The sequence below is a fragment of the Curvibacter sp. GW821-FHT01G03 genome, from assembly GCF_059422285.1.
Genome location: NZ_JBWKWP010000006.1, coordinates 284,180 through 340,025 on the forward strand (window position 1 = coordinate 284,180; position 55,846 = coordinate 340,025).

Annotated in this window: 50 protein-coding genes (2 of these 50 cut by a window edge); 25 read left to right on the plus strand and 25 right to left on the minus strand. The window is 65.3% G+C overall.

What is annotated here, in order from left to right; genetic code table 11:
* Window positions 1–401, minus strand: partial view of a MarR family winged helix-turn-helix transcriptional regulator gene (locus AC07VS_RS10655; protein ID WP_494750933.1) — the 5' portion only. Its footprint begins 79 nt before the window's first position; the window shows 401 of its 480 coding nt (coding positions 1–401); it begins with the start codon at window positions 399–401; its stop codon lies beyond the left edge, outside the window.
* Window positions 402–547: 146 nt separating this feature from the next.
* Here AC07VS_RS10655 and recA point away from each other — a divergent pair, with 146 nt between their 5' ends.
* On the plus strand, window positions 548–1,615 hold the full coding sequence (gene recA / locus AC07VS_RS10660) for a recombinase RecA (RefSeq protein ID WP_492348488.1): 1,068 nt from the start codon (window positions 548–550) through the stop codon (window positions 1,613–1,615).
* Between the two features lie 63 nt (window positions 1,616–1,678).
* Window positions 1,679–2,167 (plus strand): recombination regulator RecX, encoded by a 489-nt coding sequence (recX, locus tag AC07VS_RS10665; protein ID WP_492348487.1) that lies wholly within the window; start codon window positions 1,679–1,681, stop codon window positions 2,165–2,167.
* Between the two features lie 72 nt (window positions 2,168–2,239).
* Here recX and argC read toward each other — a convergent pair whose 3' ends face one another.
* Complete coding sequence (gene argC, locus AC07VS_RS10670) at window positions 2,240–3,175, minus strand: N-acetyl-gamma-glutamyl-phosphate reductase (protein ID WP_492348486.1); 936 nt, start codon at window positions 3,173–3,175, stop codon at window positions 2,240–2,242.
* 156 nt (window positions 3,176–3,331) lie between these two features.
* Here argC and sucC point away from each other — a divergent pair, with 156 nt between their 5' ends.
* The 12 genes from sucC to AC07VS_RS10730 all read left to right on the plus strand — a co-directional run bounded on the left by sucC (window position 3,332) and on the right by AC07VS_RS10730 (window position 17,112).
* The gene (gene sucC, locus AC07VS_RS10675; RefSeq protein ID WP_027474734.1) at window positions 3,332–4,492 is read left to right on the plus strand and encodes an ADP-forming succinate--CoA ligase subunit beta; all 1,161 of its coding nucleotides are present in this window, start codon (window positions 3,332–3,334) and stop codon (window positions 4,490–4,492) included.
* A gap of 15 nt (window positions 4,493–4,507) precedes the next feature.
* Window positions 4,508–5,404 (plus strand): succinate--CoA ligase subunit alpha, encoded by an 897-nt coding sequence (gene sucD, locus AC07VS_RS10680; protein WP_019573884.1) that lies wholly within the window; start codon window positions 4,508–4,510, stop codon window positions 5,402–5,404.
* Between the two features lie 135 nt (window positions 5,405–5,539).
* Window positions 5,540–6,229, plus strand: a complete 690-nt coding sequence (locus AC07VS_RS10685) for a TerC family protein (RefSeq protein ID WP_494750934.1) — start codon at window positions 5,540–5,542, stop codon at window positions 6,227–6,229.
* Window positions 6,230–6,672: 443 nt separating this feature from the next.
* Window positions 6,673–7,458: a Stp1/IreP family PP2C-type Ser/Thr phosphatase gene (locus AC07VS_RS10690; protein WP_494655773.1), complete on the plus strand. Its 786-nt coding sequence runs from the start codon at window positions 6,673–6,675 to the stop codon at window positions 7,456–7,458.
* A gap of 68 nt (window positions 7,459–7,526) precedes the next feature.
* Window positions 7,527–8,198, plus strand: coding sequence for an FHA domain-containing protein (locus tag AC07VS_RS10695; RefSeq protein ID WP_492348483.1), 672 nt, complete (start codon window positions 7,527–7,529; stop codon window positions 8,196–8,198).
* A gap of 20 nt (window positions 8,199–8,218) precedes the next feature.
* A complete protein-coding gene (locus tag AC07VS_RS10700; protein ID WP_494750935.1) occupies window positions 8,219–10,507 on the plus strand; it encodes a CHASE2 domain-containing protein in 2,289 nt (762 codons plus the stop codon).
* Window positions 10,508–10,519: 12 nt separating this feature from the next.
* Window positions 10,520–11,311, plus strand: a complete 792-nt coding sequence (locus AC07VS_RS10705) for an MBL fold metallo-hydrolase (RefSeq protein ID WP_492348481.1) — start codon at window positions 10,520–10,522, stop codon at window positions 11,309–11,311.
* A gap of 184 nt (window positions 11,312–11,495) precedes the next feature.
* On the plus strand, window positions 11,496–11,987 hold the full coding sequence (locus AC07VS_RS10710) for a pilin (RefSeq protein ID WP_494750962.1): 492 nt from the start codon (window positions 11,496–11,498) through the stop codon (window positions 11,985–11,987).
* 129 nt (window positions 11,988–12,116) lie between these two features.
* Window positions 12,117–14,045, plus strand: a complete 1,929-nt coding sequence (locus AC07VS_RS10715) for a hypothetical protein (protein ID WP_494750936.1) — start codon at window positions 12,117–12,119, stop codon at window positions 14,043–14,045.
* A gap of 43 nt (window positions 14,046–14,088) precedes the next feature.
* The gene (locus tag AC07VS_RS10720; RefSeq protein WP_494750937.1) at window positions 14,089–14,487 is read left to right on the plus strand and encodes a GtrA family protein; all 399 of its coding nucleotides are present in this window, start codon (window positions 14,089–14,091) and stop codon (window positions 14,485–14,487) included.
* Window positions 14,488–14,520: 33 nt separating this feature from the next.
* Entirely contained in the window at window positions 14,521–16,101 is a 1,581-nt protein-coding gene (locus AC07VS_RS10725; RefSeq protein ID WP_494750938.1) for an NAD(P)/FAD-dependent oxidoreductase, read from the plus strand.
* A gap of 12 nt (window positions 16,102–16,113) precedes the next feature.
* Window positions 16,114–17,112, plus strand: coding sequence for a glycosyltransferase family 2 protein (locus AC07VS_RS10730; RefSeq protein WP_494750939.1), 999 nt, complete (start codon window positions 16,114–16,116; stop codon window positions 17,110–17,112).
* A 28-nt stretch (window positions 17,113–17,140) separates the two neighbouring features.
* Here AC07VS_RS10730 and AC07VS_RS10735 read toward each other — a convergent pair whose 3' ends face one another.
* The 3 genes from AC07VS_RS10735 to moaC form a co-directional block, all read right to left on the minus strand.
* On the minus strand, window positions 17,141–18,277 hold the full coding sequence (locus AC07VS_RS10735) for a hypothetical protein (RefSeq protein ID WP_494750940.1): 1,137 nt from the start codon (window positions 18,275–18,277) through the stop codon (window positions 17,141–17,143).
* 359 nt (window positions 18,278–18,636) lie between these two features.
* Window positions 18,637–19,062, minus strand: coding sequence for a GtrA family protein (locus AC07VS_RS10740; RefSeq protein WP_494750941.1), 426 nt, complete (start codon window positions 19,060–19,062; stop codon window positions 18,637–18,639).
* A 5-nt stretch (window positions 19,063–19,067) separates the two neighbouring features.
* Window positions 19,068–19,550 carry a cyclic pyranopterin monophosphate synthase MoaC gene (gene moaC, locus AC07VS_RS10745; protein ID WP_492348473.1) on the minus strand — a complete coding sequence of 161 codons (483 nt, stop codon included), beginning with the start codon at window positions 19,548–19,550 and terminating at the stop codon, window positions 19,068–19,070.
* On the opposite strand from moaC, the gene tfpZ reads away from it, so the two are divergent.
* Window positions 19,480–20,373, plus strand: a complete 894-nt coding sequence (tfpZ, locus tag AC07VS_RS10750; protein ID WP_494750942.1) for a TfpX/TfpZ family type IV pilin accessory protein — start codon at window positions 19,480–19,482, stop codon at window positions 20,371–20,373. The genes moaC and tfpZ overlap by 71 nt on opposite strands.
* A gap of 29 nt (window positions 20,374–20,402) precedes the next feature.
* Window positions 20,403–21,929, plus strand: a complete 1,527-nt coding sequence (locus AC07VS_RS10755) for a M48 family metalloprotease (RefSeq protein WP_494750943.1) — start codon at window positions 20,403–20,405, stop codon at window positions 21,927–21,929.
* Here AC07VS_RS10755 and AC07VS_RS10760 read toward each other — a convergent pair.
* The 3 genes from AC07VS_RS10760 to AC07VS_RS10770 form a co-directional block, all read right to left on the minus strand.
* Window positions 21,897–22,250, minus strand: a complete 354-nt coding sequence (locus AC07VS_RS10760) for a phage holin family protein (RefSeq protein ID WP_492348470.1) — start codon at window positions 22,248–22,250, stop codon at window positions 21,897–21,899. The genes AC07VS_RS10755 and AC07VS_RS10760 overlap by 33 nt on opposite strands.
* A gap of 42 nt (window positions 22,251–22,292) precedes the next feature.
* Window positions 22,293–22,757 (minus strand): hypothetical protein, encoded by a 465-nt coding sequence (locus tag AC07VS_RS10765; RefSeq protein WP_492348469.1) that lies wholly within the window; start codon window positions 22,755–22,757, stop codon window positions 22,293–22,295.
* Window positions 22,758–22,849: 92 nt separating this feature from the next.
* Window positions 22,850–23,581: a TerC family protein gene (locus tag AC07VS_RS10770; protein WP_494750944.1), complete on the minus strand. Its 732-nt coding sequence runs from the start codon at window positions 23,579–23,581 to the stop codon at window positions 22,850–22,852.
* 416 nt (window positions 23,582–23,997) lie between these two features.
* Here AC07VS_RS10770 and AC07VS_RS10775 point away from each other — a divergent pair, with 416 nt between their 5' ends.
* Window positions 23,998–24,480 carry a DUF3717 domain-containing protein gene (locus AC07VS_RS10775; RefSeq protein WP_492348467.1) on the plus strand — a complete coding sequence of 161 codons (483 nt, stop codon included), beginning with the start codon at window positions 23,998–24,000 and terminating at the stop codon, window positions 24,478–24,480.
* A 159-nt stretch (window positions 24,481–24,639) separates the two neighbouring features.
* Here AC07VS_RS10775 and AC07VS_RS10780 read toward each other — a convergent pair whose 3' ends face one another.
* On the minus strand, window positions 24,640–25,200 hold the full coding sequence (locus tag AC07VS_RS10780; RefSeq protein ID WP_494655758.1) for a YaeQ family protein: 561 nt from the start codon (window positions 25,198–25,200) through the stop codon (window positions 24,640–24,642).
* A gap of 140 nt (window positions 25,201–25,340) precedes the next feature.
* Here AC07VS_RS10780 and AC07VS_RS10785 point away from each other — a divergent pair, with 140 nt between their 5' ends.
* Window positions 25,341–25,895: a DUF4124 domain-containing protein gene (locus tag AC07VS_RS10785; RefSeq protein ID WP_494750945.1), complete on the plus strand. Its 555-nt coding sequence runs from the start codon at window positions 25,341–25,343 to the stop codon at window positions 25,893–25,895.
* Between the two features lie 21 nt (window positions 25,896–25,916).
* Here the strand turns inward: AC07VS_RS10785 and purB are convergent, their stop codons facing one another.
* Window positions 25,917–27,296, minus strand: coding sequence for an adenylosuccinate lyase (gene purB, locus AC07VS_RS10790; protein ID WP_492348464.1), 1,380 nt, complete (start codon window positions 27,294–27,296; stop codon window positions 25,917–25,919).
* A gap of 91 nt (window positions 27,297–27,387) precedes the next feature.
* Between purB and AC07VS_RS10795 the strand changes: the two genes are divergently transcribed.
* On the plus strand, window positions 27,388–28,002 hold the full coding sequence (locus AC07VS_RS10795) for a glutathione S-transferase N-terminal domain-containing protein (protein WP_019573903.1): 615 nt from the start codon (window positions 27,388–27,390) through the stop codon (window positions 28,000–28,002).
* Between the two features lie 83 nt (window positions 28,003–28,085).
* Here the strand turns inward: AC07VS_RS10795 and AC07VS_RS10800 are convergent, their stop codons facing one another.
* The 9 genes from AC07VS_RS10800 to AC07VS_RS10840 form a co-directional block, all read right to left on the minus strand.
* A complete protein-coding gene (locus AC07VS_RS10800) occupies window positions 28,086–28,547 on the minus strand; it encodes a nuclear transport factor 2 family protein (RefSeq protein ID WP_492348462.1) in 462 nt (153 codons plus the stop codon).
* 2 nt (window positions 28,548–28,549) lie between these two features.
* Window positions 28,550–29,332 carry an SDR family NAD(P)-dependent oxidoreductase gene (locus AC07VS_RS10805; RefSeq protein ID WP_492348461.1) on the minus strand — a complete coding sequence of 261 codons (783 nt, stop codon included), beginning with the start codon at window positions 29,330–29,332 and terminating at the stop codon, window positions 28,550–28,552.
* Window positions 29,329–29,871, minus strand: a complete 543-nt coding sequence (locus AC07VS_RS10810) for a DUF3833 domain-containing protein (protein WP_494750946.1) — start codon at window positions 29,869–29,871, stop codon at window positions 29,329–29,331. Before AC07VS_RS10810 ends, AC07VS_RS10805 begins: the two co-directional genes overlap by 4 nt.
* Window positions 29,868–31,211, minus strand: coding sequence for an MFS transporter (locus AC07VS_RS10815; RefSeq protein WP_494750947.1), 1,344 nt, complete (start codon window positions 31,209–31,211; stop codon window positions 29,868–29,870). The genes AC07VS_RS10810 and AC07VS_RS10815 overlap by 4 nt, the downstream gene beginning before the upstream one ends.
* Window positions 31,212–31,224: 13 nt before the next feature.
* Window positions 31,225–31,764, minus strand: a complete 540-nt coding sequence (locus tag AC07VS_RS10820; RefSeq protein WP_492348458.1) for a chalcone isomerase family protein — start codon at window positions 31,762–31,764, stop codon at window positions 31,225–31,227.
* Entirely contained in the window at window positions 31,761–32,984 is a 1,224-nt protein-coding gene (locus tag AC07VS_RS10825; RefSeq protein ID WP_492348457.1) for a class I SAM-dependent methyltransferase, read from the minus strand. Before AC07VS_RS10825 ends, AC07VS_RS10820 begins: the two co-directional genes overlap by 4 nt.
* Before the next feature lie 19 nt (window positions 32,985–33,003).
* Window positions 33,004–33,807 carry a DUF1365 domain-containing protein gene (locus tag AC07VS_RS10830; RefSeq protein WP_494655752.1) on the minus strand — a complete coding sequence of 268 codons (804 nt, stop codon included), beginning with the start codon at window positions 33,805–33,807 and terminating at the stop codon, window positions 33,004–33,006.
* A gap of 11 nt (window positions 33,808–33,818) precedes the next feature.
* Window positions 33,819–35,123: an NAD(P)/FAD-dependent oxidoreductase gene (locus tag AC07VS_RS10835; RefSeq protein WP_494750948.1), complete on the minus strand. Its 1,305-nt coding sequence runs from the start codon at window positions 35,121–35,123 to the stop codon at window positions 33,819–33,821.
* Window positions 35,124–35,392: 269 nt separating this feature from the next.
* Entirely contained in the window at window positions 35,393–35,998 is a 606-nt protein-coding gene (locus AC07VS_RS10840; RefSeq protein ID WP_494750949.1) for a glutathione peroxidase, read from the minus strand.
* A 179-nt stretch (window positions 35,999–36,177) separates the two neighbouring features.
* Here AC07VS_RS10840 and AC07VS_RS10845 point away from each other — a divergent pair, with 179 nt between their 5' ends.
* Window positions 36,178–37,749 carry a cryptochrome/photolyase family protein gene (locus AC07VS_RS10845; RefSeq protein WP_494655749.1) on the plus strand — a complete coding sequence of 524 codons (1,572 nt, stop codon included), beginning with the start codon at window positions 36,178–36,180 and terminating at the stop codon, window positions 37,747–37,749.
* 50 nt (window positions 37,750–37,799) lie between these two features.
* Entirely contained in the window at window positions 37,800–38,660 is an 861-nt protein-coding gene (locus AC07VS_RS10850) for a ferritin family protein (protein ID WP_492348452.1), read from the plus strand.
* A gap of 52 nt (window positions 38,661–38,712) precedes the next feature.
* Here AC07VS_RS10850 and AC07VS_RS10855 read toward each other — a convergent pair whose 3' ends face one another.
* From AC07VS_RS10855 to AC07VS_RS10875, 5 genes are all read right to left on the minus strand, one after another.
* The gene (locus AC07VS_RS10855; protein WP_494655748.1) at window positions 38,713–39,930 is read right to left on the minus strand and encodes an HD-GYP domain-containing protein; all 1,218 of its coding nucleotides are present in this window, start codon (window positions 39,928–39,930) and stop codon (window positions 38,713–38,715) included.
* A 57-nt stretch (window positions 39,931–39,987) separates the two neighbouring features.
* A complete protein-coding gene (locus AC07VS_RS10860; RefSeq protein ID WP_494750950.1) occupies window positions 39,988–43,074 on the minus strand; it encodes an efflux RND transporter permease subunit in 3,087 nt (1,028 codons plus the stop codon).
* 10 nt (window positions 43,075–43,084) lie between these two features.
* The gene (locus AC07VS_RS10865) at window positions 43,085–44,194 is read right to left on the minus strand and encodes an efflux RND transporter periplasmic adaptor subunit (RefSeq protein WP_492348449.1); all 1,110 of its coding nucleotides are present in this window, start codon (window positions 44,192–44,194) and stop codon (window positions 43,085–43,087) included.
* An 8-nt stretch (window positions 44,195–44,202) separates the two neighbouring features.
* The gene (locus tag AC07VS_RS10870) at window positions 44,203–45,690 is read right to left on the minus strand and encodes an efflux transporter outer membrane subunit (RefSeq protein WP_494655745.1); all 1,488 of its coding nucleotides are present in this window, start codon (window positions 45,688–45,690) and stop codon (window positions 44,203–44,205) included.
* Between the two features lie 64 nt (window positions 45,691–45,754).
* Window positions 45,755–46,342, minus strand: coding sequence for an IMPACT family protein (locus tag AC07VS_RS10875; protein WP_492348447.1), 588 nt, complete (start codon window positions 46,340–46,342; stop codon window positions 45,755–45,757).
* Window positions 46,343–46,420: 78 nt separating this feature from the next.
* Between AC07VS_RS10875 and AC07VS_RS10880 the strand changes: the two genes are divergently transcribed.
* Window positions 46,421–47,086 carry a DsbA family oxidoreductase gene (locus tag AC07VS_RS10880; RefSeq protein WP_494655744.1) on the plus strand — a complete coding sequence of 222 codons (666 nt, stop codon included), beginning with the start codon at window positions 46,421–46,423 and terminating at the stop codon, window positions 47,084–47,086.
* A 36-nt stretch (window positions 47,087–47,122) separates the two neighbouring features.
* Here the strand turns inward: AC07VS_RS10880 and glnE are convergent, their stop codons facing one another.
* On the minus strand, window positions 47,123–49,840 hold the full coding sequence (glnE, locus tag AC07VS_RS10885; protein WP_494655743.1) for a bifunctional [glutamate--ammonia ligase]-adenylyl-L-tyrosine phosphorylase/[glutamate--ammonia-ligase] adenylyltransferase: 2,718 nt from the start codon (window positions 49,838–49,840) through the stop codon (window positions 47,123–47,125).
* A 124-nt stretch (window positions 49,841–49,964) separates the two neighbouring features.
* On the opposite strand from glnE, the gene AC07VS_RS10890 reads away from it, so the two are divergent.
* The 3 genes in view from AC07VS_RS10890 to AC07VS_RS10900 are tightly spaced (at most 32 nt apart) and all read left to right on the plus strand, a layout consistent with a single transcriptional unit that may run on beyond the window.
* Window positions 49,965–54,044: a YhdP family protein gene (locus AC07VS_RS10890; RefSeq protein WP_494750951.1), complete on the plus strand. Its 4,080-nt coding sequence runs from the start codon at window positions 49,965–49,967 to the stop codon at window positions 54,042–54,044.
* Window positions 54,041–54,856: a carbon-nitrogen hydrolase family protein gene (locus tag AC07VS_RS10895; RefSeq protein WP_494655741.1), complete on the plus strand. Its 816-nt coding sequence runs from the start codon at window positions 54,041–54,043 to the stop codon at window positions 54,854–54,856. The genes AC07VS_RS10890 and AC07VS_RS10895 overlap by 4 nt, the downstream gene beginning before the upstream one ends.
* 32 nt (window positions 54,857–54,888) lie before the next feature.
* On the plus strand, window positions 54,889–55,846 hold the 5' portion of the coding sequence (locus tag AC07VS_RS10900) for a two-component system sensor histidine kinase NtrB (protein WP_494655740.1). The gene runs 1,106 nt beyond the window's last position; only the first 958 of its 2,064 coding nucleotides appear in the window; its start codon is at window positions 54,889–54,891; the stop codon falls past the right edge of the window.

A 55,846-nucleotide genomic window follows, 5' to 3' on the forward strand; every position in this document is an offset into this window, starting at 1 on the left:
TCGGCCTGGGTCACGGCCCGCCGGAAGGCCTGCAGCCAGGCCAGCCCGGTGTCGGTGAAGCAGATCCGCCGGGCCCGCGCGTCCTGCGGGTCGAGCTCGCGCCGCACCAGGCCCCAGGCTTCGCACTGGGTCACCAGATCGCCCATGGCCTGCTTGCTCATGCCGGCGCTGGCGGCCAACTCGGTCAGCCGTGAGCCGTCCAGGCCCAGGTGGCGCGTGATGTGGATGTGGGCCGCACTCACCTGGCCGCGTGCGGCCAGGTTGGACAGGGCCAGGGGCACGTCCAGATCATGCGCCATCAGGGTCAGCACGCGCTCGTCGAAGCGACGCAGCGCGTGGCCCATCAGCCGGCCCAGGTGGGTCAGGCGCCAGGCGTCGGCAGCGGGTGGAGGGGCGAGCATGGGGTGATTTTAATAGTCAGGCAAACTGACTAAAAAACATGAAAATTTTCAGAAGACCTTGTTTAAACTGCTGTTCAAGCATCCAGCCTGTGATCAATCACAGTGACTGATCCACCCGACCCTTTCACCCTCTTCAGGAGCTCTCCATGGACGCACCCGTCAAAGGCAACGCCGCCAATTCCGAAAAAGCCAAGGCCTTGCAGGCCGCGCTCGCGCAGATCGAAAAGCAGTTCGGCAAAGGCACGATCATGCGCCTGGGCGAGGGCGAGGCGATCGAGGACATCCAGGTGATCTCCACCGGCTCGCTGGGCCTGGACGTGGCCCTGGGCGTGGGTGGCCTGCCGCGCGGCCGGGTGGTGGAGATCTACGGCCCGGAATCCTCGGGCAAGACCACGCTGACCCTGCAGGTGGTGGCCGAGATGCAGAAGCAAGGCGGCACGTGTGCCTTTGTCGACGCCGAGCACGCGCTCGACATCCAGTACGCCCAGAAGCTGGGCGTGAACCTGCAGGAACTGCTGATCAGCCAGCCCGACACCGGCGAGCAAGCCCTGGAGATCGTGGACAGCCTGGTGCGCTCGGGGGCGGTGGACCTGATCGTGGTCGACTCGGTGGCCGCGCTCACGCCCAAGGCCGAAATCGAAGGTGAAATGGGCGACTCTCTGCCCGGCCTGCAGGCCCGCCTGATGAGCCAGGCGTTGCGCAAGCTGACCTCGACCATCAAGAAGACCAACTGCATGGTCATTTTCATCAACCAGATCCGCATGAAGATCGGCGTGATGTTCGGTTCGCCCGAAACCACCACCGGCGGCAATGCGCTGAAGTTCTACGCCTCGGTGCGCCTGGACATCCGCCGCACCGGCACCATCAAGAAGGGCGAAGAGGCGATCGGCAACGAGACCAAGGTGAAGGTCGTGAAGAACAAGGTCTCGCCTCCGTTCAAGACGGCCGAGTTCGACATTCTGTTCGGCGAGGGCATCAGCCGCCATGGTGAAATCATCGACATGGGTGTCACCGCCAAGATCATCGAAAAATCGGGCGCCTGGTATGCCTACAACGGCGAAAAGATCGGCCAGGGCCGTGACAACGCCCGTGAGTTCCTGCGCGAGAACCCCGACCTGGCCCGCGAGATCGAGAACAAGGTGCGTGAAAGCCTGGGCATCGCCCTGTTGCCCCCGGTGCTGAGCAGCCCGGCTGCGGCTGCCGACGCCGCGTGACAGGCCCAGGCTCCGGGGTGCCCGCCTCTTGCCGGGCGGGGCCTCTGGGCCGGCTGAGTGCCGATGTCGTTTGAAAAGATTTCGCTCAAGGGGCGTGCGCTGCGCTACCTCGCCATGCGCGAGCATTCGCGCTCAGAGCTGGAGCGCAAGCTGGCGCCTCACGAAGAGGTGCCCGGTGAATTGGCCCGGGCGCTGGACGAGTTGCAGGCCCGAGGCTTCATTGATGAGCAGCGCGTGATCGAGTCGCTGTTGTACCGCCGGGCCTCGCGTCTGGGCGCCGGGCGTCTGCGTCAGGAGTTGCAGGCCAAGGGCCTGCAGGGCGAAGCCGTGCAGCAGGCCTTGGCCGGCTTGCGTGACACCGAACTGGCGCGTGCTCAGGTCGTTTGGCGCAAGCGCTTTGACAGCCTGCCGACGGCGGCCACCGAGCGGGCCCGGCAAACCCGCTTCCTGATGGCGCGCGGCTTCTCGTCCGAGGTGGTGCGGCAGGTGCTGGCAGGCCGGGGCGTTGAGGACGACGAGTCGGCATGCAGCGACGAAATCGACCAGGATTGAGCGCCACAGTGCGCAGGACCACGCCATGAAAAAAGGCCCCTCGGGGCCTTTTCTGCGCCTGGGCTGGTGCGCTCAGAGGCTCAGCATCAGCTGCAGGTTCTGCACGGCGGCGCCGCTGGCACCTTTGCCGAGGTTGTCCAGGCGGGCGATCAGCACGGCGTGGTTGAATTCATCGTTGCCGAACACACGCAGTTCAAGTTTGTTGGTGTCGTTCAGAGCCAGGGCATCGAGCTTGCCGTCTTCGGTGGCCGGCAGCACGCTGACCCAGCCCCCATCGGCGGCGCTGGCCGCATAGTGGCGGCTCAGGGCGTCGTGCAGATCGGCGGCCTTGGGTGCCCCCGGCAGCGTGTCCAGGTGCAGCGGCAACTGCACCAGCATGCCCTGGCGGAAGTTGCCCACGGCGGGCACAAACAAGGGGCGGCGGGTCAGGCCGGTGCAGGCCATGATCTCGGGAATGTGCTTGTGCTTGAGGCCCAGCGCATAGGCCTCGTACAAGGGGGCTTCACCTTTTTCATAGGCTTCGATCATGGTGCGCCCGCCACCCGAGTAGCCGCTGACCGAGGGCAGGGCCACCGGGTGGTCCTTGGGCAGCAGGCCCGCATCGATCAGGGGGCGCAGCAAGGCGATGGCGCCGGTGGCGTAGCAGCCCGGGTTGGCCACGCGGCGGGCCTGTCGCACCGCCTCTTTCTGGCCCGGGGCCAGTTCGGGAAAACCGTAGACCCAGCCCGGACTCACGCGGTGGGCGGTCGAGGCATCGATGATCTTGGGGCCGGGGCGGCCGGTGCTGCGTTCCAGCTCGTCCACCAGAGCCACGGTCTCGCGGGCCGCATCGTCGTGCAGGCACAGAATGACCAGGTCCACGCCGGCCAGCAGCTCACGTTTGGCGGCCGGGTCTTTGCGTCGTTCAGGCGCAATGCTCACCAGTTCGATGGCGGGCATGTGTTGCAGCCGCTCCCGGATTTGCAGGCCGGTGGTGCCTGCTTCGCCGTCAATAAAAACCAAGGCCATGATGTCTTCCTGACTCAGTGTTGTGGTAACCACGTAAGTTACGCACAAGGTTTGTGCAGGGCAGCATGATACATTTCGAGGTTGCTGTGTCCACTGCCCGACGCCGGCTTTTGCGAGGTCGCCGGGTGAAAATCATCCATTCCTGAGAGAGACCTCATGAAGATTCACGAGTACCAAGGCAAGGAAATCTTGCGTCAGTTTGGTGTGCCCGTCCCCCGTGGCATCCCTGCATTCACGGTTCAAGAGGCGGTGGAAGCTGCCCAGAAACTGGGCGGTCCGGTTTGGGTCGTCAAGGCCCAGATCCACGCGGGCGGCCGCGGCAAGGGCGGCGGCGTCAAGGTGGCCAAGTCCATCGATGACGTGAAGCGCCTGGCTGGCGAGATCCTGGGCATGCAGCTCAAGACCCACCAGACTGGCCCCGAAGGCCAGAAGGTCCGTCGTCTGTACATCGAAGACGGCGCCGACATCCAGAAGGAATACTACGTGTCGATCGTGACCGATCGCGCCACGCAGAAGCTGGCCTTCATTGCCTCCAGCGAAGGCGGCATGGACATCGAGGAAGTGGCTCACTCCACCCCCGAGAAGATCATCACCGAATTCATCGACCCGCTGACCGGCTTGAGCGCCGAGCAGGCGACCCGCATTGCCAATGGCATCGGCCTGCCCGCCGAGTCGACCGCCCAGGCTGTGGACATCTTCCAGAAGCTGTTCAAGTGCTACATGGACACCGACGCTTCGCTGGTTGAAATCAACCCGCTGAACCGCGACAGCAAGAACAACCTGATCGCCCTGGACGCCAAGTTCAACTTCGACGCCAACGCCCTGTTCCGTCACCCGGAAATCGTGGCCTACCGCGATCTGGACGAAGAAGATCCGGCTGAAGTCGAGGCTTCCAAGTTCGACCTGGCCTACATCAGCCTGGATGGCAACATCGGCTGCCTGGTGAACGGCGCCGGTCTGGCCATGGCCACCATGGACACCATCAAGCTGTTCGGCGGCGAGCCGGCCAACTTCCTGGACGTCGGCGGCGGCGCCACGGCCGAGAAGGTGACCGAAGCCTTCAAGATCATGCTCAAGAACGAAAAGGTCAAGGGCATCCTGGTCAACATCTTCGGCGGCATCATGAAGTGCGACACCATCGCCAACGGCGTGATCACCGCTTGCAAGGCCGTGAACCTGTCCGTGCCGCTGGTGGTGCGCATGAAGGGCACCAACGAAGAGCTGGGCAAGAAGCTGCTGGCCGAATCCGGCCTGCCCATCATTGCCGCCGACACCATGGCCGAAGCTGCGACCAAGATCGTGGCTGCCGTCAAGTAAGCCCGGAGAACACACATGTCGATCTACATCAACAAAGACACCAAGGTCATCACCCAGGGCATCACGGGCAAGACTGGCCAGTTCCACACCGAAAAGTGCCAGGAATACGCGAACGGCAAGAACGCCTTCGTGGCTGGCGTGAACCCGAAGAAGGCCGGCGAGTCGATCTTCAACATCCCGATCTACGCCTCCGTCAAGGAAGCTGCTTCCGAAACCGGCGCCACCGTGTCGGTGATCTATGTGCCGCCCGCAGGTGCAGCCGCTGCCATCTGGGAAGCTGTTGAAGCCGACCTGGACCTGGCGATCTGCATCACCGAAGGCATCCCGGTCCGCGACATGCTGGAAGTGCGCAACAAGATGAAGGCCAAGGAAGCCGCCGGTGGCAAGCGCACCCTGCTGCTGGGCCCCAACTGCCCTGGCCTGATCACCCCCGACGAAATCAAGATCGGCATCATGCCGGGTCACATCCACCGCAAGGGCCGCATCGGCGTGGTCTCGCGTTCGGGCACCCTGACCTATGAAGCCGTGGCCATGCTGACCGAAGTCGGCCTGGGCCAGTCGAGCGCCGTGGGCATTGGTGGCGACCCGATCAACGGCCTGAAGCACATCGACGTGATGAAGGCGTTCAACGACGATCCGGACACCGACGCCGTGATCATGATCGGTGAAATCGGCGGCCCCGATGAAGCCGACGCCGCTCGCTGGTGCAAGGAAAACATGAAGAAGCCGGTGGTCGGCTTCATCGCTGGCGTGACCGCGCCTCCCGGCAAGCGCATGGGCCACGCCGGCGCCCTGATCTCGGGTGGTGCCGATACCGCCGATGCCAAGCTCGCCATCATGGAAGAGTGCGGTTTCGTCGTGACCCGCAACCCGTCCGAACTGGGCAAGCTGCTGAAAGCTCAGCTCAAGTAAGCCAGCGGCGTCCGTAAGCAATATTACGGACGGCCATTGCGCGAGGGGCCGTTAAACTGCGGCCTCCCACTCAACAGAAGCGCTCGAAACGCAGGTTTCGGGCGCTTCTTGCATTCAAAACACAGGAGAAACTGCATGGAAATGCTGCAAAGCCCGGACTTCTGGATCGGTCTGATCAAGATTGTCTGGATCAACATCATCTTGTCAGGTGACAACGCGGTGGTGATCGCTTTGGCGGCCCGCTCGCTGCCCCCCGAAATGCAACGCAAGGCCATTCTGTTCGGCTCCGGCGCTGCGGTGGTGTTGCGTATCGTGCTGACCTTTGTGGCTGCCAAGCTGCTCGGCCTGCCGTTCCTGCAGGTGGTAGGCGGTTTGCTGCTGCTGTGGATCGGTGTCCAGCTGCTGAGCGAAGAGGAAGAGGAAGAAGGCGAAGCCAAATCCTCGGGCAACATGATGGCCGCCGTGCGCACCATCCTGATCGCCGACCTGGTGATGAGCCTGGACAACGTGATCGCCGTGGCTGCCGCCGCCAAGGGCAGCGACCTGCTGCTGATCCTGGGCCTGGGCATCAGCATTCCGCTGGTGATCTTCGGCAGCACGCTGATGATCAAGCTGATGGAGCGCTTCCCCATCATCGTGGTGCTGGGTGCCGCACTGATCGGCTGGGTGGGCGGTGAGACGATCGCCAGCGATGTCTTCCTGGCCGACTTTGCACATGCCAACCCCTGGCTGCACTACGTTGCCGCGACGACCGGTGCGGTGTTGGTGGTGCTGGTGGGCAAGGTGCTGCAGGCCCGCTCCGCGGCGGCCCACAAGGCAGACTGAAGACACTTGCCGCCTGACCTGGCTTTCCTGCCAGGCTGCGATCAAACCACGGGGCCAGCGCCCAGGCGCTGGCCCCGTTGTCATTTTTGCTGCAGTTGACTTGCTCCACCCTGGGGCCTCTGATAGTGTGTCGATCGGTTTATTTGTGTAAATAAGTCAACAAATCACCCTGCTGCGGGGGCTGTCTTGGCGAGGTCATGGAGGCCTCGTCAGGCTGACCCGGCTGTGCCGTGACGAGGTGTGCCGAGCACGCTGTCATGTGATGCGTCAAGGGTGAGCGACGAAGTGGTTCAAGGTTGACGCCAGCCGGCCCTGTGCAGGGCGCTGTGTGCCTTGTGCTTCCGCTGTCGAGGGGGTTGCCCATGCCTTGGCGTGGGCTGCAAGAGGCTGGCGGAGCTGCCGCGGTTGTCCTGGGTTCCTGAGTCGGACCCGGTTTTTGAGCCATGAAATACGAGTTTTGTGCCTTCACGGACCCTGGTCTGGCCCGTGCCAACAATGAGGATTCCGTCACTTTTGACGAGTCGACCTGCCTGGCCGTGCTGGCTGATGGCATGGGGGGGTACAACGCTGGCGAGGTGGCCAGCGGCATGGCCACGACCTTCATCCGCACCGAATTGTCGCGTTGGTTGGCGCAGGCGGGGCGACATGCCAACGCCAAGGAAATCCAGCGGGCGATGGAAATCTGCGTCGACAACGCCAACCGGGCCATTTTCAACGCAGCGCACAGCAACCCCCAGTATTCGGGCATGGGCACCACACTCGTCATGGGCGTGTTTCAGGACGCCCGCCTGATGCTGGGCCACATTGGCGACTCGCGCTGCTATCGCCTGCGTGATGGCGAATTGGCCCAGCTCACCAAGGACCATTCCTTGTTGCAGGAGCAGGTCGATGCCGGGCTGATCACACCTGAGCAGGCCGCAGTGTCCATCAACCGCAATCTGGTCACCCGTGCCATGGGGGTGGAGGACGCAGCCATCCTGGAGGTCAGCGAATGCCGGGTCGAGAACGGGGATCTTTATCTGCTGTGCTCGGATGGCTTGTCAGACATGATGGGGGCGGCCGAGATCGCCGAACTGCTGAATATTCCCGAAGCATTGACCCAGAAAGCAACGCGAATGATCAAGATCGCCAATCACCATGGGGGGCGCGATAATATCAGCGTATTGCTGGTCAGAGCGGGAGATGCCTCGTCCAAGAAAAGGCTTCTGTCACGCCTTTGGGGCGGCTAGCTCTGCCTATTCGCCATTTTGCGAACACCACCAACCCATAACAAGCCAGGTTTTCAGGAGTACCGAACATGCCCAAGATGATCGTATCGATCGATGGGGTCGTCATCAAGGAAGTGCAGCTCACCAAGGAGCGCACCACCCTGGGCCGGAGGCCTTACAACGATATCGTCATCGACAATCTGGCCGTGAGCGGTGAGCATGCCGTGCTGCAGATGGTGGGGCAGGCGGTCACGCTGGAAGACCTCAACAGCACCAATGGGACCTATGTGAACGGCAAGGCCGTCAAAAAGCAGCAACTGCAGAGCGGTGACACGATCGAAGTCGGCAAGTACAAGATCCGCTTCATTGCCGAGCTGGAATCCAGCGAATACGACAAGACCATGGTGGTGAAGCCGCCGGTTTCATTGTCCGACTCTCTTTCCACGGTGCCTGCTGCCATGGGCAGCTACCAGTCGGCCCCTACGCAGGCCGGAGAATCCCTGGCCGGTTCGATCAAGGTGCTTTCAGGCTCTGCGGCTGGCCGTGAGGTCAGTCTGACCAAGGTGGTCACCACCATTGGCAAGCCTGGTGTGGCGGTGGCCGCCATCACCCGTCGCCCGCATGGCTTCGTGCTGGCCCACGTGGAAGGCGGTACCTTCCCAACCCTCAACGGGAACCCTGTCAGCGCCGAGCCCGTCACCCTGAAAAGTGGCGACGTGCTGGAACTGGCGGGCACCCAGATGCAGTTCTTCCAGGTTTGAGTGTTTTCAAGGCGGCCCGCATGGTCTGGCCTGCCGTAGCGGCAACCGCGAGCCGCTTGAGCGTTCGGCACTTCTGGCGCCGTGGCGTCATGTTGGTGCCCGCCGTCCTGTTGCTGGCCCATGTCCTGGGCCTCCTCCCCCTCACACTGGTGAACCGGCTGGACGACCAGATCTACGACGTTCGCCTGCGTCTGACCATGCCGGCCACCTTGGACGAACGGGTGGCCATCGTCGACATCGACGAAAAAAGCCTGGCCCAACTCGGCCATTGGCCTTGGGGGCGCGATCAACTGGCCTTGCTGGCGGATCGCCTGTTTCAGCACTACGGGATTGCGGCGCTGGGTTTTGACGTGCTGTTCTCCGAGTCGGACACCAGTTCCGGGCTGGCCTCTCTGCAGGCCTTGGCCAACGGCCCGCTGCAGGACAATGCGGGCTTCAAGCAGCAACTGGACCACCTCACCCCCCGCTTGAATTACGACCGGCGCTTTGCTCAGGCGCTGCAGGGGCGCCCGGTGGTGTTGGGCTATTACTTCTCCAGCGATCGCGATGGGCGCCGCAAAGGAGAGTTGCCGGCCCCCGTTCTGAGTGCCGCGCAAGTGCCCGCAGAGGGCTTGCAAGTGCTGGATTGGGACGGCTACGGCGCCAGCCTGCCCGAATTGGCGCGTGCGGCGCCCCGCGCCGGCTTTTTCAACTCAGTCACCGACGAGGATGGGGTGGTCCGTTCGCTGCCTCTGCTGTCTCGCCACGACGGGCAGTATTACGAATCCCTGGCCCTGGCCCTGTACCGCGTTGCACATGACCTGCGGGTGAGCGGCCCCGTCTGGGCGCAGTCCCCAAGCGAAGGGGGATCACCGCCCGTGCTGGAGGCCTTGCAACTGCAGGGCCAATCGGGCACGGAGCGGGTACCCCTGGACCCTTCCGGCACGGCCCTGGTGCCCTTTCGGGGGCGAGGCGGACCCGGGGGGGGCTCCTACCGTTATGTCTCGGCGATCGACGTCCTGCAGGCCAAGGCCCCGCGTGAGGACCTGCAGGGCCGCATCGTGCTGGTGGGCTCCACCTCGCCGGGCCTGCTTGACTTGCGGGCCACGCCTGTGGGGCAGATTTACCCTGGGGTGGAATCCCACGCCAACCTGATCAGCGGTTTGCTGGACCAGCATCTGCTGGTGCGGCCTGACTACGCTGCCGGCTACGAAGTGCTGGTGCTCGCCTCCGTGGGCCTGACCTTGGCCCTGCTGCTGCCTGGGCTCAGCGCGGCCGCCGCGATGTGGACCAGCCTGGCCAGCTTGCTGCTGGTCAGTGGCCTCAACTTTGCCCTGTACCGTGCACACGGCCTGGTGCTGCCCCTGGCCAGCGCCCTGTTGCTGATCGTGCTGACTTTCGGCGTGAACATGAGCTACGGCTACCTGGTGGAGAGCCGTGCCAAGCGCCGGCTGGCCAACGTCTTTGGCACCTACGTGCCACCAGAACTGGTCGATCAGATGCTGCAGGCCCCTGATCAATACACCATGCGTGCGGCCAGCCGCGAGCTCACCGTCATGTTCTGCGACATGCGCGGTTTTACCCACCTCTCCGAAGGGTTGGAGCCCGAGGCGGTGCAGGCCTTGCTCAACCAACTGTTCAGCCGACTCACTGTCTGCATTCGCCGTCATCAAGGCACCATCGACAAGTACATTGGCGACTGCGTCATGGCGTTCTGGGGCGCCCCGGTGGCCCTGCCCAACCATGCCGCGCTGGCCGTGCGGGCTGCCCTGGACATGGTGAACGAGGTAGCGCGCTTCAACCAGGAGCGCCTCGCCCAGGGCCTGCCCCGCGTGAGCGTTGGCATCGGCCTCAACACAGGCGTGATGCGGGTCGGCGACATGGGATCTGACTTGCGCCGCAGCTACACCGTGATCGGTGATGCGGTCAATCTGGCGTCGCGCCTCGAGGGGCTGTCCAGGCTTTACGGGGTCTCTGTGATCGCCGGAGACACCACCCGTCGCCAAGCTGATCCTGAGGCGCTGTGGCAAACGCTGGATTGCGTGCGCGTCAAAGGCAAGGGAGAGCCCGTTCTGATCCACACGCCTCACCCAGTGCCCGAAAGTGAAGAGTCGGGGCGCCGCATTCAGGAAGAGTTGGCCCAATGGGCGGAATTTTTGGCGAACTACCGCGCAAAAAATTGGGATGCCTGTAGCCAGAGGCTGAAAGAGTTGCGGAAAATGGAGCCGTTGGTAACGGTTTGTCAGATGTATGGCGAGCGTTTGTTGCAATACCGGCAGACACCCCCTCCCGACGATTGGGATGGCGTGACGGTCTTTGACATCAAGTAGGGATGTTTGCGCATGAAAATCAGGGTTCTTGGCTGCTCGGGCGCCATTGCCAGAGGTTGCCACACCACCTCGTTTCTCGTCGGTGACTCGGTTCTCATCGACGCCGGAACCGGTGTGGGCGAGCTCACCCTGGAGGAAATGGTGCGCGTCGATGATGTGTTCCTGACCCATTCCCACCTGGACCACATCGCCGCCTTGCCCCTGATGCTGGATGCCGTGAGCAAATGGCGCCAAAGCCCGTTGCGCGTGCGCGCCTTGCCGCAAACCCTGCATGCCTTGCGGCAGCATGTGTTCAACGACGTCATCTGGCCCGATTTCACCCGCCTCCCCAACCCTGCCCGGCCCTTTGTCACTCTTCATCCGTTCGAATGCGGAGATGTTCTGTCCTGCGGTCCCTGTCAGATCGAGGTGTTGCCGGCCGACCATGCGGTGCCTGCCGTGGGGTTCTCTGTCGATGCCGGCCGTGGGGCCTGGGTCTTCACGGGCGACACCTGTGGCCACCCTGCTTTCTGGGCCCGCATCCGGCAATTGCCCGTCAAGGCCCTGGTGATCGAGACAGCCTTTGGCGAGGCGGAGCATGAACTTGCCGTGCGCAGCCGCCACCTGTCACCCACCAGCCTGATCGAACAACTGCGTCTGCTGGGTGAGCAGCCGGGGTTCCCGATCCACATCACCCACACCAAGCCCTCCGAGACGGCCGACATCGCGGCCCAACTTCAGGCCCTGGAACAACAGGCCGAGCACCCCGTGGGATGGCCCTTGACCCTGGCGTGGCTCGCTTCGGGCGATGTGTTCGAGATCTGAGGGGCGAGGTGACAATTTTGTTCTGACAAATTTGTCCTCTCGGCAGCAGCAAAAATACACATATGACACCTTTGGAAATCAAAAGGCCTTCAGGGCATCAAGCTACGCACAAAACCGCTGGATTCGCATGGCACGGAATCTGCTGAACTCGACCGCTCTTCCCCTTCATTTCAGGAGTTTTCACATGAAGCGTACCGTCCAACAGGGTTTCACCCTGATCGAATTGATGATCGTGGTCGCGATCATCGGCATCTTGGCTGCCGTGGCTCTGCCGGCTTACCAGGACTACACCAAGAAGGCCAAGATGTCGGAAGTGATTCTGGCGGCTTCGGCTTGCCGCACCACCATCACTGAGGTGTATCAATCGGCTGCTGCCGCCGCCAGCCTGCCGACGGGCTCGAACGGTTGGGGCTGCGAATCGACTGCCGCCACCACCAAGTATGTTGCTTCTGTCACGACCACTTCTGCTGGACAGATCATTGCAACCGCTCAAGGCTTCAATGATTCGACCAACATTGACACCAAGTCGCTCACCCTGACGCCTTATTCGGACACTGCCGGCTCCAACGCCATGTCGTCCGGCAACTTCGGCAGCCCGGTGGCGGTCTGGAAATGCGGTCCTAGCGCTACCAGCGGCATCAACATCAAGTACCTGCCCGGTTCTTGCCGCGGTTAAGCTGATACCGCTTGCGTCAAAAAAGGCAGCTTGGCTGCCTTTTTTGATTTTCAGGGTTTGCTTTCGCCAAGCCGATGATCAGATCCGGCTTGGTGATTTCATGGCGAACGAGCCTACTGCCGAGGGTTTATGTTAGGTTTTTTGAAGAAAAATACATCCGCAGCGCTAGGGAGCATTTTTGCGGTGTGCTTGCTTTATTACTTGCATCCCTATTATGGTATTCGCCATGACAGCCCGCTGTATTTGGGGCAAGCCATGCTTGCCATGGATCCAGCTACTTTTAAAAATGATATGTTTTTCGCTTATGGCAGCCAAGCAGATTACACAATCATGCCAGTCCTTCTTGGTTGGTTTTGTTCTATTTGGCATCCAGCCAAGGTCTTTCTTGCGCTCTCTGCATTTTCTTTGGTGCTGTTTGCTTTTTCGTCCTATGTATTGGCAAGAAACATATTGGGTCCCAAGTTTGGCTATTGGGGATTACTCTCGGTTCTTGTTTTTCCGGCTGTCTATGCTGGTAATTGGATTCTGTCTTATGCAGAGTCTTTCTTAACAGGACGTTCACTTTCTGAGCCGATAGTTCTATTGGTCATAGCCGCCTACCTCAGTCGCCGTTATGCTTGGGCAATTTTGCTGTTTATATTGGCTGCCACGCTGCATCCTTTGCAGGCGCTTGGCGGTTTGCTTGTGATTTGGATTCATCTGGTTCAGCAGAGGAAAGTATGGCTGAATTTATTGTGGGTGCCATTGCTTCTCTTTCTGGCATCTCTGGCGGGAACTCCCCAGCTTGAATTTTTAAGTGCTCGTTTTGACCCTCAGTGGTTTGAATGGTTGATGGGCCCAAATAGACTCACTTTCTTGGCTCAATGGACTAGCGTCGACTGGACTTTTATCTTGACTGACGCGTTTTTGATCCTGCTTTGGACCAGGAGTCCCTGGGAGTCCGCCAGCACGTTGGCCCGTTCAATCTTGATTGCGACATTGTTGGGTTTTGCCCTGAGTTATGTCTTTTATGAGCAATTGCGGTTTGTCTTGCTCGGCGGCTTGCAGTTATGGCGTGTGGACTGGTTGTTGCATTGGTTTGCAATGGTCAGTATTCCTGCCTTACTTTATATTCAGTGTCAGAAAACACAGATCAAGAGCGTTGAGTTTTGGGCGCTGTTTACGATTATTGCTTTGGGGACCCAGAATCGGATTTCTCCTGAGATGGGGAAAATTGTCTTCGTATTGATTCCTTTGTACCTGGCCTGGCCGCGCATCAAAGATCAAATCGGCCCAAGGCTGGTCGCATTTCTGCTTTACAGCATGCCACTGGCTTTTGCTGTGGCTTTGCTTAAATTTTTCCAACAGTCGTACGAACGATATCATGCCTCGTGGCATTTTGGGACGCCTCTCACCATGCACTATATGCTGCTGTCCAATCCGGTGATTGGCGGCTTGTGTGTTCTTTCCTTGGTCTATCTATTTTTGCGTCGACCCAAGTGGCAGCTATATGGGATTTTTTTGGCGTCGGCTGCCTTGATTTTCTCGGCGATGACTTGGGATCGTCGAAGCGATTGGACCCTCGAAATAGAACAAACCCGTGGTGATGGCAGTGAGTTCAACATCAAGATGGAGTCCAACGCGCAAGTTTTTTGGTCTAACGATTTGTTGGGGCCATGGCTTGTTTTGCGGCGTCCCAGTTATTTCAGTGCGCAGCAAACGGCAGGTATTATTTTTAATCGTGAAACTGCACGCGAAGTGATGAAGCGGCACTCAGAACTGAATGCATTGAATGGAAGTCTGGAGTCTTGTAAAGCGCAAAAAACAAACGAAATGGGAGACGAGGCTTGTAATATTCAAGGCGTTACTCTCACGGCATTGTGCCGTGTGGCCAAGCCATATCTTGACTATATTGTTCTCGATTTTCAATCTGACGAGCGCTATGCTGGGATCTGGAATTTGAAGGCGAAAGATATCATGGGGAAGCCAATCAGTTACTATCTTTATCGCTGTTCTGATCTGATGGCGGGTGCTGATTCTAAAAGCAGTGATGCCGTGCATGGTACGCAGTCACATTGATGTGAGCCCGATGGGATGTACCCGAAATCCGCATGGCCAAAGAATGAAACTATTTAACCGCTTGTTGGCTTGGGAGCCCTTTCGGTACCTGTTGATCTCAGGCATCGCCTTGCTGGCAGACATGGTGGTTTTCTCTTTGAGTCTGCGGTGGCTCGGAGTGCCTTGGCCTGTAGCGGCATGTCTTGGTTTTGTCACTGGCGTGTGTGTTGCCTATAGCTTGAGCATCCGGTATGTCTTTGAGGTGCGTAAACTGAGGCGCAGCCCGCGCGTCGAGCTGCTCATTTTTGTTGGCCTGGGTGTTCTGGGTTTGGGGGTGACGCAGCTGGTTCTGTACTGTTGCATTGAATGGTTGTCGTGGCCTGCAGAAGTGTCCAAAGGCGTCGCCGCGATCGTGACTTTTCTGACCAATTTCATCAGCCGAAAGGTGCTTCTGTTCAGGTGAACTTGGCGCATCGAGTGCTGAAGCGAACACATCATGAATACAAATGACCCGATCGTGATCATCGGTGCCGGCCCGGCGGGCCTCACGGCTGCGCGTGAGCTGCAACGGGCTGGCTATCAGAATGTCACTGTGCTGGAGGCGGATCAGCAGGTGGGGGGCATTTCCCGAACTGTCAATTACAAGGGCAACCGAATTGACATCGGTGGGCACCGTTTTTTTTCCAAGTCGGACTGGGTGATGAAGTGGTGGGCCCAGGTGTTGCCGGTGGCCGTGGCGCCCGGAGCGGACTTGGGGCACCTGCAATACCGCGGTATGGCCCGCAAAGATCTGCCCGGGCCCACAGCCTCTTCAGAGGCCCACGTGTCGGGTGACGACGTGATGCTGCTGCGCGACCGCTTGTCCCGCATTTTTTACAACCAGCAGTTTTTTGATTACCCGTTGAAGCTGAACCTGGCTTCTTTGAGAAAGCTCGGTCTGTACAAGACCGTGACCTTTGGCCTCAGTTATGCCTGGGCCAAGATTCAGCCTATTCGCGGTGAGAAGTCGCTTGAAGACTTTCTCATCAACCGCTTTGGCCGCAAGCTGTATCACCAGTTCTTCAAAGAGTACACGGAAAAGGTCTGGGGTGTGCCTTGCCATGAAATCAGTGCGGAATGGGGGGCGCAACGCATCAAGAGCCTGTCGATCTGGTCGGCCGTCTGGCACGCCTTGCGAGACTTGCTGGGTTTGGGGCAGGGCCAGGCGGCGCAAACCTCGTTGATTGAAAAGTTCATTTATCCCAAATTGGGGCCTGGGCAGATGTGGGAGGCTGTTGCCCGCGATTTTGTCGCTGCTGGCGGGCACTTGCACATGGGCCATCGGGCTACCCAACTGATTTTGCAGGAAGGACGCTTGACCGCGGTGCAGGCAACAGATGCCCAGGGCCAGACGCAGACATTGCCTTGCGCGCAGGTCATTTCCACCATGCCGATCAAGGAGCTTGTTGCAGCCTTGCCTTCAGACTGGGCACCCAAGGCTGCACAGGTTGCGCGGGAGCTTCAATATCGGGATTTCATCACAGTGGGCTTGTTGTATGACGCTTCGAGCCTGGTCGTACCCTTGAAAGACAATTGGATCTACATCCAGGAGCCCGGCGTTCAGGTGGGTCGGGTGCAGGTGTTCAACAACTGGAGCCCCTACATGGTGGCGCGTCCCGACACGGTCTGGATGGGGCTGGAGTTCTTCTGCAAGGACGTCGATCCACTCTGGCTGATGAAGGATGAGGACTTGAAGTCACTGGCGCAGTCTGAAATGCACCAGATTGGTCTGACGGCCGTGCCCATGGCCCTGGATGCTGTGGTCATCCGTGTTCCAAAGGCTTATCCAGGGTATTTCGGATCCGCCTACGCAAATTTTGATCAATTGCGCACTGAGCTTGACTCGATTGAAAACCTGTTCCTGGTCGGTCGCAATGGCATGCATCGCTACAACAACCAGGACCATTCCATGCTGACGGCCAAGAAGGCGGTTGATTTGATCGTTGAGGGCCGCACGGACAAGCAGGAAATCTGGGATATCAATGTCGATGATGAATACCATGAAGAAGCTCAGCAAGCCTCCGCGCCCAAAGTGTGAGGGCCCCAGACGATGAAACCCTTGATCAGCATCGTGGTGCCTTGTTTCAACGAACAGGACAACGTGGAGTCTTTGCACCAGCGAATCCGGCTGGCAACAGCAGAATTGATCGCACGTTATGAGCTGGAAATCATTTTCATTGACAACAAGTCAGAAGACGGAACAGCACTTCGCATCGAAAAAATCTGCCGCACTGACCCCTCTGTGCGTTTGATTGTGAATGCCCGGAACTTCGGTCAGGTCCGCTCTCCTGCTCACGCACTGATGCAGGCCAGGGGGGCTGCCGTGATCGCCATGGCCGCCGATCTGGAAGATCCGCCAGAGCTGATCCCTGAATTGATCGCCCGATGGGAGCAGGGCGCTTCCGTTGTGGCAGCGGTCTACAAGCAACCGGTGAAAACAGGTTGGATCGGTTGGGCTCGCAAGCTTTATTACAAGATCATCCAGGCCGTCTCCGAGGCCAAGCCCATCGCTGCTTTCACAGGCTTTGGTCTGTATGACCGGCGTGTCATTGAGTTGATCCGTCGACTGGGGGGACCCTACCCTTATATCCGTGGCCTGGTCTCGGAGTTGGGGCTGCCTATTGAGACAGTCCCTTTTGACAAAGCGCCTCGCAAGTTTGGTGTCACGAAGAACAATTTGCTGACATTGCTGGAGATATCGATCCTGGGGTTGACCAATATGTCCCGGGCGCCGATTCGTCTGGCCACTCTGACGGGGGCTGTCATGTCGGTGCTGGGGGCGGTGATCGCACTGCTCTATTTGTGTGCCAAGCTGCTTTTCTGGAGCCAATTCCCCCTGGGACAGGCTCCATTGTTGATTGGTATTTTCCTCTTTGGCTCGGTGCAATTGCTTTTTGCGGGCTTGATTGGCGAATACATTGCGGCTCTGCATCAGCGTGCCTTGAACCACCCTCATGTCGTCGAGTTGTATCGCGTCAATTTCCCGGTCTCCGCCGATGAGGCGAAAGACCCTGTGATTGCCCAGGAGCGCCCGGTTCAGGGTATGTGAATCGTCTTCTCGACCGGGCTTGCTGCCTTCAATGTGTCGTCAAAGGGGCTGGCGAACGCATGACCTTCTGTAAGACCTCAAGATTCAGCCGCGCTGTGTAGTGGGGGGGGGGCTGTCCATCGGCAGCCTGTATCAGATTCAAGTCTTCGCGGAAGACCCCGGTCGGCAGGGCCAAGGTGCGGTAGATTTCCTCCATCGGGGTGACGGCGCCGATCAGGAGAATCACGACCGTGCCCGCCAAGTCCTGCAGTCGAAGGCGCGTGTCCTGCAGCGAACTCAGGAAGATCAGGCACAGCAGCATCAAGGCCGGGATACCGCCGCGCATCACGATGTCATTGCCGGGCCCCATCCTGAAAAACGGCAGCACGCACAGCGTCAGCAGTGCCACGGTCAACAGGGGACCTTTCCCATAGCGGTAAAGCGCCAGGCCCAGAAGCCCGAACTCCAGGCTGCAGAAAATGACATACAACACCAAGAAATCGAGTGCCACGCCGCCGGCGCCGATCTGGCTCTGGGCAGGTACCGATGCCAGGTCCAGCGTCAGATACAGGCCTGTGACCCCCAGGATAAGCAGTGCTGGCAGCAGGTTCAGGGGCTGGAAGAAGCGCCACTTGGCTCGCACAGCGTCGGCCAGTAGCAGCAGGTAGAACGGCGCCATGCCGATGGCAGCAAAGGGTGACCACAATGGCAGTAAAGCGAAAAGCATCGGTGCGAAACGCAGGAAGTCCGGATGGCGCCAATGTCGAAAGAACAAGGTCATGGCCAACCAGGCTGGCAATGCATGGTTCGGCACCCAGAACAGCTGGGTGGTGTGCGACGAGTACTGAAATGCATTGGCCCACCACTCGATGTGGCTGCCTGCAGGTGGCCAACTTCCATAAAACAGCAAGCCTCCAACGACGTCCATTCCACTGAACAGAACCACGCATGCCAGGCCCAAGGCCCATCGCATGGGCCGTTGGGAAAGGGGCAGCAATTGCAGGAACAGCAGAACTCCCAGACAGGTCCAGGCCAGCAGCAGTTTGTCCGCCCAATGGATGCCCAACCATTTCCCCAGCGTGGCCGCGGGCAGGTAGTAGGCGACTGGAGCACGCAAAATGAGGTCAAGCCCGCCAGGCAGGCCATAGCTGGGTGGCCAGTCGCCCACTGTCAGGTCGCGCAGCACGGCATCGCGAATGCCCCAGTCGGTGTTGGCGTAAAACAGGTGTCCAGCCCCCCCCAGGCAGGTCCAGACCAAGGCCACCGCGGTCAGGCCCCACAGCCAGTTACGGGACCGTGAGGGATCCCGAGTGGCGGCGGAGAACACCGGTCGCAAGGCGTGGGAGAGACCCAGGGCCAACGCCGCCAGCAACGTGGCAGCAAACCAGGGCTGGAGCCAGCCGGCGAAAAACAGGGCGACCGGCAGCGCCAGGTACAGCAGAGCTGCGGCGGTCTTGCGATCCAGTGCCTGGGACTGGCTGGCTTCAAAAAGAGACGTTGGGGTGCTGGACATGGGGCTTGGAGCAGGATGGAAAGTCGCCCGACTCACGGTCGCGCTTTTCTGAACGTGAAAAAGGTGTGCACAAAATAGCTGGCGATGACTGCAGCGGTCGTCACCGCGGCCTGGGCCAGCAAAGGGTGCAAGCCGCCCCATTCGACCAGCGCCGTCAGACAGGCCAGTGAAAGCGCGAACAGGCCCAGATGGGCCACATGAAAGCGCATGAATTCTCTCAGCCAATGACCTTCGGATCGGTAGACGAGGTAGCGCTGGCATAGAAAAGCCTGGCTGATGGCCGCTATGTGGGTGAACACCGCCAACACCGGGTACGGCAGTACGGTCGAGAACAGCCTGTAGACGATCACGAATAGCAGATAGCCCGCCAATGTGTTCCATATCCCTACAACGACGAAACGAAGTTGCCGGGAGCGCCAAAGCATCAAGGCCCGGTGCCGAACGGTATCGGACTTCATGGAGCTCAGGTGGTGGCCACAAACGACCCCGACTTGCCCCCATGCTTTTCCAGCACCCGCACATCGGTGATGGTCATGCCGCGGTCTACCGCCTTGCACATGTCATAGATGGTCAGCAAGGCCACCTGAACCGCTGTCAGTGCCTCCATTTCCACCCCGGTCACGCCCACTGTCTCGACTGTGGCTTCACATCGGATGCCGGCCGTTTCTACATCAAGCACCTGGAACTCGACAGCCACCCTGGTCAGTGCCAGGGGATGGCACAGTGGGATCAGGTCGCTGGTCTTCTTGGCGCCCTGGATGCCCGCGATCCGAGCAATGCCCAGTACATCCCCCTTTTTGGCGTTGCCCGCCAGGATCAGCGCCAGGGTTTCGGCTTGCATCAGGATCTGCCCCCCTGCCACCGCAATGCGGTGCGTGCTGGCCTTGTGGCTGACGTCGACCATATGGGCCTGTCCGTGGGCATCGAAGTGGGTGAGGGCTGTCATGCTTGAAAATAGGGAGACAAACGGCATTTACGCCAGATTGACGTACTTCGAGCATCATACGGAAATGAGTCAGTTGATACCTCGTCTCAAGGCCTTGGGCGTTCATGCCTGCATCAGCCTGTTGTTTGCGGCCGGCGCGGCCGCCCTGGTGTTCTGGATCTGGTATCCCTTTCCCTACCGCGAGATATCGGGTGGTCGGGAGTTGCTTTTCCTGGTCATAGGCGTGGATGTGGTGCTGGGGCCACTGGTCACCTTCATCCTGTTCAACCCGACCAAGACCCGGCGCGCGCTGACGCTGGATTTCAGCTTGGTCGCCGTGCTGCAACTGTCGGCACTGGTTTATGGGCTTTGGACGGTGTCGGTGGCCCGACCGGTGTATCTGGCCTTTGAATACAACCGCTTCCGGGTGGTCCACGCGATCGATGTGCCTGACGACCTGCTCGACAAGGCTGAGCCTGCATTTCGCAGGCTGCCCTGGACCGGACCGAAGCCCATTGGCCTGCGCGATTTCCATAGCAGCAATGAACAGGTCGACGCCACCCTGGCCGCATTGAACGGGTTGCAGCTGGGTTTTCGACCTGATCTGTGGGTTTCGTACGAAAAGGCCCACACATCTGTGCTCAAGGAGTCTCGCCCTCTGACGGCACTTCGCGCCCGCTTTCCTGATCAGGCCAGCCTGATCGACCAGAGCGTGCAAAAGATCGGCCGTCCTGTCTCATCCCTGGCCTATGTGCCGATGGTGGGCCGTAAAACCTTCTGGACCGTGATCCTGGACGTCCAAACTGCCGATATCCTGGGCTACTTGCCCATCGATTCCTTCTGACCACCGGCTGCCCCGCCACCAAGCCCATCGTGACCCGTTCTGCATTCCGCCACCGCTGGCTGGCGCCCCTGACCCTGGCCCTCCTGGCCGCGCTGGGCACCCCCACCCTCAGCAGCGCCCAGCTCCCCGCCCTGGGCGATGGTGACGGCATGACCCTGGGCGCCGAGCGCCGCCTGGGTGACCAGATTGCGCGTGAGCTCTACCGTGACCCGGACTACTTAGATGACCCGGTGCTGCAGGAGTATGTGGAGGGCATCTGGCAGCAGCTGATGCAGGCGGCCCGCCAGCGCGGCGAACTCACGCCCGATCAGGACGAGCGTTTTGCCTGGCAGGTGCTGCTGGGCAAGGACCGCCAGGTCAACGCCTTTGCGCTGCCGGGCGGCTACATGGGCGTGTACCTGGGGCTGATCGCCATCGTGGCCAACCGCGACGAGCTGGCGTCGGTGCTGGGGCATGAACTCAGCCACATCACCCAGCGCCACATCTCGCGCATGATGAGCAAGGACAGCCAGCAGACCCCTTTGCTGGTGGCCGCGCTGATCCTGGCCGCCCTGGCGGCCAGCAAAAGCCCCGATGCCGCCAGCGCGCTGGTGGTGGGGGGGCAGGCACTCACGGTGCAGAATCAGCTCAAGTTCTCGCGCGACATGGAGCGCGAGGCCGATCGGGTGGGCTATGGCGTCATGACCCAGGCGGGCTTTGATGGCCAGGGCTTTGTCACCATGTTCGACAAACTGCAGCAGGCTTCGCGCCTGAACGACAACGGCGCCTACCCCTACCTGCGCAGCCACCCGCTGACCACCGAACGCATCGCCGACATGCAGGCCCGCCAGGAGCTGCGCCCCGGCAGCAAGGGGGGGGTGCCGACCTCGCTGGAGCACGCCCTCATCATGGCCCGGGCCCGGGCCATCAGTGCCGACAACATCGAATTGCAGCGCCAGCGCCAGACCGAACCCGATGGGGCTGCTTTCCGGCAGCAACCGCCCGTGCGTCAGGCGCAGGCCTTGTACGGGGCCGCGCTGGCCTCCATGCAACTGCGTGACTGGGCTCGCGCTCGCGATGCGGTCAATCGCCTGCAGCCTCTGGTGCAGTCCAGCCCCGAGGCCCTGCGCCTGCAGCGCCTGCTGGTGGCCGAGCTCGACCTGGCCACGGGCAAGCCTGCCACGGCGGCTGCTCTGCCAATGGGTGCGGGCGTGCGGCGTCCGGAGCTGTTGCTGGGCACCCAGGGGCGCCTGGCGCTGGGTGGCGTGGATCAGGCCGAACAGACGGCCGAAGCCCTGCAGACCTGGGTGACCGTGCACCCCCACGATGGCACGGCATGGCAGTGGTTGTCACGTGCCTGGGCGGGCGCTGGCAAGCCCTTGCGGGCGCTGCGGGCCGAAGCCGAGGTGCAGGTGGCGCACTTTGATTACAGCGGTGCCATGGACCGTTTCAAGGCCGCGCAAGACATGGTTCGCCGCGGCGGCAGCGCCGCCACCGACCATGTCGAGGCCTCGATCATCGATGCCCGCACCCGCGAGGTGGCCTCACTGCTGCGGGAACAGGCTGCGCAGCGCTGAGTCGATCACCATGCCCAAGGCCGAGTAGATCAGCGAGCCGATCAGGGCCGCACCAAACCCGGCCACCTGAAAGCCTTTGAGCACCTCGGCGGCGGCCCAGAACATGAAGGCATTGATCACGAACAGGAACAGCCCCAGCGTCACCACTGTCACGGGCAGTGTCAGCACCACCAGGATGGGGCGCAACACGGCGTTGAACAGGCCGATCACCAGCGCGGCCACCAAGGCCGCGCTCAGGCTGGTGACCTGCACGCCCGGGTACAGGTAGGCCACGAACATCAGTGCGGCTGCGCTCAGCAGCCATTTCAGCAGCAGTTTCATGGGCGCAGCATAGCAGCAGGTGGCACGCGGCACCCTGCTGCTTTACTCGGTGGCCAGCACCAGGGCGGCGCCCAGACCTGCCACGGCGCCCGGTACCGCCCAGCGCGCGCCGTGGGGCTCGGGCTGGTTGTGCGTCACGGCGGGCAGGTCCTGGCCCAGCTTGGGGCGGCGCGCATCCAGCACCCGGGCACCGGGGAACTGCCGGCGCAGGCTGTCCGACAGATCGGCCAGCGAGCCATGGGCCACCAGGCGGGTCAGTTGATCGCCGGGGCCCACCACGGCCTGCACCACGGGCTCGGTCACCTTGTCGGCCCAGCGGGCGCGCCAGTTCTCGCGGTTGGCGTAGCTTACCCATTTGCTCACGCGGCGCGTCATGCGCGGCGGGCAGGCCACCAGGATCCAGTGGGTGGCGGCCTGCTGCGCGGGGGCTGTGGCCGGCGCGAGCAGGGGCAGCAGTTGATGGCAGGCGTGTTCGGCATCGTCGAAGTAGGCAATCAGGGTGTCCATGGTTTCTCCTTGAGACGAAGGTGGCCGTGTGGGGCCGCTGGCGGGAACGGAAGCTGTCTTGGATCCGGGATGGAACATGGCAGGGGCCTGGTTCATGCCGAGGGGTCGGAGCTGATTTGCGGCGTGGTGCGGCCGCCCTGGTGGGTGGACTGCCGGCGCTGGTGCAGCCAGCCGGCGCCCAGCACGCCAGCAATGGCCACCCCGTAGGTGCTCCAGCGGGCCAGCGTGTTCATCAGTTCAGGCGGATCAAACACCGCGTCCAGCAAGGGCTCGCCCACGATCATGCGAGCGGCCGTGAAGGCCAACACCGCAGCGCCGGCATGGATGATCAGCGGGAAGCGTTCCACCAGCTTCAGCACCACCGAGCTGCCAAACACCACGATGGGCACGCTGATCAGCAGGCCCAGGATCACCAGGTCAAATGCGCCGTGCGCGGCCCCGGCGACGCCCAGCACGTTGTCGATGCCCATCAGGGCGTCGGCCACCACAATCGTCTTCATGGCACCCCAGAACGTGCTGGCGGCCGGGCCGTCGGCATGGCCATCGCCGTCGTCGGCCAGCAGTTTGTAGGCGATCCACAGCAGGCCCAGCCCACCGATCAGCATCAGGCCGGGCACCTTCAGCAGCCAGACCACGCCCACGGTCATCAGCGAGCGCACGCCGATGGCGCCCACCGTGCCCCACAGGATCGCCTTCTTCTGCAGGTGCGCAGGCAATTGCCGCGCGGCCAGGGCGATCACGATGGCGTTGTCCCCGGCCAGAACCAGGTCGATCAGAACGATGGCCAGCAGGGCGGACCACCACGGTGCGGAAAGAAATTCCATGAAAACACTCCAGGATGTGCAAGAACAAACCCTGGGGCAGGTGGCGGTCATGGTGGGGCTGGGCGCGCACCCAGGCGGATGCGGTGGCAGACACGCTTCGACCAAACCTGTCCCAGGTTCGAATCGAAGGTCTTGCTCGGCATGGAGTCATGCAGAAAATGCCCAACAAGCCGGAAGCCTAGGCTTCGTATTGACGACTTGCTGATCTGGTGTGGCGGTTGCACGAGGGTGCAGACCCGTTCACACCAAGGGAGCTACTCCCCTTCGTGCCCCGATTTAACCATTGGTCGCAGAGGCCTTGCAAGCTGTAGGCTTTTTGAAAGCCCGCGGTGCTGGCGTCGCTGTGGCCCGGTCACCAGGCAGGGCTGGCGGTGGCGGTGGCGGATTATGATCGCGCCCCTTGTTTTGAAATTGCCATGGCCGGAATCCACATCACCGACATCGAAGCCGCCATCAACCACTGGCGCGCCAAGAAGCCCTCGCCCGATGGGGTCGTTCTGTCGCCCGAGCTGCGCGCGCTGGCCGAGGTGTATGCGCTGATGGTGTATTTCCATGAAGACGAGGCCGACGAGTTCAGCCTGCCCGAGGCGGCCTGGCAGGCCTGGCAGGCCTGGTACGACACCACGCCCGACACCCCCTGCATTGCGATCTGCTCCACCAGCCAGGGCGACAGCCATTGCAAGGGCTGCGGCCGCACCTTTGACGAGGTGCAGCACTGGCCCGGCATGAGCGCCACCGAAAAACGCCACACCTGGCGCCGCATCACCCAGGAGGGGCAGGCCTGGCGCTTCAACCGCTACCTGGAGCGCGCCGCCGAAGGCCCCACCGCCGCAGCCCAAGCCATGCAGACCGCAGCCCAGGAAGCCCACCGCCAACGCCGCCGCCAAACCACCGCCTGACCCGACCTCACGCAGCCCGTTGACCAACGGGGCGCCTGCCCGATCAGGCAGGCCCTGCAACGAAGAGGTCAGCCCGCCGCCCGGCCGCCCGAAGGCGGGCTGGGCCCCCTTTGGGGGGCAGGGAGCGACACGCAGTGCGCGACCGTGGGGGCCAACAGTTCACTTCCAGCGGATGCACTCGATCTCTACGGTGTCTTTCGAGTCGCTCATCATCAGCGCACCTTCCTGCACCGTCGCCTGCAGCTGCATGCTGCGTTGCGCCAGCCTGGCCAGGGCCTGCGAGGCCTCGGTGGGCACGCGCCACACCTGCAGCTTGTCCATGCGGCTGACCTTGTTCTCCATGGTCTTCCACCACACCTCCGCGGCGTGGTGAAAGCAGTACACCAGCACCTGGTCCGACTTTTGGCAGGCCTTGAGCATGGGCTTTTCTTCGGGCTGGCCCACCTCCACCCACACCCGCTTGTACCCGGTGAAGTCGGTCAGCGACACGTCGGGGTCGTCCGGGTCTGACAGGCCGGCGCCAAAGGCCAGGGTGCCGTCGCCGTTGCACACGTCCTGCAACTGGTGCGCCTGCAGCGCCAGGGCCGCCAGGCGGATCATCATGCGTTCATCGGTTTCGCTGGGATGGCGTGCCAGGGTGAGGGCGTGGTCCGCGTAGTAGTTGTGGTCGATGTCGGCGATCGACAGGGCGGCTTTGAAGATGGTGGATTTGAGAGCCATGAGGCGTTCTTGTTCTGAAAGGATAAGGTCGCAAAACCCGTGCAGGGGCCTGTGCCGTGCGAGCCACAAGCGGCTATGCTGGCAGCGGGATGGGCCCGCCTGCGGGTGGGTCGGTCCATTCGAATGGAGCATCGACTGCCATGGGTCCAACCTTGCATTTCACCACAGGCGCTGTTTTGCCCTGGCGCCGCACGCTGTGGCGGGGGGCCGGGCTGGCCGGCTTGGCGCTCTCCCTCGCCCAGGTTGCGGGGGCCGGGCCTGCCGCGGTGTGGCGCCTGCAGGATGCGCAAGGCCGCACGGTGTTCACCGATCGGGTCAGCGAAGACGACATTGCCTCGGGTCGGGCGCAGCCGGTGAAGGTTGAGAAGGTGACGCCTGAGATGGCTGCCCAGGCGCAGGCCAAGCGACAGCATGAGCAGGTCGAAATCGACCGCTACAACCAGCAACTCAACCAGAAGCTGCAGCGCCGCAGCGAGGCGGCGCGCGCCGTCGAACTGGCCCGCCAGCACCTGGAGCAGGCCCAGGCCCTCTATCTGGCCGGCGAGGCCCCGCGTGAGGACGAATCGAATCGGGTGCGCACGGGCTCGCGCCTCAGCGAGCGTTATGCCCAGCGGCGCCTGCGCGAGCGCCAGGCCATCGACAATGCGGCCCTGGCGCTGCAGCGCGCCCAGGCCTACCAGGCCTCGCTGCCCTGAGCAGCTTGAGGCCTGTGGGCCTCAGGCCCGGCGTGCCAGTTCGGCGGCCTTGCCCACGTAGCTGCCCGGCGTCATGGCCAGCAGGCGGTCTTTTTCGGCCTGCGGGATTTCCAGCGAACGGATCAGGCCGTGCAGGGCTTCGGCCGTCACGGTCTTGCCACGGGTCACTTCCTTGAGCTTTTCGTAGGCACCCTGCACGCCAAAGCGGCGCATCACGGTCTGGATGGGCTCGGCCAGCACTTCCCACGAGGCGTCCAGGTCAGCTGCCAGGGCTTCTTCGTTGAGTTCGAGCTTGTTCAGGCCCACCATCAGCGAGTTGTAGGCCAGGGCGGCGTAGCCCAGGGCCACGCCGATGTTGCGCAGCACCGTGCTGTCGGTCAGGTCACGCTGCCAGCGGCTCACCGGCAGCTTTTCGCTCAGGTGGCGCAACACGGCATTGGCCAGGCCCAGGTTGCCTTCGGCGTTCTCGAAGTCGATCGGGTTGACCTTGTGCGGCATGGTCGACGAGCCGATCTCGCCGGCCTTCAGGCGTTGCTTGAAGTAGCCCAGGCTCACATAGCCCCACACGTCACGCGACCAGTCGACCAGGATGGTGTTGGCGCGGGCCACGGCATCGAAGAACTCGGCCATGTAATCGTGCGGCTCGATCTGGATGCTGTAGGGCTGGAAGGTCAGGCCCAGGCCCAGGGGTTCGGGCGACTCGATCACCTTCTTGCTGAAGGCCTCCCAGTCGAAGTCGGGCCAGGCCGACAGGTGGGCGTTGTAGTTGCCGACGGCGCCGTTCATCTTGCCCATCAGCTTCACCGCGGCGATCTTCTCGCGGGCGGCGGCCAGGCGCACCAGCACGTTGGCCACTTCCTTGCCCACCGTGGTCGGGCTGGCGGTCTGGCCATGGGTGCGGCTCAGCAGGGGCACGTCGGCATAGGCGTGCGCCATGTCGCGCAGCTTGGTGATGAGGCCGTCCAGGGCCGGCAGGATCACCACGTCACGCGCGGCCTTGATCTGCAGCGCGTGGCTGGTGTTGTTGATGTCTTCGCTGGTGCAGGCAAAGTGCACGAATTCGCTGGCGGCCTGCAGCTCGGGGCGGGCCTCGAACTTTGACTTGATCCAGTACTCCACGGCCTTCACGTCGTGGTTGGTGGTCTTTTCGATCTCCTTGATGGCCAGGCCATCGGCTTCGGAGAAGTTCTTCACCAGGCCCAGCAGGTAGGTGCGGGCGCCGGGGGTGAGGGGTTTGAATTCGTCAAAACCGGCGTCGGACAGCGCGATGAACCACGCCACCTCCACCTGCACACGGCGGTGCATGTATCCCAGCTCGCTCATGAGCGGGCGCAGGGGGCTGAGTTTGCTGGCGTAACGACCGTCCAGCGGCGAAAGGGCGGAGATGGGTGAGAAGCTCATCCCTGAATTGTAGGTTGCCGGGCCGGGACAGGGGCGACTCGATAGAATGCGCTGCACGGATCCCTGGTCCCATTCCCTGAGACATAGACACATGAAATTGATCGGTTCTACCACCAGCCCGTATGTGCGAAAAGTGCGCATCGTGATGGCCGAAAAAAAGCTCGACTACCAGTTCGTCATTGAGAACGTCTGGGCCGATGACACGACGATCAGCACCTCCAACCCCCTGGGCAAGGTGCCGTGTCTGGTGATGGAGGGCGGCGAGGCCGTCTTCGATTCGCGCGTCATCGTCGAGTACCTCGACACCCTGTCGCCCGTCGGCAAGCTGATCCCGGCCCAGGGCCGCGAGCGCGCCGAGGTCAAGACCTGGGAGGCGCTGGCCGATGGCCTGATGGACGCCGGCCTGCTGGCACGCATGGAAACCGTGTGGGCACACCGCCCGCCCGAGCAGCAATGCCAGGCCTGGATCGACCGCCAGATGGGCAAGATCACCGAAAGCCTCAAGGCCATGAGCCAGGGCCTGGGCGACAAGCCTTTCTGCAGTGGCATCCACCTCAGCCTGTCCGACATCGCCGTGGGTTGTGCCCTGGGCTGGCTCGAGTTCCGCTTTCCTGAGGTGCCCTGGCGCACCGAGCACCCCAACCTGGCGCGCCTCATGGACAAGCTCATGCAGCGCCCCAGCTTTGCCGACACCCGCCCGGCCTGAAGCGCCTCGGTGCGGGGCATGGCCCTCCAATCAAAAGCCGGCCTTGGCCGGCTTTTTCATGTCTGGGCCCCGGGGCTCACGGCTCACTCGCGGGCGCGTTGCTTCAGCCAGCGCATCATGCGGCCCACCACGGGCAGTTTCTCGTACAGCTCTTCGGCCGCGTCCCAGTAGTCGCGGTGCAGCGTGATCAGGCCCTGCTCGTCGTACACCAGATGGCTGGCGCCACGCACCGTCTGCCACTGGGTGGGCGAGAAGCGCTGGAATCGGAACAAGAAATCCCAGGTCAGAAAGCAGTGCGGGCCCTGCACCACGCGCTGGGTCACGACAAAGTGCGGCTCATGCAGCGACACGAACATGTGCTGGAACACCCCCTCGATCGCGGCCAGGCCACGCACCTCGTTGAACGGGTCCTTGAAGACCGCATCAGCCGCGTAGTGCTGCCCCAGTCGGGCCAGATCGGTCGGGCGCAGGTGTTCAAAGAACTGCACCGTGCGCTGCACGGCGGCATCGATCCCGCCGGGGGCGGGTGACAGGGGTTCGGTCATGGTCACAGTCCTGTGAAGCGGCGCACCAGCGGAAAGTAGACAGGGTAAGGCAGGCACTGCAAGAGCTTCATCACGCGGCTGAATCGTTTCGGAAAATGGATGTCGAAATCTCCCTGGCGCCAGCCTTGCAGCATGGCCAGTGCCGCCTGCTCGGGGCTGATCAGGGCCGGCATGGCAAAGTCGTTCTGGGCCGTCAGCGGGGTGGCCACAAAGCCGGGGTTGATCACGCTCACGCCCAGGCCCAGGTCCTGCAGGTCCAGGTACAGGGTTTCGGCCAGGTGGATCAGTGCCGCCTTGGTCGGGCCATAGGCCAGGCTGTTGGGCAGGCCCCGGTAGCCCGCCACGCTGCTGACCAGGCTCAGGTGGCCAGGCCGCCCGGCGCGGGCCGCCTCGATCATGCCGGGCAGCACGGCGTCCAGCACATGCAGGGCCCCCATGTAGTTGATCTGCAGGTGCTGCAGCAGGCTGTCGAGCCGCAGCTGCGTGGCCCGCATGGGCTGGTAGTAGCCGGCGCAGTACAGCATCAGGTCCAGCGGGCCCGCGCCCAGCACCTGGGCGGCCACGGCCTGCACCTGATCGCGCTGCGTCACGTCCAGTGCCAGGCCCTGGCTGCCGGGGTGCTGGTGGGCAAAAACCTGCAGCGCCTCGGCATTGCGCGCCGACACGATCACCTGGGCGCCCCGCTGGTGCAGTGCGCTGGCCGTGGCCAGCCCGATGCCGCTGGAGGCTCCCACCAGCCACACCCGGCGTCCCTGCCAGTCGGTGATGCGCGGGTTGCGGCTCATGGCTGCGCCTTCTGGAACGACAGCAGTACCTCGCCCAGGCGCACACCGAATTTGCTCATGGTGGCCCGGTTCAGCATGGTCTGCGCGCTCATCAGGATCATCCAGTCGTCAAATTGCACGTGGTAGGTGCTGCCGTCCACCGGCAGCGCCAGGGTGTAGTTCCAGCGCAGCGCGTTGCCGGCCACCTGGCCCTGGGCCTCGCCGACCACATCATCGGCCCGGCCCCGGTAGAGTCCGTCGGGCAGGCGGGTCAAGTGCCAGACGCGGCGCTGGGTGCTGCCGTCGGAGTAGCTGAAATGTTCGTCCAGCACGCCTTCGTCGCCGTCCCAGCGGCAATCCATCACCACGGTGAAGCGCTTCACGATGCGACCGCTGCGGTCCTGGAACAGGCCCTGGGCATCCACGCGGCCCTTGAAGAACTCGCGCAGATCCAGGGCGGGTTTTTCGGCCGCGTAGTCGCTCACCTGGGGGCCGGCACAGCCTGCCAGCGCCAAGGTGGCGGCGCCCAGGGCGCAGCGCAGAAAGTGTTGTCGGTTCATGGTGTGTCGAGGGGTGAGGGTTGAAGAAGGGGCCCGGGTTGGGCCTTGGCCCGGGCTGCTGGCCGCAGGATCAACTGGTACAGCGCCGCGGCCGCCCCCAGCTTGAGCGCGCAAGGCAGCGCGGCATAGCCCAGGCTCAGGGCCTGCAGGCCGGCTGCGTCGGTGCTGCCGGGCGTGTAGCCCAGCGCGGCCAGCAGGGGCAGTGCCAGGCCGGCAGCCAGGGCCAGGTTCAGCTTGTTGGCAAAGTTCCACCAGCCAAAGCTGGCCCCTGCCGAGGCGGCGCCGGGCTGGGCCAGCACGCCGGCCAGCAGGGCACCGGGCACCACCAGATCGGCCCCCAGCGTCAGTCCGGACAGGGCGCAGATCCAGCGGAACGCGCCCACCTGCCCCGTCCCCAACGTGGCGGCCCAGGCAAACACCGCCACCGCCAGCAGCATGCCGGCCAGCCAGCAGCGCGTCAGCCCCCAGCGCGCCACGGCACGCAGCCACAGCGGCATGGCGGCGGCGGCACTCAGAAAGTACAGACCCAGCAACACCGGCTCTTGTCCGGGCGCGGCGTGCAGCCGGTCCTGCACAAAAAACAGCAGCAAGGTGGCCGGCACCGCGCTGGCGATGCCATTCAGCACAAAGACCCCCATCAGGCGGCGGAAGGCCACCTGCCGCCACGGCTGCCACAGCCCGGCCGGATCGGCGGATTCGTTGGCCGGAGGCCGGGGGGAAGGCACCGGGGCGCGGTGCCAGGCCAGCCAGCCCAGCATCAGCAAGCCACTGAAGGCGGCGAGCATGGCCGGCACCCCCAGCAGCGTAGGCAGCACCGAGGCCAGCACCACCCCCAGCAGACCTGCGCCCTCGCGCCAGGCCACCACCCGGCCGCGCTGTGCTTCGTCACCGCCCAGGCGGGCGCCCCAGGCCTGGTGGGCGATGCTCAACAGGCTGTAAGCCGGGTAGGCCAGGGCCAAGCCTGCCGCAGCCCAAACCAGCAAGGCGCCCGGGCTGTGCACCGGGGGCATGAACACGGCCCACAGGGCCAGCGCGAGCAAGGCACCGGCCGCGGCACAGGCACGCCACACGGCCTGTGGCCCCTGGTGCAGCAGGCGATCGGCGAGCCGGCCCAGGGCCGGGTCGACCAGCGCGTCCAGCAGGCGGGCGCCCAGCAGCACGCCCCCCAGGGCCGCCAGCGGGGCGCCCAGCGTGCTGGCGTAATGGTGCGGCAGCACCACGTACAGGGGCAGGGCCACAAAGGCCAGGGGCAGGCCCATCAGGCCATAGGCCAGGCCTTGGGGCGGCGTCAGGGCGGGCTGCACGCCGGTCACAGGCGAGGGTGGGGCAAGGTCGGCCATGAGGCAAATCCCTTCAGCGGGCGCCGGTCACGGGTGCCAGCAAGGCTTGCCGCAGCGAGGGCTCCGAGGTCGATGCGGAGAGCCAGATGCCGAAGAACAGTCGCGAGAAGCGGGCGTCTTCCAGCGCGCCCAGGGGGCGGTTGTTGTACAAGAAGCGGGCTCCGGCGTCGGGCTGGTGCAGGCCCAACAGCCGGTCGCCGTTCTTCACATCGGGCAGCAGGGCCTGCAACTGGGCCTGCCAGCGGGCGCCCTGCTCATCGCTGATGGGCTCGATGCGGCGCATCTCGCTGAGCGAGCGCTTGGCGATGGCCTCGGCGCTGAAGTCGCGCAGGTAGAGCAGCTCAAGCGCCAGCGGCAGGCTGGCGTACTGCTCGGCGCTAAAGCCCGGGCTCACCCACAGACGGGCCTGGTAGACCGACCAGCCCAGAAAGCGCATCGTGGCCTCGCCGGCGGGCACGGCGCCGGGCAAGGGTGGGTGCTGGGGGCTCGCGGCGGCATGGCCTGCGCTGGCCGCCAGCGCGGCCCACCAGAGCAGGTTCTGGCGGCGTTTCATGCGGGCTTCACCAGGGTGTACTGCACCAGGTCGATGCTGCCCATCGAGAAGCCGGCCTCGCAATAGGCCAGGTAGAACTCCCAGATGTGCATGAAGCGTTCGTCAAAACCCAGTTGCTGGATCTGGCTGCGCTGGGCCAGAAAGCGTTCGCGCCAGCGGCGCAGGGTTTCGGCGTAATCCTGGCCGAAGGCGAAGCTGTCCTCGACCTGCAGGCCGGCGGCTTCGGCGGCCTGGCGAAACTCGCGTGGGCAGGGCAGGCAGCCGCCCGGAAAGATGTATTGCTGGATGAAGTCGGTCGAGCCGATGTAGCGCTCGAACAAGGCGTCATCGATCACGATGCTCTGGATGCAGGCCCGCCCACCCGGCTTGAGCAGGCGCTGGATGGCCGAGAAATAGGTGGGCCAGTACTCGCGCCCCACGGCCTCGACCATCTCGATCGAGCACACCGCATCGTAGGGGCCGTCGTCGATGTCGCGGTAGTCCTGCAGGCGCAGGTCGGCCCGGTCTGGCACGCCCAGCGCGTGCATGCGCTGCCGGGCAAAGTCCAACTGCTCGGTGGACAGGGTCACGCCGGTCAGCCGGGCCTGGAACTCGGTGGTGCTCATCTCGGCCAGGGCGCCCCAGCCGCAGCCGATCTCCAGCACCCGGTCGCCCGGCTGCACGCGGGCCATGCGCAGCGCCCGGCGCACCTTGGCGTGCTGGGCGCTGCGCATGTCCTGGTCTGGTCCGGCCTCGAACCAGGCCGACGAGTAGTTCATCGTGTCGTCCAGCCAGAGCTCGTAAAAGGCGTTGCCCAGGTCGTAGTGGGCGTGGATGTTTTTCTGGCTGTTGTGCCGCGTGTTGCGGTTGAGCAGGTGCTTGATGCGGTACAGCAGGCGCCCGGCCCAGCTGCCATAGATCACGTCTTCCACGTGCTGGCGGTTGGCCAGGAACACCTTCAGCAATTCGGTCAGGTTGGGCGTGGTCCAGTCACCGGCGATGTAGCTCTCGGCAAAGCCGATGTCGCCCGATTTCAGGGCCGCCCGGCACACCTGCCAGTTGCGCAGCGTCATGGCCGCCGCGGGGCCGTGGCCGTCGCCGAAATGGTGCAAAGCCCCATCGGGCAATTGCACGGTCAGCGAGCCGTGCTGCAGTCGCTGCAGCAGCCTGAGCGCGGTGCGCGCGGCGGCGGGCGTGCCCTGCGGCAGGGTGAACGAGGTGGGGGCGGTGCTGCTGTTCATGGCGTTCGGGGTGGGCAGGTCAACGGCTGACGAAGGCGGTGGGCGCTTCGGGCTTGCGGTGAAAGGGCACGCGCTTGAGCCACAGCCTGAGCGCCTGCAGGTGGATGCGGGCCATCAGGGCCAGCGTCATCAAAGGGTGGCCCCACAGCGCGCGGCGCACACTGGCGGGCGTGATCGGTTCCAGCGTGCCGCTGACACTGGTCTGCAGCAGCGGGCCCTGGGCGTCATCGTGGTCGATGCGCACCACGGTGCGATCCAGGCCGTCGCGCTGTGTGCGCATGAAGCGAAAGCGGTAGCTGCCCTGCACGGCGCAGAAGGGCGACACATGGAACACCTTGCGAGCGCTCAGCTCGGCGCCCCAGAAGGGCCCGCTGGCAGGAGGATCCAGCAGGTAGCAATGGCGCTCGCCGAAGGTGTTGTTCACCTCGACCACGATGGCGCGCAGCGTGCCATCGGCGCGGTGGCAGTACCAGAAGCTCACGGGCTTGAAGGTGTAGCCCAGCACGCGCGGGTAGCAGTGCAGCCACACGGGGCCGGTGGCGTCGAGGATGCCCTCGGCTTGCAGCACCTGCTCCAGCCAGGCCAGGGCACCCCCCTGGCTGGCCGGGCGGCCATCGCCGTGGTCGACATCGTGAAAGCTCAGGGCGGCGCGCCGGTTGATGCCCAAGGGGCCGTCGCAGCCCGCCAGTTCACGCATCGGCAGCAGCACAAAGAAGGTGGGGTAGGCAAAGGCGTGGCGATGGGGCCGCAGGCGGGTGTGACGCACCTGGCCAAAGCCCAGCAGGGGCTGGGTCTGTTCCGCCGCGGGGCTGGGGGGCGCCATGCGTTGCGGCCTCATGCGGCCCGGGCCTGCGATGCCGCCAGGGTGGGCTGCAGCATGGCCGCCGCCTGCAGGCCGGATTTCAGGCCATCTTCATGGAAGCCGTAGCCTGTCCAGGCGCCGCAGAACCAGGTGTGCTGGCGGCCTTGCAGGTGGGGCACCTGCTGCTGGGCCGCAATGGCGGCCAGGTCGAACACCGGGTGTTCGTAGTCGTACTCGCCCAGCACCTGGGCCGGGGCAATCGCTTTCACCGGATTGAGCGACACCAGCACCGGTTGTTCAAAGGGCAGCGGCTGCAGTCGGTTGATCAGGTAGTGCAGGCAGACGCGGGTGGATTCCTGGGCGCTGTCGGCCGCGCGTTCGTAATTCCAGGCGGCCCAGGCCTGGCGCCGTTGGGGCAGCACGCTGGCATCGGTGTGCAGCACGGCCCGGTTGGCCTGGTAGCGGATGGCGCCCAGCACCTCGCGCTCCAGCGTGCTGGCATCGGCAAGCAAGCCCAGGGCCTGGTTGGGATGGGTGGCAAGCACCAGTCGATCGAAGCGTTCGGCTCCCTGGTCGCTGGTCACTCGCACGCCGGCGGCGTCGCGTTCGATGCGATGCACCGGCGTGTTGAGCCGTTTGTCGTCCAGGCCGGCGAGGATTTTGTCCACATAGTGGCGGGCGCCGCCGGTCACGGTGTGCCACTGGGGCCGCTGGCTGACCTGGATCAGGCCATGGTTGTGGCAGAAACGGATCATGGTGGCCACCGGAAACTTCAGCATCTGGTCGGTCGGACAGCTCCAGATGCAGCCCAGCATGGGCAGGAAGTACCAGTCACGGAAGGCGTCGCCGAAACGGTGCTGGCGCAGAAAGTCGGCCAGCGGCTGCATCAGGGCGCATTCTTCGTTGGCGCGGGCGATGCGCGTGCACAGCGCATTGAAGCGCAGCAGATCGGCCAGCATGCCCAGAAAGCGCGGGCGCAGCAGATTGCTGCGCTGGGCAAACACCGTGGCCAGGCTGGAGCCGCTCCACTCCAGGTCGTGGCCGTCCAGGGCCCCCGGTGCTTTCACCGAGAACGACATGTCCGAGGGCGACGTGGCCACGCCCAACTCGGCCAGCAGCCGGATCAGTTGGGGGTAGGTGCGTTCGTTGAAGACCAGAAAGCCGGTGTCCACCCCATGGGTGACCGGGCCGCGTGCCGTGGGCAGGGTGATGTCGACCGTGTGGGTGTGGCCGCCAAAGTAGGCGCCTGCCTCGAACAGGGTGACAGTGGCCTGGTCGCGCAAGGCATGAGCCGCCGCCAGGCCGGAGATGCCGGATCCGATCACGGCGACCTTCATGGCTGGCCTCCGTGGCGGCGGGCTGAGCCCAGAAGGGCCAGAGGGAAGAAAAGTGTTGCGAAGCGCCCCGGAACGAAGGAGGGAGGGAGGGAGGAGGAGAAGCGTTCCAGGATTTCGACCGGCCTATACAGCGCCGGAAGGCTTCGCAACAACAAAAGCAACTTTGAACCAGAAGTTCTCAGTGCCCGATAGAGTGGGGACTTCCCAGAAAAGTTCCAGGGCTGAAAACGTAAATTCCCGTAAAGACAAGACATGTTTTCCTCCGGGTCTCAGTGCGCCTGCAACTCGTGCTGCAAGGCCTTGATCAAAGCCTTGTCATCGGGGCCGCTCATGCTGGAGTAGCTGGCCACCACGCGGCCATCGCGCCCCAGCAGGTATTTGTAGAAGTTCCAGCGTGGCTTCTGGCCTGACAACTCGGCCAGTTGCTTGAAGAAGGGCGATGCGTCGGCCCCGGTCACGCTGCTTTTGGCAAACATGGGGAACTTCACCCCGAAGGTGTTTTCGCAGAAGTCGGCGATCTGCTTGTTGTCGCCGGTTTCCTGGGCAAAGTCATTCGACGGAAAGCCCAGCACCACCAGCCCCTGGTCCTTGTATCGTGCGTACAGCGCCTCCAGGCCCTTGTACTGCCCGGTGAAACCGCAGTAACTGGCGGTGTTCACCACCAGCACCACCTTGCCGGCGTACTGGCACAGCGACTGGGGCTTTTCGTCTTGCAGGCGGGCAAAGGTGTGTTGCAAGGTGGCCGGGCAACTGGACGCGGCACCGGGGTTCGGGGCGGCTGGTGCCGCCGTCGCCGCCCGGGCTGCCGGCATCGCGAGCACCGAGGTCAGGCCCAGGGCCAGCCCTGGCAGCAGCTTGGAAAACAGTTTTTTCATGGGGCCTCCTGGGCCGGAATCGGTGGCGATCAGGACACAATCGTCTGTGACCGATTCCGAAGGGTTTTGAATTTGTACTGAAGTGTATTTGACCGATACTAAACAGTATTCGTGACACCATTTTGCCAGTCGGGTTTTTTCCGGATCCGTGCTGTCCCCTGTTTTTGTTCCAGATGTCCATGACCCATGACCGCTCCGGCCCCGCCTGGACCCACCCGCGACGGGTGGTCTGGGTGTTGGGCGATCAGCTCTGGTTCGGCCACCCGGCCCTGCGTGATTTCGACCCTGCCTGCGACCATGTTCTGATGGTCGAGGCGCCGGGCGAGGCCTCGGTGGTCTGGAGCCACAAGGCACGCATTGCGCTGTTCCTGTCGGCCATGCGTCACTTCTGCAACGAGGTGCATCGCCGCGGTTGGGCCTACACCTATGTTCGCCTGGACGAGCAGCCCGAAACGCCTGACCTCGACGGTCGCGCCCTGCGGGTTTTGCAGGCCCTGCGGCCCGAGACACTGCGCCTGTGCGAGCCCGGAGAATGGCGCACCCTGGAAGACGTGCGCAGGGTGGCCCATGCCGCCCAGCTGGCGCTCGAGGTGCTGCCTGACCCTCATTTCATGTGCTCGCGCGCCGAGTTCGCCCGCTGGGCGCTGGGCAAGAAAGAGCTGCGCCAGGAGCTCTTCTACCGCGACATGCGCCGGCGTCACCGGGTGCTCATGAACGGGCGCGACCCGGTGGGCGGGCAATGGAACTTCGATGTCGAGAACCGCCGTGGCTACCCGGCCAGCGGCCCGGGCGCCATTCCCGAGCCCGAGTTTTTTGAGCCCGATCGCATCACCGTGCAGGTGATCGCGCTGGTCGAAAAGCACTTTCCCGATCACCCCGGCTCGCTGGCGCATTTTGGCTGGCCGGTCACGCGCGAACAGGCGCTGGAGGCGCTGGAGCGTTTTGTCTCGGTGCGGCTGGCTCATTTCGGGCCGCATCAGGACGCCTTGTGGACCGCCACGCCGTGGGGCTGGCACTCGCTGCTGTCGGTGGCTTTGAATCTGCACCTGCTGGACCCGCGCGAGGTGCTGGCGGCGGCCGAGGCCGCCTGGCGGGAGCATCACCTGCCCTTGGCCAGTGTCGAAGGCTTTGTGCGCCAGGTGCTGGGCTGGCGCGAGTTCATTCGCGGGGTTTACTGGCTCGACATGCCGCAACTCGCCCAGTCCAACCACTGGGGCCACCAGCGTGGCCTGCCGGCCTGGTACTGGAGCGGTGACACCCGCATGGCCTGCATGCGCGAGGTGGTGCAGCAGACCCTGGCCCACGGTTATGCGCACCACATCCAGCGCCTGATGGTCACCGGCCAGTTCGCGCTGCTGGCCGAGATCGAGCCGCGCCAGGTCGGCGACTGGTACCTGGCGATGTACGTCGATGCGGTCGAGTGGGTGGAGCTGCCCAACACCTTGGGCATGGCGCTGAACGCCTGCGGCGGGCGCTTCACCAGCAAACCCTACATCGCCAGCGGGCAATACATCCAGCGCATGAGCAACTACTGTGGCAACTGCCCGTATGACCCGGCACTGCGCACGGGCGATACCGCCTGTCCGGTCACCGTGCTCTATTGGCGGTTTTTGCTGCGCCATGAAGCGGATTTCAAGGCCCATCCCCGCATGGCGCTGATGGCGCGCAGCCTGGCCCGGCTGCCGCCTGCCGAGCGCATTGCCATAACTGAAAAGGCCAATCATGTCCTTGATCACCTCGATGATTTGTGAAGGTTTTTGAGGCCCCTCCCTTAAAATCCGAGCGATTCACGAAAGACAGCATGCTTTACCCCGAACTTTTCAAACAACTCGAATCCGTCCGCTGGGACATGGACAAGGACATCCCCTGGGACCAATTCGACGCTTCGCAGCTGTCGGATGAGCAGGCCCAGACCATCAAGATGAACGCCATCACCGAGTGGGCTGCGCTGCCGGCCACCGAGATGTTCCTGCGCGACAACCGGGGTGACAGCGACTTTTCGGCCTTCATGTCGATCTGGTTCTTTGAAGAGCAAAAGCACTCGCTGGTCCTGATGGAATACCTGCGTCGCTTCCGGCCCGACCTGGTGCCCACCGAGCAAGAGCTGCACGAGATCCGCTTCGAGTTCGATCCGGCCCCCGCCCTGGAAACCCTGATGCTGCACTTCTGCGGCGAGATCCGCCTCAACCACTGGTACCGCCGTGCGGCCGAATGGCACACCGAGCCGGTGATCAAGCAGATCTACACCACCCTCAGCCAGGACGAAGCCCGCCACGGTGGCGCTTACCTGCGCTACATGAAGCGCGCCATCAACAACTTCGGCAACGAAGCCAAGGCCGCCTTCGCCAAGGTGGGGGTGCTGATGGCCAGCGCCCGCCGCACCGCCCAGGCGCTGCACCCCACCAACCTGCACGTCAACAAGCAGCTGTTCCCACGTGACACCATCCAGAGCCGCCTGCCCAACCCCGAGTGGCTGGAAACCTGGCTCGACAGTCAGATCAACTTCGATGCCGTGTGGGAAACCAAGGTGGTCGATCGCATCCTGCACAACATGAGCCTGCTGCTGGACCGCAGCTTCAAGACCGTGCAGGAACTCAACCGCTACCGCAAGGAGGTCTCGGCCACCCTGGTCAGCCCCGCGGCTGGCGCCCAGCCGGCCTGAGCCCTGTCCCCTGCGAAAAACGGCCCCTCGGGGCCGTTTTGTTTTTCAGCTTTCAGACCAGGGTCAGCAGGCGTTCCAGCGGCAGCTTGACCTTCACCTCGCGCGCGGGCAGCCCGGCCGTGATCTTGAAGTCGGGCCGGGCCGTGTCACGCGGTGGGGGTTCGGCCATCGCCATGCCCTGCCGACTGATCACCACGCTGACCCGCGGTGTGCTGGGCGTGGCACCGCGCCGTGTCACCACGGCCACTTCACCCGAGGCCAGCTTCACGTACGAGCCCGGGGCGTACATGCCCACCGCCTTGACCAGCGCGGCACCGGCCTCGTCCACTTTCTTGTCTTCGTCGAAATAGCTGCCCTGCATGGCAGCCGTGCTGGGCAGCGGAAAGCGGGTGGCGCGCGGGGCCATGCGGGCGCCGAAGATGTCGGCCCGCTGGATCAGCCGCGCCATCTGCTGGGCGGGTGGGCGGCCCGTCAGGGGGCCGGGGCTGCGATCGTGGTGGTGCCGCACCGCCTCCAGCCAGTCCGGGTCTTGAATGCCCAGCTTCATGAGCATGTCCACCGACTTTTGCGAATGGCCGTCGATGGCCTCGACCTGGGCTGAACTCAAAGGCAGGCTTTGCTGGGCCAATTGGTCCTGCAGTTCGGTCATGCTGATGTTCATGGTCAGCGCGGACAGGCCCAGGCTGTTCACCCGATCCTCGGACCACTGCAAGACCGTGCGGGCGGCCAGCATGCACACCACCGACACCAGCATGGCGTGGGTGGCACTGTAGAGCCGGGTTTCCCCGGCTGACAGGTGCATCAGCGCAAACAAGGTGGCATCGGTCTGGCGCTGGGTCAACAGGGTCAGGTCGGCGTGCAGCTGGAACAGCCGCGTCATGAAGCTGGTGCTCTCGGGCTGACGCAGCACATTGCTGGCCCGGGTCTGGATGTCGTGCCAGTTCGGGCGCGCCGTCGGGTCCGTGATGGTCGGGGCGGTGGTGTCCGGCCCCTTGCCGTCGGTCACGAACTGGGTCGATGCGATGGTGCCCAGGGTCTTGCCCTCTCGCACCATCGAGTGCAGCTTGCCCACGTAGGCCCGGTGGCTCTCGCCCGACTCGTCGGTGTCCACGCACAGGCTCATGCCGCGCAAGGCCATCTGCTGCAATTCATCCTTGGACTGCACCACATAGCCCTTCTGGGCGAGCAGAACGCCGGTGGCACTGCGCAGGATGAAAGGCAGTGGATGACCCAGCGGAATGGTTTCGAGGTCGAGCTTGACGAGCTTCATAGGCGTCATCAATTATGTATGTATTCGTAACAAATGAGCGGCCTCGTGACCGGGTGTTTACGCTTCTTTTTGATTGATCGCGGGGTTGGGGGGCTGCAATCGGCGTCGCCAGGGGCGCCCCTGTGCCAGGTCATCCAGGGCGGTGAAGACCGCCGGAATCACCAACAGGCTCAGCAGGGTGGAGGTGATCAAGCCGCCGATCACGGCCACCGCCATGGGCGAGCGGAACGAGGCATCGGCCGCGCCCATGCCCAGGGCGATCGGCAGCATGCCCGCGCCCATGGCCAGGGTGGTCATGATGATGGGCCGGGCCCGTTTGTGGCAGGCGTCCAGCAAGGCCTCGCGGCGGCTCATGCCGTGTTCGCGGCGCGCCAGGATGGCGTATTCGACCAGCAGGATCGAGTTTTTGGTGGCAATGCCCATCAGCATGATCAGACCGATCAGCGAAGGCATCGAAAAGCTCTTTTGAGCCACCAGCAGCCCGACAAAAGCGCCGCCCAGCGACAGCGGCAGGGCCGCCAGGATCGTCACCGGGTGCAGCAGGTGCTTGAACAGCAGCACCAGCACGATGTAGATGCACAACACCCCGGTCAGCATGGCCAGGCCGAAACTGGCAAACAGCTCGCCCATCACCTCGGCGTCGCCGACCTCCACCACGTGCACCCCGGGCGGCAGTTGGCGCATGGCGGGCAGGGCCTGCACGGCTTTGGCCACGTCGCCCAGGGGCAGGCCAGAGAGTTCGATCTCGAAGTTCACATTGCGCGAGCGGTCGTAGCGGTCGATCACCGCGGGCCCGCCCGAGGCGCTCAGCGTGGCCACCTGGTCCAGCAGCACCGGGCCCCGGGTGCCGGGCACGCTCAGCCGTCCCAGCAGCGCCAGGTCCTGGCGGGCGGCGGGCTCCAGTTGCACCACGATCGGCACCTGGCGCTGGGCCAGGTTGAGTTTGGCCAGGCCCAACTCGTAGTCGCCCACGGTGGCGATGCGCAGGGTGTCGGCGATGGCCGTGCTGGTCACGCCCAGGTCGGCGGCGCGGGCAAAGTCGGGCCGTACCGCGATCTCGGGCCGCACCAGGCTGGCACTGGAGGCCACGCTGCCCAGGCCGGGAATGGTGCGCAGGTCTTTCTCTACCGCCAGGGCGGCTTGCTGCAGGGCGGCCGGGTCATCGCCCGTCAGCACCAGGATGTACTTCTCGCCCGAACCGCCCAGGCCCACCTTGCTGCGCACGCCGGCCAGCGGCTCCAGCGCGGCGCGCAAGCGGTTTTCCAGCACCGGCTTGGGCGGGCGCTGACCCCGTTCGGCCAGTTGCAGGGTCAGGGTGGCGCGGCGCACCTCCGAGGCGCCCTGGGGCGCAAAGGGGTCGCCACCGGCGCTGCCACCGCCGATCGTGGTGTAGATGCTTTTCACCTCGGAGACGGCGCTCACCCGCTGGCGGGCCTCTTCGGCCGCGGCCCGGGTCTGGGCCAGCGTGCTGCCCGGGGGCAGCTCCAGGTACACCTGGGTCTGCGAGTTGTCGTCGGGCGGGATGAAGCCGGTGGGCAGCAGCGGGATCAGCGCCAGCGAACCCACAAAAAAGGCCAGCGTGAAACCCAGCGTGGCCCAGCGGTGGCGCAGGCACCAGGCGGCCCAGCGCAGGTACAGGCGCATCCAGCGCGGGTCGGGCTCGGCCTCGGGCTGGGGCCGCAGCAGGTAGGCTGCCATCATGGGCGTGAGCACCCGTGCCACCAGCAGCGAGGCCAGCACCGCCAGCGCGGCGGTCCAGCCGAACTGCTTGAAGAAGCGCCCGGCGATGCCGCTCATGAACGCCGTGGGCAGGAACACCGCCACCAGGGTGAAGGTGGTGGCCACCACGGCCAGGCCGATCTCGTCGGCCGCCTCCATGGCCGCCTGGTAGGGGCTCTTGCCCATGCGCAGGTGGCGCACGATGTTCTCCACCTCGACGATGGCGTCGTCCACCAGGATGCCCACCACCAGCGACAGCGCGAGCAGGGTGATCACGTTGATCGAAAAGCCCAGCCAAGCCATGCCGATGAAGGCCGGAATCACCGACAGCGGCAGTGCCACCGCCGACACCAGGGTGGCGCGGGCATCGCGCAGGAACAGCCACACCACCACCACGGCCAGCAGGGCGCCCTCGTACAGCAGGTGCATCGAGCCGTCGTACTCGTCCTGCACCGGCGCCACAAAGTCGAAGGCCTCGGTGATCTCGACATCGGGCCGCTCGGCGCGCAGCGCGGCCAGGGCCTGGCGCACCGCGGCCCCCACCTCGACCTCGCTGGCCCCGCGGCTGCGTGCCACCTCGAAGCCCACCACCGGCTGGCCATTCAGCAGGGCCGCGGCCCGGGGCTCGGCCACGGTGTCGCTGACCCGGGCCAACTGGCTCAGGCGCAGCGGGCGGCCGTCGCCCAGCGGCAGGGCCAGCGCGGCCACCCCGGCGGCATCCTGCACGGTGGCCAGGGTGCGCACGGGCTGCTCGCCGCCGCCCAGGTCGGTGCGCCCGCCGGCGCTCTCCACCTGCACCTGGCGCAGCTGACGCGACACCTCGGCCGCCGTCACCCCCAGGGCCTGCAGCTTCAGGGGGTCCAACGTCACCTGGATCTGCCGCTCGGCCCCCCCGACCCGGTTCACCGCGCCCACACCGCGCACCGTCAGCAGGCGCCGCGCCACGGTGTTGTCCACGAACCAGGACAGGGCCTCGTCGTCCAGCGCCGCGCTGCGCACGCTGTAGGCCAGGATGGGCTGGGCCGCCAGGTCCATCTTGGTGACGATGGGGTCGCGCACATCGGCGGGCAGGTCGGCCCGCACGCGCGAGACGGCCGAGCGCACATCGTCCACCGCCTCCTGCACTGGCTTTTCCAGGCGGAATTCGGCCGTCAGGGTGACCCCGCCGTCCTGCACCTTGGTGTAGAGGTGCTTGAGCCCCTGCAGCGTGGCCAAGCTGTTTTCGATCTTGCGCGCCACGTCGTTTTCCAGTTGGGCGGGCGCGGCCCCAGGCAGCGACACCGACACCGACACCGTGGGCAGGTCGATGTCGGGAAAGTTCTGCACCTTCATGCTTTGGAACGCCACCAGCCCACCGAAGGTGAGCAGCACGAACAGCATCAGGGCCGGGATCGGGTTACGGATGGACCAGGCGGAGACATTCATACCGGCTTCCTCAGCGCTGAGGGGCGGTGGTGCCGGGGGCCGGCGGGTTGCTCACCCGCACCCGGTCACCCTGGTTCAGAAAGCCGGCGCCCTGCAGCACCACCGTGGCCCCGGGGGCCAGGCCACGCAGCAGCTCCACCTGTTCACCCTGGCGCCGCCCGGTCTCGACCTTGCGCTGCTGCACGGTCTGCTGGGCATCCAGCTCGAACACATAGCTGAAGCCGTCGCGCACCACCAGCGCCTGCTGCGGCAGAGTCAGGGCCGGGCTCTGGCCCAGCTCGAACTCACCGCGGGCAAACAGCCCCGGACGCAGTTCGGGGTGGGGCTTCAGGTCCACATAGACCAGGGCGTTGCGCGTCTGCGGGTCGATGGTGGGGGCCAATTGGCGCAGCTCGCCCAGCACCTGGGCCCCGCTGGGCAGGCCCAAGCGCACTCGGGTGCCACGGCGCAGGCGTGGCAGCTCGGCGGCGGTCACCTCGGCGCGCCACTCCAGCCGGTTCTGCCGGATCAGGCGGAACAGCTCGGTGCCGCTGGCGGGCACCGCCCCCACAGTGGCACTGCGGGCCGAGATCACGCCGCTGTCAGGGGCCAGCACCTGGGTCTGGCGCAGCCGCAGTTCCTGGGCCTGCACGCTGGCCCGGGCGGCCAGCACGCGGGCCTGGGCGGCCCGCTCGGTGCTCAGGGCCTGGCTGATCTGCTGTTCACTCAGGGCCCCGCCGGGCTGCACCTGTCGTGTGCGGTTGGCATTGGCCACGGCTTCGTCGGCGTTGGCTTCGGCCTCCAGCAGTGCGGCGCGGGCCTGGGCCAGATCGGCCTGCACCGTCTCGTCGGCCAGCCGCGCCAGCACCTGGCCGGCGCGTACCGTATCGCCCACATTGACCAGCACCTGGGTCAGGCGCAGCCCCTGCGTCTCCAGGCTGACGAGGGCTTCCTGCCAGGCGGCCACGTTGCCGTTGGCTTGCAACTGCAGCGGCAGGGTCACCTGGCTGGGGCGGGTGGTGCTCACGGTCAAGGCGGGGCGGGCCGTGGCGGGCTCGGCGCCCTGGGCTCCAGGGGCGATCAGCCCCAGCAGGCAGGGCAGGCAGGCCAGCGCGAGGGCGGCGAGTCGTTGGCGGTTCATGTCGGGTCTCACAGGGCGGGGCCGGGGCGGGCCGGGCCCGCGGGGGCGGCGGCTTCTTCGGTGATGTCGGGTGGGGTGTCGGGTGAGGGGGCGGGCAGGCTTGTGTTGCCGTCCCAGCCGCCGCCGGCGGCACGGTACAGGTTGATCCAGGCCAGCTGTCGTTCCAAGGCCAGGGTGCTCAGGCTGGTCTGGGCGGCCAGGGCGCTGCGCCGGGCTTCTTCCACTTCGGCCAGGCTGGCCAGGCCGGCGCGCTGGCGCGTCTGGGTGTGTTGCAACACGCTGTCGTAGCCTTGGCTGGCCAGTTGTGCGTCGTGTCGACGTTGCTGGGCCGAGGCCAGGTTCAGCAGGGCTTCCTCCACCTCGCGCACGGCCTGGCGCACCCGTGCCTGGTACAGGGCCACGGCTTCGGTGTAGCGGGCCTGGGCGGCTTGCCGCTCGGCCTTCAGGCGCCCGCCGTCGGTGATCGGAAAGCTCAGGCTCAGCGGCCCCAGCGACCAGGTCGACAGGTGCTGGGTGCTGCCCCGGGCGTCCAGGCGCAGCGCGCTCACCGATCCTTGCAGGCTCAGCTGCGGGTAGCCCGCGGCATCGGCCTGTTGCACCTCGGCCCAGTTGGCGGCCAACTGGCGGGTGGCCTGGACCACGTCGGGGCGTTGCTCCAGTACGCGGGCCGGCAGGCTGCCCAGGCTGAACAGCGTGTCGGGCGGGGCGGGGGGCTCGCTGTCTTGCAGGGTGTCGAAAAAGCCGGGCGTCTGGCCGGTCAGCGCCACCAGGGCGCGCACCTGCACCTCGCACAGGGTCTGCTGCTGGCGCCAGCGTTGCCGGCCTTCGGCGGCGCTGGCCTCGGCCAGGGCCAGGGCCGCGGGCGCCTGCAGGCCTGCCCGTTGGGCCTGTTCCATCCATCGGGCACTCGCCTCGCGTGAGCGGGCATCGGCGGCAGCCAGCCGGGCCTGGGCCCCGCATTGGCGCCATTGGGCGTACTGGCTGGCCACCTCGGCTGCCACGCTCACGCGCGCCTCGTGCCATTGGGCCCGGGCGCCTTGCAGCCGGGCCTCGCTGGCGGCCAGGGCCGCCCGGTTCATGCCGAACAGATCGGCCTCCCAGCTCAGTTGCGGGCCGGCGGAGGCGATGGTGGCCACGCTGCCCAGCGCGGTGGCGTAGCCGCGGCTCACGCTGGCATTGCCGCTGAGCAGCGGTTGCAGCTTGGCAGCCGCCTCGACGCGCTGAGTGCGCGCCTCGACCAGCCGTGCCTGGGCGCTGGCCAGGCCCGGGCTCAGGGCCTGGGCCTGTTCGATCAGGCCTGGCAGCACGGGGTCGTTCCATTGCCGCCACCAGTCGGCCACCGCCTGGGGCTGGCCGCCGTGTGGCAAGGGGGCGGTCCAACGCTCGGGGGCGCTGGTCGGTAGCGGGGGCATGGCCAGGGGCGCGGCACAGGCCGCCAGGGCCAGGGGCAACACGACCAGCAGGGCGCGCCCGATCAGAACGAAAGCGGGTGTCATGGCGGCGGATTTGAGCACAGTGCGCGCGCTCTGGCGGGTGGGCCGTTGCGACCCGGCTGTGGATTCAGTCCGAGACCCAGGCCAGACGGCCCTGGCCCAGCTCGTTGAGGCGCGCCACCAGGGCGGCACTGGCCGTCTCGGGCAGGCTGAAATGCAGGGTCACCACGCTGCCGTGCTGCACCTCGCCCAGTGTGGCGCCCGCCTGCTCCAGCTCACGCCGCACCGTGCCTTCGAGCGCATAGGGCACGCTGCAGGCCAGTGCCCGCATCTTCTGCAGCGTCACTTTCGGCGCCTGCAGCAGGGCCTGGGCTACCGCATCCGTGTAGGCGCGCACCAGGCCACCAGCCCCGAGCTTGACGCCGCCGTAGTAACGCACCACGGTGGCCAGCACGCCCTCCAGGTCCTGGTGGCGCAGCACGTCCAGCATCGGTCGGCCCGCGGTGCCGCCGGGCTCGCCATCGTCCACCGCCGCCGACTGGCCGCCCGCCAGCAAGGCCCAGCACACATGGGCTGCGCCTGGGTGTTGCTGGCGCAATTGCTGCACCACGGCCTGGGCGGCGGCCCGGTCGCTCATCGGCTGGACGCAGCCGATGAAGCGGCTTTTCTTGATCAGCAGTTCGCTGTGGGCGGGGGCACTGAGGGTCTGAGGCATGGGGGCAAAAGCTTAACCCAGGCAAAGGCCGGGCGAATCCCCTACGATGCGCCCATCATCCTGAACCCGAGCTGCGCCATGAACACCACCGCCCCTGCCACCTTGAAGATCGATTTCGTCTCCGACGTGTCCTGCCCCTGGTGCGCCATTGGCCTCAACGGTCTGCAGCAGGCCCTGGACGAACTGCAGGGCAGCGTGCAAGCCGAACTGCATTTCCAGCCTTTCGAGCTCAACCCCCAGATGGGGCCTGATGGGCAGGACATCACCGAGCACCTGGCCCAGAAGTACGGCGCCACCGCCGAGCAGAGCGCCGCCAACCGCGAAGCGATCCGGCAGCGCGGCGAATCGGTGGGCTTTCGTTTTGACATGGCCGCACGGGCCCGCATCTACAACACCTTCGATGCGCACCGCCTGCTGCACTGGGCTGAGGGCGAGGGCCCGGGGCGTCAGCTGGCGCTCAAGAAAGCCTTGTTCGAAGCCTATTTCAGTCACGGGCAGAACCCGTCCGATGCCGAACTGCTGATCCAGCTGGCCGCCGGCGTGGGCCTGGACGCGGCCCGGGCCCGGGCCATTCTGGACAGCGATGAGTTTGCCGCCGAGGTGCGGGCGCAGGAGCAGCTTTACCAAGGTGCTGGCATCCATTCGGTGCCGGCGGTGATCGTGAACGACCGCCACCTGATTCAAGGCGGCCAGCCGCCGGCGGTGTTTGTGCAGGCGCTGCGCCAGATCGCTGCCGAGGCCTGAGCCCGCGCCAGCGCCCACATGGGCGCCCGGGCGGCTTCAGCCGCCCAGCACCGCCGCACTCAGCGCCATGATGGCGTCGCGCTCGGCCGCCACCTGCTCCGGTTCGACCTGGGTGGGTTCTTCGTTGAGCCGGGCCTTGTGCTGGATGCGGCGCAGTTCGCGGTAGGCCGCAGCCGCCCGCTCGCCCACCCCGGCGGGCAGCAGGCCGCAGGCCTCGGCACGCTGCAGCAGGGCGATGTTGCCCACGTTGTCGCGCAGCCCGGGGTGGCTGGCCGATTGGGCCAGCACCAGGTACTGCACCGCGAACTCGGCATCGACCATGCCGCCCTGGCTGTATTTGACGTCAAAGCGGCCGCTGCGCACCTTGTGGGCGCCGCGCACGCGGTCGCGCATGCTCACGATCTCGTCGCGCAGGGCGGCCGCATCGCGTGGCGCGGTGATCACGGCCTCGCGCACCGCGTCGAAGCGGGCCTGCAGGCCCGGGCTGCCCAGCACGAAGCGGGCCCGCGTCATGGCCTGGTGTTCCCAGGTCCAGGCGGTGTTGCTGCCGCGCTGCTGCTGGTAGTTGGCGTAGGCCTGGAAGCTGGTCACCAGCAGGCCCGAGTTGCCGTTGGGGCGCAAGGCGGTGTCGATCTCGAACAGATCGCCTTCGGCGGTCTTGACGGTCAGCCAGTTGATCAGCTTGCGCACAAAGGCCGAGTACACCTCGGAGGCGCGTTCGTCCTCGTCTTCGTAGACGAACACGATGTCCAGGTCGCTGCCATAGCCCAGCTCTTTGCCGCCCAGCTTGCCGTAGCCAATGATGGCGAACTGCGGCAGGTCGGCGTCGGTGCGGTGGCGGTTTTTCAGCCGCTCCCAGCACCAGCGCACGGTGATCTGCAGCAAGGTGTCGGCCAGCGAGCTCAGGTCGTCGGCCACCTGCTCGACGCTGAGCCGGCCCTCCACATCGCGCGCCAGGGTGCGGAACACCTCGGCGTGGTGGGCGCGGCGCAGCAGGTTGAGCAGGGTTTCGTCGTCGTCTTCGCCGGTCGAACGCAGCGAGCCCACGCGGCGCGCCAGTTCGTCCTTGAGGTCGGCCGCCGAGAAGCGTTCGGACAGCATCGCGTCGCTGGCCAGTTCGTCGATCACGCCAGGGTGTTGCAGCAGGTAGCGCGCCGGCCAGCGGGCCGCCCCCAGCAGGTGCATCAGGCGTTCGTGCACGGCCGGGCGCTCCAGCAGCATGGCCAGGTAGCTTTCGCGCCGCAGCAGGGGCTCCAGCCAGTTGATCAGCTGAACCGCTGCGGCTTCGGTCACGCGGTCTTCGCGCACCCACACCGCGCTGCGCTGGACCAGGCGGATCAGGCGCGCCCGGGCGTCCTCGCGCAATGCCTGCACGCGCGGGTGGTTTTGCCACTCCTGCACCCGTTCGCGCAGGGCGGGTGGCAGTTTGTCGAGCAGGCCTTCAATGTCGGCCGGCACGGCGCCGGTCTTGGCGCCGCAACTGCCGCCGCGGCAGCTCTTGCGTTCTTCGCTCTGGCCCAGCAGGGTGTCGAACTCTTGCGCCACCAGCTCGCGGTGGGCGTCCAGTTCGTGCAGGAAGGGGCAGCAGTCGGCAAAGCCCAGGCTGTGCGCGATCCAGTTCAGGTCTTCGTCCTGGGTGGGCAGCAGGTGGGTCTGCTGGTCGTCGAGGAACTGGATGCGGTGCTCGACCCGGCGCAGGAAGGTATAGGCGCGAGCCAGGGCGTTGGCGGTTTCGGCGGGCATCAGTCCCGCATGGGCCAGGCGCTGCAGGGCTTCCAGGGTGGGGCGGCAGCGCAGCTCGGGGTACTGGCCGCCGCGCACCACCTGCAGCAATTGCACGGTGAACTCGATCTCGCGGATGCCACCGCGCGACAGCTTGACGTCGTTGGCGCGCGCCGGGTGGCCGGCGCTGCGCCGCGCTGCATGCTCGCGGATCTGGCGGTGCAGGGTGCGCAGCGCCTCGAACACGCTGTAGTCCAGGTAACGCCGGAACACAAAGGGCAGCACCACGCCGCGCAGGGCTTGCACGCCGCTGCCGCTCAGGGCGCTGCGCGGGGCGATGACCCGGCTCTTGAGCCAGGCAAAGCGCTCCCACTCGCGGCCCTGCACCTGAAAGTATTCCTCCAGCGCCGACAGCGACACCGCCGCCGGGCCTGAGTTGCCGTTGGGGCGCAGCGCCAGGTCGACGCGGAACACGAAACCGTGCTCGGTGGTGTCGCCGACCAGGGCGAAGATCATCTTCACCGCCCGGCCGAAATACTCGTGGTTGGACAGTCGGCCGCGCCCATCGGGCAGGCCTGCGGTCTCACCGTCGTGGTCGTAGATATAGATCAGGTCGATGTCGCTGGACACATTGAGCTCACGCGCACCCAGCTTGCCCATGCCGATCACCCACAGTTCGGCGCGTTGGCCGTCCGGGCCCAGGGGGGCGCCGTGCCGGCTGTCAAGTTCGGCCTGCACCTCGGTGCAGGCCACATCCAGGGCCAGTTCGGCCAGCTCGGTGATGCCACGGGTGATGGTGGCCAGATTGGCCTGCCGGTCGCAATCGAGCACCACCAGGCGTTCCATCACCAGCTGGCGCAACACCCGCAAGGCGGCGCCGGTGTCCAGCGAGCGCTGGCGCAGAGCCTGCAGCGCTTCGCGCAGGGTGGCATGGGTGGGGGGCCCTGGGGGCAGCAGGGGCAGCAGATCGGCGTAGCGCCGGTGCAGGCGCTGCACCAGGCGGGACTGGGTGGAGAGTGGCTGTGTGCTCATGGGCCCTCGGATCAGACGGGGGAATGCCCGACGGGCATCCCATTCATTAACAAAACTTCACGGGGTACGCAAAAAACCGTGTTTCCGCTGCGGGTCATAATTCCTGCCACATTCAACAAGCGCCATGAACGACCCGATCCCCATTCCTTCGCGAGGGCTGAAGCTGTTTTCAGCCTTGACGCGCTGGGCCCTGTGGGCGTTGCTGGCCTTCTGGCTCATCCTGGCAGCGTCCTGGGGGGCGCTGCACGGCTGGATTGTGCCCCGAATCGCAGAGTTCCGCCCCGCACTGGAGCGGCAGGCCAGCCGGGCCATGGGGCTTCCCGTGCGCATCGGTCACATCAGCGCCCGCAGTGAAGGCCTGATCCCCACCTTCGAGCTGGAGGACGTGGTGCTGTCCGACCGCGAAGGGCGCGAGGCGCTGATCCTGCCGCGGGTGGTGGCGGCACTCTCGCCGCGCTCGCTGTGGAACCTGGGTTTTCAGCAGCTCTACATCGAACGCCCCGAACTGGAAATCCGCCGCACCCGTGAGGGTCGGCTGCGCGTCGCCGGCCTGGAGATCGACCCGGCCAGCCCGGGCGATGACCGCATCAGCGACTGGGTCTTTTCCCAGGCCGAGCTGGTGGTGGCCTCGGGCATCGTGCACTGGAGCGACGAGCTGCGCGGAGCCGAAACCTTGAGCCTGTCCGACGTCAACGTGGTGCTGCGCAACAGCCCGCGCCGCCACCTGATGCGGCTGGACGGCACGCCCCCGCCCGATTGGGGCGAGCGTTTCACCCTGATGGGGCAGTTTCGCCAACCCTTGTTGAGCGTGCATCGCGGGCACTGGCGCGACTGGAACGGCCAGTTGTACGGCAGCTTCGATCGGGTCGATGTCGCCCGCTTGCGCCGCCAGATCGACCTGGGTTTTGAAGTGGCCAGCGGTCAGGGCGCCCTGCGTCTGTGGGCGGATGTGGCCAAGGGGCAGTTCACCGGCGCGGTGGCCGATGTGGCCTTGTCTGATGTGAACGTGCAGTTTGCCCCCGACCTGGAGCCCCTGGCCCTCAAGTCGGTGCAAGGGCGGCTGGGGGGGCACCGACTGGCGGGCGGTTTTGATGCCTCGACGACTGGGCTGCAGTTTCTGACCGCCGACGGTTTGCGCTGGCCGGGCGGCAATGCGTTTGTCAGCTACACCCAGCCCGATCCGCGCCACGGCGCCAAGGGCGAACTGCGGGCCGACCGGCTGGACCTGGCCGCCCTGAGCCAGATCGCCAACCGCCTGCCCCTGGGGGAGGCCGCGCACCGCCTGCTCAAGGGTCAGGCGCCGCGGGGGCTGGTCGAGTCGGTGCAGGCCCAATGGCAGGGGCCGGTCGATGCCCCCGAGCGCTACAGCCTGAAGGGTCGGGCCAGCAGCCTGGCGCTGGCCGCGCACGATTCGCTGCCTGGGGTGTCCGGCCTGGACCTGGACTTCGACCTCAACCAGGGCGGCGGCAAGGCCTCGGTCAGGATGGCCAATGGCCAGGTCGAGCTGCCCACGGTGTTTGACGAGCCCCTGCTGTCGGTGGACCAGTTGCAGGCCCAGTTGCAGTGGCAGCAGCAGGGTGAGCAACTGGCGCTCCAGGTGGCCGATCTGCGCTTTGCCAATGCCGATCTGCGGGGTGAAGGGCGGTTTCAGTGGCGCAGCGCCGAGCCGGGCAAGGTGCCGGGTCGAGGCCGCTCCCCGGGCGTGCTGGACCTCACGGCCAGCCTCAGCGAGGCTGATGCCACACGGGTTTACCGCTACCTGCCGCGCGCCCTGCCCAAGGATGTGCGCGACTACGTGCGCGAGGCCGTGACGGCCGGCCGCATCGGACGGGCGCAGTTCCGCGTCAAGGGCGATCTGCGCGATCTGCCCTTTGCCAACCCGCGCCTGGGCGAGTTTCGCATCAGCGCCCAGGTGCGCGAGGCCGGCCTGGCCTATGTGCCCAAAAGCCTGATGCCGGCGGGCGCCGCGCCCTGGCCGGCCCTGGCCCACCTCAATGGCGAGCTGATCTTCGATCGCCAGAGCATGCACGTGAAGGGCGCCACCGCCCAGTTCGCCGGCCTGCCCGATCTGCAGGTGGTGCGTGTGGAGGCCGACATCCCCGACCTGATGCACACCGTGGTCGGTGTGGACGCCACCGTGCGCGGGCCGTTGGCCGATGCCCTGGGCATCGTCAACAGCTCGCCGCTGAGCCGCATCACCAACCAGGCCCTGGCCCAGGCCGTGGCCACCGGGCCAGCCGAGGTCAAACTCAAGCTCGCGCTGCCAATTGCCCAGATCGAGCGCAGCAAGGTGCAGGGCAGCGTCACGTTCACGGGCGGCAACGATTTGCGGGTGGTGCCGCAGGCCCCCCAGTTGTCGCGGGTGCGGGGCAGCGTGGCGTTCTCCGACACCGGCTTCCAGCTCAATGGGGTGCAGGCCCGGGCCTTGGGCGGCGATGTGCGGCTGGAGGGCGGACTGCGCCCGCCGCCGGTCGGCACCCAGCCGCCCGACCCCGTGCTGCAGTTGCGGGCCAACGGCACGTTCAGCGCCGAAGGCCTGCGCCAGGCCGGTGAGCTGGGCTTTGTGGCCGGACTGGCAGCCCAGGCCACGGGCAGTGCCCCGTATTCCCTGGTGCTGGGCATGCGCCGTGGCCAGCCCGAGATCCAGGTGCAAAGCAGCCTGCAGGGCCTGACCTTGAACCTGCCTGCGCCCCTGGGCAAGGCGGCCGATGCCGTGATGCCGCTGCGCTTCGACAACAGCCTGCTGCGCGAGGCACAACTCCAGGGCCCGCTGCGCGACCAGTTGATGGTTGAACTGGGGCGCCAGGTGCAGATCCATTACGTGCGCGACATCGCCGGCCCCCAGGCCCGTGTGCTGCAGGGCAGCATCGCGGTCGGGCTGGGGCCGGGCGAATCGGCCCCCCTGCCCGACAGCGGCGTGATGGCCAGCGTGCACCTGCCCCTGGTGGATCTGGATGCCTGGGAGCATGCGCTCACCCGCGCCGGTGGCCCGGCCCGGTCCACCGGGGTGGCGTCTTCGGGCAGCGAGGCCAGCGCCCAAAGTTACCTGCCGAATGCGCTGGCCGTGCGCGCCGACACCCTGGTGTTTGACGGCCGCAACCTGCACCAGGTGGTGGTCGGGGGCTCGCGCGAGGGCTCGGTGTGGCGTGCCAACCTCGACGCCACCGAGCTCAATGGCTATCTGGAGTACCGGCCACCGGGCAGCGCCGGTGCGGGGCGGCTGTTCGCTCGCCTGTCGCGACTCAAGCTGGCGCAAAGCAATCAGAGCGAGGTCGAGGCCCTGCTGGACGAGCAACCCACCAGCATCCCGGCCCTTGACATCGTGGTGGACGACTTCGAATTGCGCGGCAAGCGCCTGGGCCGCGTCGAGATCGAAGCCGTGAACCGAGGCGGTGAGGGCGCCCAGCGCGAGTGGCGCTTGAACAAGTTCAACATCCTCACCCCTGAGGCCACGCTCACGGCCACCGGCAACTGGGCCAGCCTGCCCCTGCCCACCGTCGGGCCGCGCCTGCTGTCCGAGCGCCGCCGCACGGTGATGAACTTCCGTTTTGACATTCGCGATGCCGGTCAGTTGCTCACCCGCCTGGGCATGCCCGGTGTGGTGCGCCAGGGTCATGGCCCGCTGGAGGGGCAGGTGGCCTGGATGGGCTCACCCCTCACGCTCGACTACCCCAGCATGGCGGGGCAACTCAGCATCCAGGTTGAAGGTGGCCAGTTTCTGAAGGCCGACCCGGGCCTGGCCAAGCTGCTGGGCGTGCTCAGCCTGCAGGCCCTGCCGCGGCGTCTGACGCTGGATTTCCGGGATGTGTTCAGCCAGGGCTTTGCCTTTGACCTGGTGCGCGGCGACGCCCACATCGAGCAAGGCATTGCCAGCACCAACAACCTGCAGATGAAGGGCGTGAATGCCGCGGTGCTGATGGAGGGCAAGGCCGACCTGGCCCGCGAGACGCAAGACCTCAAGGTGGTGGTGGTGCCCGAGGTGAATGCCGGCACGGCCTCGCTGGTGGCCACCGCCATCAACCCGGCGATTGGCCTGGGCACGTTTCTGGCCCAGTTGTTCCTGCGCAAGCCCTTGATGGAAGCGGCCACCCAGGAGTTCCACATCGATGGCACCTGGACCGACCCGCGCATCGTGCGCCAGAGCCGCGGCCCGCGCGACAATCTCCCCGTCAATGTTCCGGCACCCGCAGGAGTCAAACCATGAAAGTCGCCGCCCTTCAGATGGTGTCCGCCACCACGGTCCAGGCCAATCTGGAGCGGGCCGGCCTGTTGCTGGCCCAGGCCGCCGAGGCCGGGGCCGAGTTGGCCGTGTTGCCCGAGTATTTTTGCCTGCTCGGCCGGCGCGACACCGACAAGCTGGCCGTGCAGGAGGCCCCCGGCCATGGCCCGATCCAGGACTTTCTGGCCCGGCAGGCACGCACCCTGGGCCTGTGGATCGTGGGTGGCACCCTGCCGCTGTCCACCGGCCAGCCCGAGCGCGTGCGCAACAGCAGCCTGGTCTGGTCGCCCGCGGGCGAGCCCGTGGCCCGCTACGACAAGATCCACCTGTTCTGCTTCGACAACGGGCGTGAACGCTACGACGAATCGCGCGTACTCGAGGCCGGCACCGAGCCCGTGTGCTTCGACCTGCCCTCGCGCGATGGCCAGCGCTGGCGCATCGGCCTGTCGGTCTGCTATGACCTGCGCTTTCCCGAGCTGTACCGCACTTACGCGGCGCAGGGCGCCGATCTGCTGCTGGTGCCCAGTGCGTTCACCGCGACCACCGGCGAGGCGCACTGGGAGCTGCTGCTGCGCGCCCGGGCCGTCGAGAACCTGGCCTATGTGCTGGCGCCGGCCCAGGGGGGCGAACACGAAAACGGTCGCTGCACCTGGGGTCATTCGATGCTGGTCAACCCCTGGGGCCAGGTGATGGCCTGTCAGGCCCAGGGCGAGGGCGTGGTGTTGGGCGAGCTGGATCGCGAGCAACTGACCACCTGGCGACAGCAATTGCCCGCGCTGGGCCACCGCGTGCTGTGAGCGCGGACGAATTCGCTCCGCCCCCCGGGCCCTTGCGGTCCCGCGGTTGGCAGGCGCGCCTGCTGCCCCTGGGCTGGCGACGCTGGACGTTGTGGCTGTTGCTGGCTGCCCTGGTGCTGGTGATGCTGGGCATCATGGTGTACCTGGCCGGGCGCTATGAGGCCAGCCAGGTGCAAAGCCGCCTGGAGCGCGACACCTCGGACGCCTTGAGCGACATCCGCGGGGGGCTGACGCGCAATGTGCAAAGCCTGCAGGCGCTGCAGTCCAGCAACCCCACCCCCAACTCCTGGGCCATCGATGCCGCCGAGATGCTGCGCCAGCACCGCGAAGTCATGCGCATCGAGTGGCGCGACGCGGGTCTGCGCCCCTTGGCCCACGTGGACACGCCCTACCGCGGCAACTTGTTCGGCCGCGGTGCCGTGGACGGCCAGGGTGGACGCGAGCGGGCGCAGACCGACGTGTCGCTGGCCTGTGCCAATGCGCGGCGCTTCAATGGGCCGGCCTATTCCAGCTCGTATTTCGTGCCCAGCAACGACGGTCTGGGCCTGGAAGTGATCGAGATGTGCCTGCCCCTGATCACCTCGGGGCGGGTCGCGGGCTACGCGGTGACCACCTACGCCCTGCAGGAAGTGCTGGCCAACCTGGTGGGGCGCCAACTGGCGCGCAGCCAGGAGATCTCCTTCACCGAGGCCGACGGCACGCGCCTGGCCCTGCACGGGTCGGCACGGCGCGGGGTGCGCATGTTCACCGCCCAGCAACTGCTGGACCTGCCGGGCAACACCCTGGTGCTGCGCCTGGACAGCTGGCACAGCGCGCCCAGCCTGTTTCCCAACGTGATGACGGCCCTGGTCACGGCCATGGCGATTGCCCTGGTGTCGGTGCTGGTGCTGCTGGCCAAGGACACGCGCCGGCGCCTGGCCGCCGAGCGCGACCTGGCCGATGCCCTGGCCTTCCGCAAGGCCATGGAAGACTCCCTGGTCACGGGCTTGC

Excerpts from the sequence above, each read along its gene's own strand:
- recA (WP_492348488.1), top strand. The coding sequence starts at position 548 with ATGGACGCACCCGTCAAAGGCAACGCCGCCAATTCCGAAAAAGCCAAG.
- recX (WP_492348487.1), top strand. The coding sequence starts at position 1,679 with ATGTCGTTTGAAAAGATTTCGCTCAAGGGGCGTGCGCTGCGCTACCTC.
- argC (WP_492348486.1), bottom strand. The coding sequence starts at position 3,175 with ATGGCCTTGGTTTTTATTGACGGCGAAGCAGGCACCACCGGCCTGCAA.
- sucC (WP_027474734.1), top strand. The coding sequence starts at position 3,332 with ATGAAGATTCACGAGTACCAAGGCAAGGAAATCTTGCGTCAGTTTGGT.
- sucD (WP_019573884.1), top strand. The coding sequence starts at position 4,508 with ATGTCGATCTACATCAACAAAGACACCAAGGTCATCACCCAGGGCATC.
- AC07VS_RS10685 (WP_494750934.1), top strand. The coding sequence starts at position 5,540 with ATGGAAATGCTGCAAAGCCCGGACTTCTGGATCGGTCTGATCAAGATT.
- AC07VS_RS10690 (WP_494655773.1), top strand. The coding sequence starts at position 6,673 with ATGAAATACGAGTTTTGTGCCTTCACGGACCCTGGTCTGGCCCGTGCC.
- AC07VS_RS10695 (WP_492348483.1), top strand. The coding sequence starts at position 7,527 with ATGCCCAAGATGATCGTATCGATCGATGGGGTCGTCATCAAGGAAGTG.
- AC07VS_RS10700 (WP_494750935.1), top strand. The coding sequence starts at position 8,219 with ATGGTCTGGCCTGCCGTAGCGGCAACCGCGAGCCGCTTGAGCGTTCGG.
- AC07VS_RS10705 (WP_492348481.1), top strand. The coding sequence starts at position 10,520 with ATGAAAATCAGGGTTCTTGGCTGCTCGGGCGCCATTGCCAGAGGTTGC.
- AC07VS_RS10710 (WP_494750962.1), top strand. The coding sequence starts at position 11,496 with ATGAAGCGTACCGTCCAACAGGGTTTCACCCTGATCGAATTGATGATC.
- AC07VS_RS10715 (WP_494750936.1), top strand. The coding sequence starts at position 12,117 with ATGTTAGGTTTTTTGAAGAAAAATACATCCGCAGCGCTAGGGAGCATT.
- AC07VS_RS10720 (WP_494750937.1), top strand. The coding sequence starts at position 14,089 with ATGAAACTATTTAACCGCTTGTTGGCTTGGGAGCCCTTTCGGTACCTG.
- AC07VS_RS10725 (WP_494750938.1), top strand. The coding sequence starts at position 14,521 with ATGAATACAAATGACCCGATCGTGATCATCGGTGCCGGCCCGGCGGGC.
- AC07VS_RS10730 (WP_494750939.1), top strand. The coding sequence starts at position 16,114 with ATGAAACCCTTGATCAGCATCGTGGTGCCTTGTTTCAACGAACAGGAC.
- AC07VS_RS10740 (WP_494750941.1), bottom strand. The coding sequence starts at position 19,062 with ATGAAGTCCGATACCGTTCGGCACCGGGCCTTGATGCTTTGGCGCTCC.
- moaC (WP_492348473.1), bottom strand. The coding sequence starts at position 19,550 with ATGACAGCCCTCACCCACTTCGATGCCCACGGACAGGCCCATATGGTC.
- AC07VS_RS10760 (WP_492348470.1), bottom strand. The coding sequence starts at position 22,250 with ATGAAACTGCTGCTGAAATGGCTGCTGAGCGCAGCCGCACTGATGTTC.
- AC07VS_RS10765 (WP_492348469.1), bottom strand. The coding sequence starts at position 22,757 with ATGGACACCCTGATTGCCTACTTCGACGATGCCGAACACGCCTGCCAT.
- AC07VS_RS10770 (WP_494750944.1), bottom strand. The coding sequence starts at position 23,581 with ATGGAATTTCTTTCCGCACCGTGGTGGTCCGCCCTGCTGGCCATCGTT.
- AC07VS_RS10775 (WP_492348467.1), top strand. The coding sequence starts at position 23,998 with ATGGCCGGAATCCACATCACCGACATCGAAGCCGCCATCAACCACTGG.
- AC07VS_RS10780 (WP_494655758.1), bottom strand. The coding sequence starts at position 25,200 with ATGGCTCTCAAATCCACCATCTTCAAAGCCGCCCTGTCGATCGCCGAC.
- AC07VS_RS10785 (WP_494750945.1), top strand. The coding sequence starts at position 25,341 with ATGGGTCCAACCTTGCATTTCACCACAGGCGCTGTTTTGCCCTGGCGC.
- purB (WP_492348464.1), bottom strand. The coding sequence starts at position 27,296 with ATGAGCTTCTCACCCATCTCCGCCCTTTCGCCGCTGGACGGTCGTTAC.
- AC07VS_RS10795 (WP_019573903.1), top strand. The coding sequence starts at position 27,388 with ATGAAATTGATCGGTTCTACCACCAGCCCGTATGTGCGAAAAGTGCGC.
- AC07VS_RS10800 (WP_492348462.1), bottom strand. The coding sequence starts at position 28,547 with ATGACCGAACCCCTGTCACCCGCCCCCGGCGGGATCGATGCCGCCGTG.
- AC07VS_RS10805 (WP_492348461.1), bottom strand. The coding sequence starts at position 29,332 with ATGAGCCGCAACCCGCGCATCACCGACTGGCAGGGACGCCGGGTGTGG.
- AC07VS_RS10810 (WP_494750946.1), bottom strand. The coding sequence starts at position 29,871 with ATGAACCGACAACACTTTCTGCGCTGCGCCCTGGGCGCCGCCACCTTG.
- AC07VS_RS10815 (WP_494750947.1), bottom strand. The coding sequence starts at position 31,211 with ATGGCCGACCTTGCCCCACCCTCGCCTGTGACCGGCGTGCAGCCCGCC.
- AC07VS_RS10820 (WP_492348458.1), bottom strand. The coding sequence starts at position 31,764 with ATGAAACGCCGCCAGAACCTGCTCTGGTGGGCCGCGCTGGCGGCCAGC.
- AC07VS_RS10825 (WP_492348457.1), bottom strand. The coding sequence starts at position 32,984 with ATGAACAGCAGCACCGCCCCCACCTCGTTCACCCTGCCGCAGGGCACG.
- AC07VS_RS10830 (WP_494655752.1), bottom strand. The coding sequence starts at position 33,807 with ATGGCGCCCCCCAGCCCCGCGGCGGAACAGACCCAGCCCCTGCTGGGC.
- AC07VS_RS10835 (WP_494750948.1), bottom strand. The coding sequence starts at position 35,123 with ATGAAGGTCGCCGTGATCGGATCCGGCATCTCCGGCCTGGCGGCGGCT.
- AC07VS_RS10840 (WP_494750949.1), bottom strand. The coding sequence starts at position 35,998 with ATGAAAAAACTGTTTTCCAAGCTGCTGCCAGGGCTGGCCCTGGGCCTG.
- AC07VS_RS10845 (WP_494655749.1), top strand. The coding sequence starts at position 36,178 with ATGACCCATGACCGCTCCGGCCCCGCCTGGACCCACCCGCGACGGGTG.
- AC07VS_RS10850 (WP_492348452.1), top strand. The coding sequence starts at position 37,800 with ATGCTTTACCCCGAACTTTTCAAACAACTCGAATCCGTCCGCTGGGAC.
- AC07VS_RS10855 (WP_494655748.1), bottom strand. The coding sequence starts at position 39,930 with ATGAAGCTCGTCAAGCTCGACCTCGAAACCATTCCGCTGGGTCATCCA.
- AC07VS_RS10860 (WP_494750950.1), bottom strand. The coding sequence starts at position 43,074 with ATGAATGTCTCCGCCTGGTCCATCCGTAACCCGATCCCGGCCCTGATG.
- AC07VS_RS10865 (WP_492348449.1), bottom strand. The coding sequence starts at position 44,194 with ATGAACCGCCAACGACTCGCCGCCCTCGCGCTGGCCTGCCTGCCCTGC.
- AC07VS_RS10870 (WP_494655745.1), bottom strand. The coding sequence starts at position 45,690 with ATGACACCCGCTTTCGTTCTGATCGGGCGCGCCCTGCTGGTCGTGTTG.
- AC07VS_RS10875 (WP_492348447.1), bottom strand. The coding sequence starts at position 46,342 with ATGCCTCAGACCCTCAGTGCCCCCGCCCACAGCGAACTGCTGATCAAG.
- AC07VS_RS10880 (WP_494655744.1), top strand. The coding sequence starts at position 46,421 with ATGAACACCACCGCCCCTGCCACCTTGAAGATCGATTTCGTCTCCGAC.
- glnE (WP_494655743.1), bottom strand. The coding sequence starts at position 49,840 with ATGAGCACACAGCCACTCTCCACCCAGTCCCGCCTGGTGCAGCGCCTG.
- AC07VS_RS10890 (WP_494750951.1), top strand. The coding sequence starts at position 49,965 with ATGAACGACCCGATCCCCATTCCTTCGCGAGGGCTGAAGCTGTTTTCA.
- AC07VS_RS10895 (WP_494655741.1), top strand. The coding sequence starts at position 54,041 with ATGAAAGTCGCCGCCCTTCAGATGGTGTCCGCCACCACGGTCCAGGCC.